This window comes from Nonomuraea sp. 3-1Str (assembly GCF_031570565.1).
Classification (GTDB): Bacteria; Actinomycetota; Actinomycetes; order Streptosporangiales; family Streptosporangiaceae; genus Nonomuraea.
In genome coordinates this window covers 1-55840 of record NZ_JALHBK010000040.1, presented here as the reverse complement: position 1 = coordinate 55840, position 55840 = coordinate 1, and the positions used below count along the sequence as shown (strand labels likewise).

Below are 55840 nucleotides of genomic sequence, written 5' to 3'. Positions count from 1 at the left end.
TGTTGCCGGTCCACGCGGGTACGCCATACCTGCCCTGGCAAGACCCAGACGATGCACCACGTTTACTGCGTTACGCGGTGCGTCGCCATACGTTCGGTCTTACCTGCACGAACACCCGGAATGGCAGTCCCGTACCGACCAGGTCGACCGAGCGTTGCCGGCACCCGGAGTCCTCGCACTCCCCCACCGTCTCCGTGCGCGAACCATCGATCTAGGACTCCAACCCTCGCCGGAGTCCTGGCGTCGCCGCGCATGGGGCTGGAAGCGCGTCCTGGCGGGTCCCCCACGCCCGCCAGGACGCGCGTTCCGCATGTCACCCGTCTTTCGGTGACGCTCACTCCCCGGCGGGCTCCCAGTCGACGAGCGTGAGTTCCCCTGCCGTGAACACGCCCCTGACCCGCTCGCCGCCCACGGGCTCCCGCGACGCCCGCCACCCGCCGTGCAGCAGGCAGTCGGGCACCGCCACCGGCCGCACCATCACCACCACGTAGGGCTCCCCGACCCGCGCGCCTGCCCCGCCGAACGCCTGATGGCTGACGATCCAGCTCTCCACGGTTCCCTCCGGGGCCACCGCCTCCCAGCGCCACCGCTCGGCGCGGCAGGCCGGGCAGAACGCCCTGGCGGGGAAGCGCGCCGTGCCGCACGCCTCGCACCGCTGCACCGCGAACTCCCCCCGCCCCGTCCGCTCCCACCACGGGGCCGAGTCGCGGTCCGTCGCCACCTGGAACACCGGACGCCCGCCACCAGTCATGCGATCAGCCCTTCCTGAGGATCAAGGCGGAGGTCGCCGGCAGGATGTAGCCGGGCTGGGCCGTGGACAGGGCCACCTCCGCGCCCGGCACCTGGCGGTCCCCCGCGTCGCCGCGCAGCTGGGAGACGGCCTCGGCGATGTGGTTCATGCCGTGGACGTAGCCCTCCGACAGGAAGCCGCCGTGGGTGTTGACCGGCAGCGTCCCGTCCAGCGCCGTGGCGCCCGAGGCGACGTACGGGCCGCCCTCCCCCTTGGGGCAGAACCCGTAGTCCTCGAGCTGGACGAGCACGGAGTAGGTGAAGCAGTCGTAGATCTCGGCCACGTCGACGTCCTCCGGACCGAGGCCGGCCTGGCCGTACAGGCGGGGGGCGAGGGCGGCGGCGGCCGTGGTGGTGGGGTCGGCGCGCCCGCCCGACAGGTGGCTCTCCCCGCCGCCCCAAGCGGCGGCCGACACGAGCACCGGCGGCCGGCGCAGGTCGCGCGCCCGCTCGGCGGTGGTGACGACCAGCGCGCAGGCGCCGTCCGTCTCCAGGCAGCAGTCGAGCAGCCGGAACGGCTCGGCGATCCACCGGCTGGCCAGGTAGTCGTCGAGCGTGATCGGGGTGCGCATGAGGGCGCGGGGGTTCTTGACGGCGTTGGCGCGCTGGGTGACCGCCAGCCGGCCGAAGTGCTCCGCCGTGGTGCCGTACCTGAGCATGTGCGCGCGGGCGTACATCGCGTACTGCTGCGGCGGCGCGAAGAAGCCGTACGGCGCCTGGTACTGCACCTCGGGGCCCGGCGGCAGCCCGCGGCCGGTGCCGCCCATGCGGAACTCCGAGCGGGCGTTGATGGCGCGGTAGCAGACGACGGTCTCGGCCATGCCCGCGGCCACGGCGAGCGCGGCCTGGGCCACGACGGCGTGGGAGACGCTGCCGCCGCCGAACTGGTCGAGGTGCCAGCTCAGGTCGCGGATGCCGAGCGCGGGCCCGACGAGGGTGGGGGCCGCGGAGTCGCCGACGCGGTGGGTGGCCAGGCCGTCGACGTCGTCCGCGGTGAGCCCCGCGTCGTCCAGGGCGGCCAGGACGGCGCGGCAGGCCAGGGTCAGGGTGCTGACGCCCGAGTCCTTGCCGAACGGCGTGTAGCCCACGCCCGCGACGGCCGTACGATCCCGGAAGGCGAGCAAGCGCTTGGGCATCAACCCACGCTAGGCCGCGCGCTCCGGACGTGTCAACGTGACAGGGTGGACGGTCGCCGGCGCACCGCTTGACAGGCTTTCCGCCCCACGCCTACCGTCCAAGCAAGCGCTTGGTGAGATACACTCGACTGGGCGGACAAAGGAGGTCCACATGAGCACACACGCTGCCCGGCTGGTCACGCCGGACGGTTGTGCCGGCCGTCCCACGCCCTACCAGCGCAGGACCCTCCACGGAGCCGCCATGCCGAACGGCCCTACCCCCCAGAGCGCGAACGGTCACCTCGACGCCTTACGGTTCCGGCAGGTGCTCGGGCGCTTCGCCACCGGCGTGGTGGCGATCACCGCGCTCGACCCGGCGACCGGCACGCCGTGCGGCCTGGCGGCCAACTCGTTCACCTCGGTGTCGCTCGACCCCCCGCTCGTGGCGTTCTGCGTCGCGCACACCAGCACGAGCTGGCCGCGCGTACGCGGGGCCGAGATGCTCACCGTGAACGTGCTGGCCGAGCACCAGCAGCCGGTGTGCGTCCAGATGGCGGCCAAGGGCGGCGACAAGTTCGCGGGGCTGAAGTGGACCGGCTCGCCCGGCGGCAACCCCGTGCTGGACGGGGCGCTGGCCTGGATCGACTGCGCGGTCGAGGCCGAGCACCCCGCCGGCGACCACATGATCGTGGTCGCGCGGGTGCTCCAGCTCGACGTCCACGCGGAGGGCGGGCCGCTGGTGTTCTTCCGCGGCGGCTACGGGGGCTTCGTTGAGCCTGCGTGAGGAGGCGCGGGCCTGGCTGGAGGACCACCTCACCGGCGAGTTCGCCGGCGCGCGCGGGCTGGGCGGACCCGGCCGCGAGCACGAGGGCCACGAGATCCGGCTGGCCTGGGAGCGCCACCTCGGCAAGGCGGGCTGGACCTGCCTGGCCTGGCCCGCACGGTACGGCGGGCGCGACGCCTCCCTGGCCGACCAGGTCGCCTTCCACGAGGAGTACGCCCGCGCCGACGCCCCCGCCCGCGTGGGCCACATCGGCGAGGGGCTGCTCGGCCCGACCATCCTCCAGCTCGGCACGGACGAGCAGAAGGCCCGGTTCCTCCCTCCCGTTCAGCGCGGCGAGGAGCTGTGGTGCCAGGGCTACTCCGAGCCGGACGCGGGCTCCGACCTGGCCGGGGTGCGGACCCGGGCGCGCCTGGAGAGCGGCCGGTGGGTGGTGACCGGGCAGAAGGTGTGGACGTCGCTGGCGCACGTGGCCGACTGGTGCTTCGTGCTCTGCCGCACGGAGCCGGGCTCGGAACGCCACCGGGGGCTGTCGTACCTGCTGGTGCCGATGCGGCAGCCCGGCGTAGAGGTGCGGCCGATCGTGCAGATGACCGGCACGTCGGAGTTCAACGAGGTGTTCTTCGACGGCGCCACCACCGACGCCGCCAACGTCGTCGGCTCCCCCGGGGACGGCTGGCGGGTGGCGATGGCCACGCTGGCCCACGAGCGGGGCGCGTCCACGCTGGGGCAGCAGATCGGGTTCCGGCGGGAGCTGGCCAAGGTGATCGAGACGGCCCGGCGCACCGGGGCGGCGGAGGACCCGGTGCTGCGTGACCGGCTGGTCAGGGCCTGGCTGGAGCTGCGGATCATGCGGCTGAACGCGCTGCGCACGATGCGGCCCGACCCGGGGCCGGAGGCGTCCATCGGCAAGCTCTACTGGTCGGAGTGGCACCGCAGGCTCGGTGAGCTGGCCCAGGCCGTCCAGGGCAGGGCGGGGCTCGTCGCCCGCGACGGCGAGCTGGACGACCTGCAACGGCTCTACCTGTTCAGCCGGGCGGACACCATCTACGCCGGGTCCAGCGAGATCCAGCGCAACATCATCGCCGAACGGACGCTGGGCCTGCCCCGGCAGTGAGGGGCACCACGATGGCACCGGCGTACCCGCGCGGACGCGGTCTGCTCGACGGCAAGGTCACGCTCGTCACCGCCGCGGCGGGGGCCGGCATCGGCTACGCGACCGCGCGGCGCTGCGCGGAGGAGGGCGCCACCGTCGTCCTGTCCGACCGGCACGAGCGGCGCCTGGGCGAGGCCGCCGAGGCGCTGGCGGAGCTGACCGGTGTCAAGCCGCTGGCCGTGCCGTGCGACGTGACGTCGGAGGACCAGGTGGGGGCGCTGTTCGAGGCGGTGGCGCAGCGGCACGGGCGGCTGGACGTGCTCGTCAACAACGCCGGGCTCGGCGGCACGGCCGAGCTGGCCGCGATGACGGACGAGCAGTGGCACGCGGTCATCGACGTCACCCTGCACGGCACCATGCGCTGCACCAGGGCCGCCCTGCGCCGGATGGTCCCGCAGGGGGCCGGGACGATCGTGAACAACGCCTCGGTCGTCGGCTGGCGGGCCCAGCGCGGCCAGGCGCACTACGCGGCGGCCAAGGCCGGGGTCATGGCGCTGACCCGGTGCGTCGCGATGGAGGTCGCCGAGCACGGTGTCCGGGTGAACGCGGTGGCGCCGTCGCTGGCCGTCCACCCGTTCCTGGCGAAGGTGACGAGCGAGGAGGTGCTGGCGGAGCTGGCGGCGCGGGAGGCGTTCGGACGCTCGGCCGAGCCGTGGGAGGTGGCCAACGTCATCGTCTTCCTGGCCAGCGACTACGCCACGTACATGACGGGCGAGGTCGTCTCCGTCTCCTCCCAGCACCCCTGAGGCACCCTATATCTTGCGCGACAAGATATAGTGGGGACGTGAACATAACGGAGCCCATGTTCCTCGCGCTCACCGCGCTGGTGGACGAGCCCCGGCATGGCTACGGGATCGTCCAGGAGGTCGACCGGCTGTCGGGGGGAAGGGTCCAGCTCAAGATCGGCTCGCTGTACGGGGTGCTCGACCGGCTCGCCGCCGACGGGCTGGTGCAGCTCGACCGCGAGGAGGTCCAGCGGGGGCGGCTGCGCCGCTACTACCGGCTGACGGACGACGGCGCCCGGACCCTCGCCGACGAGGCCGCCCGACTGGCGGCCAACGCCGAGGCCGCCACGGCCAGGCTGCGCGCCCGCGGGACGGCCGGCCGCCCCTCCGCCGGCCCGCCCCCCACCCCCGGCCGACCACCGCCCTGGCGGTGCTCGCCCGTACGTCCCTGACCGCTCTCGCCGCGCGCGCGGCGGCCGCTGGAGGTGGCGCGTGACCGAGCCCGACCCGGTGCTGCTGGAGCAGCGCTACCGCTCCGTCCTGCGGATCCTGCCCGCCTCCTACCGGGTGGAGCGGGAGGACGAGATGGTGGCGGCGTTCATGGAGATGTCCGGCGAGGTGCCGGACGAGCGCAACCCGCGCCCGCGCTGGGACGAGGTCGCCAGCGTGGTCGCGCTGGCGGTGCGGGTCCGGCTCGGCGGAGCGGGCGCCGGTCCCCGGTTCGTCGCCTGGGGCGAGGCCGTCCGGCTCCTGGCGCTGCTGGGCCTGGGCTACCAGGCGCTGCTCAGCCTCTACTCCCTCCTGTCGATCGGCCTCGCCGCCGTGCTCGACGCCCCCGGCCCCGCCCCCTGGAGCCGCGTCGTCCTCGCCGTGGTGGACTGCTCCTGGTTCGCCGCGTACGCCGTCCTCATGCGGGGTCACGTCCGGCCGGCGAAGGCTGCGGCACTGGCGGGCGGCGCGACGTCCCTCCTCGCGCTCCTCACCGGCCTGCCGATCGACCTCATGGGGTGGCCGCAGGCGGCCTCCGCCCTGACGGTCGTGGCGACCCTCCTCGCGCTGCTGGTGGGCTTCCACCGCGACGCGCCGCCGGTCCGCCGCCCGTGGGGCGCCGCCGTCCTGCCGCCGGCCCTCGCGGCGCCGCTGGTGGTCCTGCCTGTCGTCGCTTTCCCGCCGGCCGCCGACCCGATCGTGTGGCTGTCGCTCTGGATCTATCCCGACGGGCTCGCGATCGTGGCCCTGCTCGTGACCGGCGCCGTCGCCCTCGCCCGCCACCGGTCACCGTCCGTGCTGCTCGCCCTCGCGATGGGCGGGACGCTGCTGATGGCGTCCCGGCTGCCGTTGGGCCTGCCCCGGGAGTACAACGAACCCGTGTGGACGACGAGCGTCACACAGGGCGCGCTGCTCGCGGTGATGGTCGTGTCGCTGATGGTCGCGGGGCTGCGGAGGCTGCCCGCCGCGCGCCGCCCCGGGCTCGAACCAGCCTCCTGACCGGCCACGACATCTTCATGACAATCTAGGCGGAAGGGGCGGCCACGTCCTACTGTCCCGTGTATGGCTACCCGCTCCTCCTTCCTGCTCGACGTTCTCGTGGCCGAGTTCGGTGAGTCGATCAAGCGCGAACCGGCCGCGTTCCGGCGCAAGTTCCGCAAGATGGCCGCCTCGCCGTTCGCCTTCTACCGGGGCAGCGCGAGCCTGTTCTACGCCGACCTCACCGGCGAGTTCGCCGACGACGCCTTCCTCGACGAGCCCACCAGCCGGGTGTGGATCCACGGCGACCTGCACGCCGAGAACTTCGGCACCTACATGAACGCCTCCGGCGTGCTCGTCTTCAACGTCAACGACTTCGACGAGGCGTACGTCGGGCCGTACACCTGGGACCTCAAGCGTTTCGCCGCCAGCGTGGCGCTCATCGGGTACGCCAAGGCGCTGTCCGACGAGGTGATCAGCTCGCTCGTGAGCGGCTTCGGCACCGCCTACCTGGACGAGCTGACCGCCATCGCGCACGGCGGCGACGACGCGATCGGGTCGCTGACGCTCGGCACCACCACCGGGGTGCTGCACCGGGTGCTCCAGACGGCGCGGCTGCGGACGCGGGTGGCGATGCTCGACGTCGAGACCGTCATCGACGACTACGACCGGCGCTTCGCGATCATGGAGGGGCGGGAGGCCGTCGGGCCCGAGACCCGGGCGGCCGTGCTGGCCGCGTTCGAGGACTACCTGACCACGCTGCCCGAGCAGACCACCTCCGTCGAGCACGTCATCAAGGACGTGGCGCTGCGCAAGGGCGTGGGCATCGGCTCGGCCGGGCTGCCCTCGTACAACATGCTGCTGGAGGGCCGCTCGCAGGCGCTGGAGAACGACGTCATCCTCTACATGAAGCAGGCGCAGGTGCCGGCCGTGGCCAGGTACATCACCGACGAGAAGGTGACCGGCTACTTCCTGCACCAGGGGCACCGGACCGCCGAGTCGCAGCGGGCGCTGCAGGCGTACGCGGACCCGTGGCTCGGCTACACCACGCTCGGCGGCGTGGGGCAGCTCGTGGCCGAGGTCTCGCCGTACTCGGCCGACCTCGACTGGGACGACGTCAACGAGCCGGCCGAGCTGGACTCGATCATGCGGGATCTCGGGCGGGCGGTGGCGCGCATGCACGCCGTGGCCGACGACGAGTCCAGCCACGACCTGGTGGACTACTCCACCGAGGAGTCGATCGTGGCGGTGGTGGACGGCGACCGGCCCGGCTTCATCGGCATGCTGGTGGACTTCGCGCACCGGTACGGGATCCAGGCGCGGGCCGACCACCAGACCTTCGTCGACCTCTTCCGCAACGGCCGCCTCCCCGGGGTGTGACCGCCTAGAGCAGCTCGCGCAGCGCCCTGGCCAGGTTGCGGGGTGCCCGCGGCTCGTAGCGCAGGAACAGGTACGGCTCGGTGAGCTCCAGCTCGATCACCACCGGCGTCCCGTCGGGCAGCCGGACCAGGTCGATCCGCGCGTACAGAAGGGCTTGCGGGATGATGGCAAGCACCTTCTCGGCGAGCTCGACCTGGTCCGGGGCTGGTGCGCGGAGCTCTGCCCGCACGTGGTCGGCGCCCGACTTCCCCGGGGAGAGCATGGGAGTGCGGCGGACGGCGTGGCTGAAGCGGCGGTTGAAGTACAGCAGCGAGGTCTCGCCCTCGGTCTCGACCATGTCGAGGTAGGGCTGCACCATGGGCGTGCGGCCGGACGCCTCCAGCCACGCGGCGTGCGCGACGGCCTCGGCGCGGCCGGTGGTCCGGATCGTGTCGCGTGCGCCCGACGAGATCGCGGGCTTGACGACGTACTCGTCCCACTCGGGCAGGCCCTCCGACGACCAGTGCGTGGGCACGACGGGGAGCCCGAGGTCGCGGAGGTAGGTCTTGTCGGTGTTGCCGGCCAGCACGGAGGCGGGATTGAGCAGCCTCGAGTGGCTCTCGACCCGCCGGGCCCAGTCCAGGAACTCGTCCCGGCGGCCGACGTAGTCCCACACGGACCGCACCACGACGGCGTCGTAGGCGGCCCAGTCGGCCGCGGGGTCGTCCCAGCGCTCTACACGCCCGTCGATGCCCTCCTCCCGCCAGGCGGCCAGCACGATGTCGCGCTCGTCGTCGTGGCCGTCTTTGTCGTCAAATGTCACATAGGCACAGGTAGTCACGGCGACGATGCTACGACCCGCTCCCGGCAGGTCCGGGGCGGCGGGGTCCACCTCCCGGGGTCGTCACGGACGGGTGTCCGCCTCGCCACGGCTCACCGCCTGACGTCCCCTGGGAGCCGCCCCGCCGCCGCACCTCTCTGGTTTCCCGCAGTGCCCACCGCAGGTCGCGTCATGGAGAGCCGGGTGCCACGGTGCCGACCGGGTGCCTGGGGCGCGCACCGGTGACCACCCGATCAGGGAACAGCTCCTAGTCGACGCGGTTGCTCACGGCCGCGCCGCTGCGGCGGGCGGCGGTGGCGGTGTTGGCGTTCACCGAGGTGACGTTGGTGGAGGAGCCGGTGCCCCGGTTCTGGGCCACGATGTTCCCGAACATGTTGCCGGACTGGGAGGACTCGCGGTTGGAGCTGGAGTCGGAGATGGCGGTGTCCGCGAACGCGGGGACGGCGGCCGGACCGGCGACCGCGGCGAAGGCGGTGCCGACGGCGGCAACGACCACTCCGGTGGCGCAGAGCTTCTTCATGGGGATCTCCTTCAAGGTTCGGGGGGTCGGGGGTTCGGGGGGTCGGGAGTCGGAGGGTTCAGGGGTGAGGGAACCGGTGTGGGGTGGCCCGGTGCGGGGTGAAGGGCCCGGAGGGGGACCGCACCGGCGCGCGTGACGGCCCGCCGGTACGCGCATCACACCGAGACGGGTGGCGACTCGTCGAGACGAGCGACCCGCGACACGTGTCACCACCCGTCGGAGCGTGCGCCCCCGTCGGGAGTGCGCGCGGTGGACTGCTCCTGCCCGGGAGGGAGCGGCAGGCGCCGAGCGGCCTGCCGGGAAGGGAGCGGCAGGCAGCGTGGCGGATGGGGACGCGGCCGGGCGGGATGGGGTCGGATCCGGGACGGGCCAGGCCGGCTCAGTAGAAGACGTAGGTGATGACGGTGCTGCCGTTGGTCGCCGTCGTAGCGATGCCGTTGACGTTGTTGACGTTGGTGGAGCGGCCCCAGCCCTGGTTGGCCGCGCCGACGTCACCGAAGGTGTTGCCGGACTGCGAGGAGCCGGTGTTGCGACTCCAGTTGTCCGTCCAGGTGTCGGCGCTCGCGGGAGTGGCCAGCAAGGTGAGTGCGGCGGTCACCCCCGTGACGCAGACGACGCTCAGGCTCTTGATCACTATGGTTCGGCTCCTTCGCCGGTGAGTGGGCGGGCGGTCAGGCTGCGACCGATCCTATAACGTAGCGTTACTGATCCATAGCATAGCGTGATCAGAATTTTGCTCGGGTGTCGCGGGGGTTCACTGACGGAGGGTGTCAGCGACTCGGGGTTAACGTCGCCCGCATGATCTACGAACTGCGGCGCTACACCCTGCACCCCGGACGGCGCGACACGCTGATCGAGCTGTTCGAGCGAGAGTTCGTCGAGTCACAGGAGGCGGCGGGCATCGGCCTGGCGGGGCACTTCCGGGACCTGGACGCGCCGGACATCTTCTGCTGGATGCGGAAATTTCCGGATATGGAGGCTCGTCGGGTGGCCTTGGCCGCCTTCTACGGCGGCCCCGTCTGGAAGGCCCATCGCACGGCGGCCAACGCCACGATGATCGACTCCGACGACGTGTTGCTCCTGCATCCCGTTCCGACAGGACTGGCTGCCGGAGACAGCTCCACGTTCCCGGCGGACGATCCGTTCCCGGGCACGGCTTTCCCGCTCGCCGGACCGGCCGGCCTTACCGGGTCCGGCGCGCTTCCCGAGTCCGGACTTCCCACGTCTGTCTACGTCGCCACCGTGCACCACGTGCCGGAGGGCGTCGCGGGATTCCCCGCGTTCTTCGCCGAGCGGGTCTCGCCCGCCCTTGCCGGGGCCGGGATGCCGCCGATCGCGTGCTTCGAGACCGAGCACGCGGTCAACACCTATCCGGCGCTGCCCGTCCGGACCGGTGAGAACGTCTTCGTGTGGTTCGCCCGGTTCGAGCGGGAGGAGGACGCGGGCAAGGCCCACGAGGCACTGGAGATGGAGGCGGCCCTGCTGGAAGGACAGGTCGCGGGAGCGCCGCAGCGCTTCCGTCTCTCCCCTGCGGCCCGCTCCGCCCTCCGCTGACCGGCAAGCGGAGAAACGGGGCCACGGACCCCGGCGGCGGCCGGAGCGCGGGTGTGGCCGGGAGGGTCAGGATTCCGACGGGGCTCCGGCGGAGGGGGCGTGGCGCCAGGCCGGGATCTCACCGCCTCCGTGGACGTGGATCTCCGCGCCCGTGACGTACCCCGGGCTGCCGAGCCACAGACACACCCGGGCCACGTCCTCCGGTGTGGCCATGCGGCCCGCCGGGACCGTGGCGGCCACGGCCTCCTGCCCGCCCGCGTAGTGCTCCTCCGCGCTCTCCGTCGCGGCGAGTCCCACCACCACCGAGTTGACCCGCACTTCCGGCGCCCACTCCGCCGCCAGGCAGCGCGCCAGGTGGTGCAGGCCGGCCTTGGCGGCCCCGTACGCGGAGGTGCCGGGTGAGGGGCGGGTGCCGCTCGCGCTGCCGATCATGATGATGGCCCCGCCCGACGCCTTGAGCGGCGGGTACGCCTGCTGCGACACCAGCAGCGGCGCCGTCAGGTTGAGCTCGACGACCCGGGCGTGCAGGCGGGGCGAGGTGCCGTCCAGCGGCGCGTACGGGGGGCCGCCCGCGTTGTTGACGACGACGTCCAGCCGGTCGAGCCCGGAGACGAGGCGGGCGACGTCGTCCGGGTCGCGGACGTCGGCCCGCACGAACCGCACCCCGCCCGCGGCGCCGCCGGCCGCCCGGCCGAAGGAGGGCGGCGGGGTGCGGGCGCACGTCACGACCGTGGCGCCCGCCTCCAGGAACGCGCGGGCGATGCCGGCGCCGATCCCCTTGGTCCCTCCCGTCACGAGGACGACCTTGCCCGCGTAGTCGTAAGTCACCGTCACGAGTGCTACCGTACCAAGCAAGCGCTAGGACAAAGCAAGCGTACACACCCTGGGAGCGGGATGGGAATCACGCTGCGCGCCGGCCCGATCGCCGAGGTCGTCATGGAGGTCCCACCGGTCAACGCCCTCGCCGTCCGGCACTGGCACGACCTGGCGGACGCCCTCCAGCAGGCGGGGCAGGATCCCGCGACCCGGGTCGTGGTGCTGCGCGCCGAGGGGCGCGGGTTCAACGCGGGCGTGGACATCAAGGAGATGCAGTCCGCCGACGGCCATCGGGCGCTCGTCGGGGCGAACCGGGGCTGCCACGCCGCCTTCGCCGCCGTCTACGACTGCGCCGTGCCGGTGGTGGCCGCGGTCCACGGGTTCTGCCTGGGCGGCGGCATCGGGCTGGCCGGCAACGCGGACGTCGTCGTGGCCTCCGACGACGCCTACTTCGGGCTGCCCGAGGTGGACCGCGGGGCGCTCGGGGCGGCGACGCACCTGTCCCGGCTCGTCCCGCCGCACCTCATGCGGGCCATGGTCTACACGTGCCGCAACGTGACGGCCGCCGAGCTGCTGTCGTTCGGCTCGGTGCTGGACGTGGTGCCGCGCGAGGCGCTGCGGGAGGCCGCGCTGGAGGTGGCCGGGCGGATCGCCGCCAAGGACCCGTACGTGATCCGGCTGGCGAAGGAGTCGCTGAACGGCATCGACCCCGTGGACGTCAGGCGGAGCTACCGGTTCGAGCAGGGCTTCACGTTCGAGCTGAACCTCGTCGGCAAGGGTGACGAGCACCGCCAGCGCTTCATGGAGGGCTCATGAGCGGCGGCGCGGTCACAAGCAAGGTCATGAGCGTCGAGGAGGTCGTCGGCCGGCTGGAGAGCGGGATGACGATCGGGATCGGCGGGTGGGGGTCGCGGCGCAAGCCGATGGCCCTGGTCCGCGGCCTGCTCCGCTCCCCGCTGCGCGACCTCACGATCGTCTCGTACGGCGGGCCGGACGTGGGCATGCTGTGCGCCGCGGGCAAGGCGCGCAGGGTCGTCGCCCCGTTCGTGACGCTCGACTCCGTCCCGCTCGAACCCCACTTCCGCAGGGCCCGTCAGAGCGGGTCCGTCGCGTTCACCGAGTACGACGAGGGCATGTTCATGTTCGGGCTGCTGGCGGCGGCACACCGGCTGCCGTTCCTGCCGACCCGGGCGGGGCTGGGCTCGGACGTGATGCGGGTCAACCCGCACCTGCGGACCATCCGATCCCCTTACGACGACGAGCACGGCGACGGGGAGGAGCTGGTGGCCGTGCCCGCGCTCACCCTGGACGCCGCGCTGGTCCACCTGAACCGGGCCGACCGGCGCGGCAACGCCCAGTACCTCGGCCCGGATCCGTACTTCGACGACCTGTACGTCAAGGCGGCGACGAGCGCCTACGTGTCGTGCGAGCGGCTGGTGGACACCGCGGACCTGCTGAAGGAGGGACCGGTGCAGTCGCTGCTGGTCAGCAGGTCGATGGTGACCGGGGTGGTGGAGGCGCCGGGCGGGGCGGGCTTCACCGCGTGCGAGCCCGACTACGGGCGCGACGAGGAGGCGCAGCGGCGCTACGTGGAGACCCCCTGGGAGGAGTACACCCGTGGCGAGCAGGGCTGATGTGTGCGTGGTGGCGTGCGCCGAGGCGTTCAGGGGCGACGGCGAGATCCTCGCGGCCGGCATCGGCGGGGCCGTCACGGTGCTGGGGGCGCGCCTGGCGCGGCTGACGTTCGAGCCGGACCTGCTGACGCACGACGGCGTCTGCCTGCTCACCGGCGACGTGCCCGCGCTGGGCGAGGCGCCGGAGGTGGTCGAGGGGTGGCTGCCGTTCCGCGACCACCTGTGGCTGGTGCTGAACGGGCGGCGGCACGTGATGCTGGGCGCGAGCCAGATCGACCGGCACGGCAACTCGAACATCTCCTGCATCGGCGACTGGAGCCTGCCGAAGGCGCAGCTGCTCGGCGTGCGCGGCGCTCCGGGCAACACGCGCTGCGACCCGACGAGCTACTGGATCCCGCGCCACTCCCCCCGGGTGTTCGTGCCGGAGGTGGACGTGGTCAGCGGCGTCGGCACCGACAGGGGCGCGTACGAGCTGCGCCGGGTGGTGACGGACCTGGCCGTGCTGGACTTCGGCGGGCCGGGCGGCACGATGCGGCTGGTCTCCACGCATCCCGGGGTGAGTGTGCGGGAGGTGGTGGCGGCCACGGGGTTCGAGCTGGACGTGCCCGCCGGCGTGCCCGAGACCAGGGAGCCGACCGGCGAGGAGCTGGGGCTGCTGGACGAGGTGCTGGACCCGCGCGGGCTGCGCCACCGCGAGGTTCCGGAGCCGCGCACGGGTGCCGCCAGGTGAGGACCGCGCTGACCGACCTCGTCGGCTGCCGCCATCCGATCGTGCAGACCGGCATGGGGTACGTGGCGGGCGCCCGGCTGGCCGCGGCCACCTCCCGCGCGGGCGGCCTGGGGATCATCGCGGCGGCCACGATGTCGGTGGCCGAGATGACCGCGGCGGTCCGGGCCGTCAAGGAGCGCACCGACGCCCCGTTCGGCGTGAACATCCGCTCCGACGCCGACGACGCCGCCGAGCGGGTCGAGGTGATGATCCGCGAGGGGGTGCGGGTGGCCTCGTTCGCGCTCGCGCCGCGCAGGGAGCTGATCGCCCGGCTGAAGGACGCGGGCGTGGTCACGATGCCCTCGGTGGGGGCGCGGCGGCACGCGGAGAAGGTGGCCGCCTGGGGCGCCGACGCGGTGATCGTGCAGGGGGGCGAGGGCGGCGGGCACACCGGTCCGCTGGCCACCACACTGCTGCTGCCGCAGGTGGTGGACGCCGTGGACATCCCGGTGGTGGCCGCCGGGGGCTTCTTCGACGGGCGCGGGCTGGTGGCGGCGCTGGCGTACGGGGCGTGCGGGATCGCCATGGGGACGCGGTTCCTGCTGACCGGCGACTCCCCGGTGCCGGACCAGGTCAAGCGGCTCTACCTGGAGGCGGCCGACACGCTCGTCACCACCAAGGTGGACGGCGTGCCGCACCGGGTGCTGCGCACGCCGTTCGTGGAGTCGCTGGAGCGCTCGCGGCTGCTGCGCGCGGTGGTCAACGCGGCGCGGTTCAGGAGGCTGTCCGGGCTGCCGTGGGCCGCGATGATCCGGGAGGGGCGGCGCATGCGGCACGGCCGCGACCTGACCTGGGCGCAGGTGCTCCAGGCGGCGAACACGCCGGTGCTGCTGCGGGCGGCCATGGTGGACGGGCGCGGCGACCTCGGGGTGATGGCCTCGGGCCAGGTGGTGGGCGTGATCGGCGACCTGCCCTCGTGCGAGGAGCTGATCGGGCGGATCATGGCGGAGGCGGAAGCAGTCCTCAGGCGCATGCCCGGACCCTGAGACGGATCTCCGGGGCGGCGACGGCACGCAGATCGTCGTCGACCTGGCGCGGGCCGCCCGATGACCGTCCGGGGGTTCAGATCACGGTGATGCCACGGGCGGCCAGGATGACGGCCGCCTGCGCCGGGTTGACGATCGCGCCCGCGAGCGCCCGGAGCTTGGCGTCGTCGGGCTCGCCCAGGTCGGCGCCGCGCAGGTCGGCCTTGGCGAAGACCGTTTTCAGCAGCTTGGCGCCGCGCAGCCGGCTGTCGCTGAACGTCGCCCCGGTGAAGTCGCAGCCCGACAGGTCGGCGTCGTCGAAGCGCACGCCCTCGATGAGCTCGCCGCGCAGGGAGCAGCCGCCCAGGTTGGCCATGGTGAGGTTGGACTTGCCGACCTTGAACCCGGTGCCGCGCGAGGCGGTCAGCGACGCGCCGATCATGCGGCACCCGGTGAACGTGACGTCGCTCAGCAGCGCCCCGCCGAACCGGGCGGAGGCCAGGTCGACGTCGGTGAAGGAGGCGTCGACGAGGTCGGCGTCGTCGAAGCGCACACCCATCCCGCCGCCCCCGCTGAAGACGGCCCCGTCGAGGTCGGCCTTGCGGAAGTCGGCCGCCTCCAGCACGCACGACTCGAAGCGCGCGCCGCCGAGGTCCGCGCCGCGCAGGTCGGCGGCGGTCAGGTCGCAGCCGCGGAAGACGTGGACCTCTCCGGGGGCGAGCCGCTCGGTCAGCGCGGAGTGGGACAGGTCCTCGCCTTCGACGTCCATGGCGTCAGAGCCTACCGGTGATCACCTCGGCCGCGGCCCGGCCGCAGACCATCGCCGAGCCGTACGTGGCGATGTGGACGGCGCCGAGGTCGGAGCGCTGGGGCAGGCCCATCTCGACCACCACGGCGTCGGGACGGCCGCTGAGCAGGTGGCGCAGCGCCTGGGCCTGCCAGGCGTGGCGGTGCGCGTCGCGGACGACCACGACCAGCGGCCGCCCGGCGGCCCCGCGCAGCAGGTCCTCCAGGGCCGGGCCGGTGGCCTGCGCCGCGGCGAGCCGGGCCACGTCGGTGCCGGGCAGCAGGCGGGCCAGCGGCTCCCCCACGCCCCAGGGGGTGGCCTTGTCGATGGCCAGGTTCATCTCGGGGGCGAGCTCGACCACCAGGGGCGCGGCGGTGAGCGGCAGCACGGGCTCCGCGGACCTGCGGGTGACCCGGACGGCCCGGCGGGCGGCGGCCAGCCCGGCGTGCCCGTCGAGCGAGGGTGACGGCGGGGTGGTGGCGCTGCCCGGGGAGGCGGCCCAGGCGCCCAGCTCGCGGACCCTGCGAGCGGCGTCGGCCAGGCGCTCCTCGGGCAGCACGCCTTCGGTGACGGCGGTGGCGATGGCGTCGCGCACCCCGGTGGCGGTGGCCTCGTCGGCGTGCTCGCCGCCGACGCAGATCGCGTCGGCGCCGGCCGCGACGGCGCGGGCCGCCGCGCCGCCGATGCCGTACGCCCCCGAGACGGCGGTCATCTCGATGCCGTCGGTGACGATCATCCCGTCGAAGCCCAGCTCCTCACGGAGCAGCCCGGTGAGGATCTTGGGGCTGAGCGTGGCGGGCAGCCCGCCGTCGAACGACGGGACGAGCAGGTGCCCGGTCATGACCGCCTTGACCCCCTCGGCGATGACCTCGCGGAAGGGGCGCAGCGCGTCCTCGATCCCGCCGACCGCCACGACCGGCACGCCGTGGTGGGAGTCGACGGAGGTGTCGCCGTGGCCGGGGAAGTGCTTGGCGCACGCGGCCACCCCGGTGGACTGGAGCCCGCGGACGAACGCGCGGGCGTGCCTGGCGACGAGCGCGGGGTCGGCGCCGAACGACCGCAGCCCGATGACCGGGTTGTCGGGGTTGGAGTTGACGTCGGCAGACGGGGCGAAGTCGATGGTGACGCCGGCCGCGGTGAGCTGGGCGCCCAGGTCGCGGGCGAGGGCCTCGGTCAGCGCCACGTCGTCCACGACGCCGAGCGCGTAGCCGCCGGGGCGGCTGCTGCCGGTGCCCACCTCCAGCCTGGTCACCTCGCCCGACTCCTCGTCGGTGCCGACGAGCGCCAAGGGGTTCTCGGCGCGCAGGGCGGCGGTCAGAGCGGCGACCTGGTCCGGGCCGGCGATGTTGCGGGAGAACAGCACCACGCCGCCCAGCCCCTGGGCAAGCCTGCGGCGGAGCCAGTCGGGAGGGGTCGTCCCCTCGAATCCCGGCATGACGACGGCGTCGGCCAGGCGTAGCAGGTCAGCGCTGATGGGCATGACCCGCAATCTAATAGGAAAGTTTCCTATTTGCTAGTGGCATTTTCGGCCGTGGGAGAGCCGTCAGAGTCGCTCCAGGATGGTGACGTTGGCCTGGCCCCCTCCCTCGCACATGGTCTGCAGGCCGTACCTGCCGCCGGTGCGCTCCAGCTCGTGCAGCAGCTTGACGGCCAGCACGGCGCCGGTCGCGCCGAGCGGATGGCCGAGCGCGATGGCGCCGCCGTTGGGGTTGACGCGGGCCGGGTCGGCGCCGGTCTCCTTGACCCAGGCCAGCACGACCGAGGCGAACGCCTCGTTGATCTCCACGACGTCCATGTCCCCGATCGCCATCCCGGCCCTGCGCAGCGCGTACGCGGTGGCGGGGATCGGCGCGGACAGCATCATGACGGGATCGGCGGCGCGCACCGACAGGTGGTGGACGCGGGCGCGCGGCGTCAGCCCGTGCTCCCGCACGGCCCGCTCCGAGGCGACGAGCAGGGCGGCGGCGCCGTCGGAGATCTGCGAGGCGAGCGCGGCGGTGAGCCGGCCGCCGTCCACGAGGGTCTTCAGCGCGGCCATCCGCTCCGGGCTGGTGTCGCGGCGCGGCCCCTCGTCGGCGGCGACGCCCTCGTACGGGGCGATCTCCCGGGCGAAGCGGCCCTCGTCGGCGGCGGCGATCGCCCGCCGGTGCGAGGCGTAGGCGTACGCCTCCATCTCCTCCCGTGAGACGTCCCACGCGGCGGCGATCTGCTCGGCCCCGGCGAACTGCGACACCTCCCGCGCGCCGTACCGCTCGCTCCAGCCCTTGGAGCCGGAGAAGGGCGTGGCGTGGCCGAGCGGCACGCCCGCGAGCATCGCGGAGGAGATGGGGACCATGCTCATGTTCTGCACGCCGCCCGCCACCACGAGGTCGGCGGTGCCGGACAGGACGGCCTGCGCGGCGAAGTGCAGGGCCTGCTGCGAGGAGCCGCACTGGCGGTCGACCGTGACGCCCGGCACCTCCTCGGGCAGCCCGGCGGCCAGCCAGCAGGTACGGGCGACGTCGCCGGCCTGCGGCCCGATGGTGTCCACGCAGCCGAAGACCACGTCCTCCACCGCGGCCGGGTCGGCGCCGGTGCGCGCCATCAGCTCCTTCAGCACGTGGGCGCCGAGGTCGGCGGGGTGGGCGCGGGCCAGGCCGCCGTTCCTGCGCCCGACCGGGGTCCTGACCGCGCCGACGATGTAGGCCTCGTTCACCCCTGCATCGTAGCAAGCGCTTGGTCGCATCGGGAACGCCGGATGAGCAGGCACACTTCCGTGAACAAGCGATTGTCCCAGGGCCCATAATGGAGAGCGTGACAACGCGTAAGAGCTCCAGCTCCACCACGGCCGCTCCCGCCAAGCGCCAGCGCGCGACGTCCTCGGGGTCGGCCTCCGAGCGCCGCGACCACCTGGTCAAGCTCGCGGCGGAGATCTTCGCACGCAAGGGTTTCCAGGCCACGACCGTACGAGAGATCGCCACAGAGGCGGGCATTCTCTCCGGAAGTCTCTACCACCACTTCGACTCCAAGGAGACGATCGTCGACGAGGTGCTGTCCACCTTCCTCGACGACCTCATCGCCCGCTACCGCGCCGCCCTCGAATCGGGCTCCGACCCGCGCACGGTGCTGTCGGAGATGGTGCGCATCGGCTTCGGCACGCTGGAGCCGCACCGTGCCGCGATCACCGTCATGCAGAACGACTGGAACTACCTGCGCCAGTTCGAGCGGTTCAACTACCTCGTCAAGGCCGAGGACGAGGTCGAGCAGATGTGGGTGGCGCAGATCAAGGCCGGCCAGGCGGCCGGGCAGTTCCGCGCCGACGTGGATCCCAAGCTGACCTACCGGATGATCCGCGACACGATCTGGGTGGCGGTGCGCTGGTTCCGTCCCGGCGGGCGGCTCAACACGACGGGGCTGGCCGAGCACTACATCATGGTGCTCTTCGACGGCCTGGCCACCGGCGAGCGCAGCAGCCAGCAGGGATGAGCGCTCCCGAGACGGTCCGGGCCGCGGTGCGCGCGGCGCTGCGGGAGGCGGCCGAGCCCGCCAAGGCCCCGCTCATGCAGGCGTACATGAAGTCCGCGATGCCGTTCCTCGGCGTCCAGGCGGCGCCGCGGCGGGCCGCGCTCAAGCGCGTCTTCGCCGGTCACCGCATGGCCACCGCGCCGGAGTGGCGGCACGCCGTGCTCGCGCTGTGGCGCGAGGCCGAGTACCGCGAGGAGCGCTACGCGGCGATCGAGCTGACCGGCCACGCGCACTACCGCGAGTTCCAGACGCTCTACACGGTGCCGATGTACGAGGAGATGATCGTCAGCGGCGCCTGGTGGGACCTGGTCGACGAGCTGGCCACGCACCGGATGGGCGGGCTGCTGGCCGCGTTCCCCGGCGCGATGCGGCCCCTGGTGCTGGAGTGGGCGCACGCCGACGACCTGTGGAAGCGGCGCACGGCCATCCTGTGCCAGAACCGGTTCAAGCACCGCACCGACACCGCCCTGCTCTACGCCTGCATCGAGCCGAGCCTGTCCGACAACGACTTCTTCGCCCGCAAGGCGATCGGGTGGGCGCTGCGCGAGTACGCCAAGACCAACCCGGACGAGGTCGTCCGCTACGTACGCGCCAAGGGCATCAGCGGCCTCAGCCGCCGCGAGGCGCTGAAGAACCTGCCGGTCGCCTGACGCCCTCCGGACCGGGGGGCGTCAGCGCGTCCACAGGGCGTCCTGCACGGCCTGCACGAGCGCCATCAGCTCGGGCGTGACCCGCTCCCGCGACCAGGCCAGCCCGTAGGTGATCCGCAGGTCGCCCGCCACCAGCGGGACGAACGTCACGTCGTCGCGGCGCACCGCCCGCACCAGGAGCTGCGGCGCGGGCAGCAGCCCCGCGCCGGCCGCGACCAGGTCGAGCGCCGCGGCGAAGTCGTCGCCGGGCACCGCCCGCGGCCGGCCCTGCAGCCCCGGCCACGGCCGCCCGCCCGGCGCCAGCACCGTGCGGCCGGCCAGGTCCTGGGGCATGACGCGGGGACGCGCGGCGAGGGGATGCCCGGCGGGGACCGCCACATGGTCCACGGAGACGTGGAAGCGGGCCCCGGTGACGAACTGCGCGGGCGCCGGGATGGCGAGCACCGCGGCCGACACCTCTCCCCCGGCCAGAGCCGCGGACGCCTCGGCGCGGCCGGCGACGCGCAGTTCCACGCCGATGGGCGGGGTGCGCGCGGCCAGCCTCCGGGCGACGCGGGCGGCCAGCGAGCCGATGAGCGGTGGATAAGCGAGGTGAATGGACGGCCTGGCCAGTCGCGCCGCCTCCGCCGAGAACGCCGACGCCGCCTCCAGCACCTGCTCCGCGTACGGCAGCAGCGCCCTGCCCTCCGCCGTGAGCCGCACGGCCCGGGCGCTGCGCTCGAAGAGGCGGACGCCCGCCGCGCGCTCCAGCCGGGTGATCGCCTGGCTCATGGCCGGCTGAGACATGCCGAGGTCGGCGGCGGCCCCCGAGAAGCTGAGCCGGTCCGCCACCCGGGCGAAGCACTGGATCTCACGGAGCATAAGCGTCACGAATCCATGGTGCACCCATCGGGGGGCAGCGGGCACGATTCCCGGCATTGATCACGCCACGACGACGCAGGGAGCAGACATGTCCGTGCCGCCCGCCTTTCCCCGATCCACCGTGCTGGGTTATCCCCGCATCGGCCCGCGCCGGGAGCTGAAGCGCGCGCTGGAGGCGTACTGGGACGGCCGCTCGACCCGTGAGGAGCTGGACCGCGTCGGCGCCGAGCTGCGCGAGCGGACCTGGCGCCGCCTCGCCGAGCTGGGGCTGGAGGCGCTGCCGTCCAACACCTTCTCCCTCTACGACCACGTGCTCGACACGGCGGTGCTGCTGGGGGCGGTGCCGACGAGGTACCTGGACGCGGAGGACCCCTACTTCGCCATGGCCCGCGGCACGGACGGGCTGGCGCCGCTGCGGATGACGAAGTGGTTCGACACCAACTACCACTACATCGTGCCGGAGGTGGGCCCGGACACCGTCTTCGCGCTGGACGCCGCCAAGCCGCTCGGCGAGGTGCGGGAGGCGCGGGCGCTGGGCCTGGAGACCCGGCCCGTGGTGGTGGGCCCGGTGACGTTCCTGCTGCTGTCGGAGCGGGGCGCGGCGGCGCTGGACCGGCTCGGCGACGTGCTGGCCTGCTACGAGGAGCTGCTGACGCGGCTGGCCGCCGAGGGGGTGGCGTGGGTCCAGCTCGACGAGCCCGCGCTGGTGACCGACCTCGGGGCCGCCGAGCTGGCCGCGGTACGGGAGGCGTACGAGCGGCTGGGAGCCGTCGCGGGGCGGCCCGGACTGCTCGTCGCCGCCCCCTTCGGCGACCTGGGCGAGGCGCTGCCGGTGCTGGCGGCCACCCCGGTGGAGGCGCTCGGCCTGGACCTGGTGCGCGGGCAGCTGGTGCGCGACGGCCTGGCCGGCGTCGCTGCGCTGGCCGGCAAGACCGTGGTGGCGGGCGTGGTGTCCGGGCGCGACGTGTGGCGCACCTCGCCGGAGCGGGCGGCGCACGCGCTGCGGACGGTCCGCGAGCACGCCGCCCACGTGGTGGTCGGCACGTCCTGCTCGCTGCTGCACGTGCCGTACGACGTGGAGGCCGAGACCGGCCTGGACCCGGCGCTGCGGGCGCGGCTGGCGTTCGCCGAGCAGAAGGTCGCCGAGGTGGTCGAGCTGGCGCGCTCGGCCTGGGACGGCCCGGCCCCGGCCGCGCCGTCGGTGCCGCTGGCCGTGCCCGTCCCGGCCGGCGAGCGGGCGCCGTACTCCGTGCGGGCCGCCGCGCAGGCCGAGCGGCTGGGGCTGCCGGCGCTGCCGATCACGACGATCGGGTCGTTCCCGCAGACCGGCGAGCTGCGAGCCGCCCGCGCCGCCGTCGCGGCGGGGACGCTGCCGCAGGAGGAGTACGAGCGGCGGGTCGAGGCGGAGATCGAGCGGGCCGTCCGGACCCAGGAGCGGCTCGGCCTCGACGTCCTCGTCCACGGGGAGCCGGAGCGCAACGACATGGTGCAGTACTTCGCCGAGCACCTGGACGGCTTCGCGGTCACCCGCGAGGGCTGGGTCCAGTCGTACGGCTCCCGCTGCACGAGGCCCCCGATCCTGCACGGCGACGTCGGCCGGCCGGCGCCCATCACGGTCCGTTGGGCCCGCCACGCGCAGTCGCTGACGGACCGGCCGGTCAAGGGCATGCTCACGGGCCCCGTCACGATCGTGGCCTGGTCGTTCGTCCGGGACGACCTGCCGCTGCGCGACGTGGTGTTCCAGGTGGCGGAGGCGATCCGGCAGGAGGTGCGGGACCTGGAGGCGGCCGGGGTGCCGGTCATCCAGGTGGACGAGCCGGCGCTGCGGGAGCTGCTGCCGCTGCGGCGCGCCTCCCGGGCGGACTACCTGGAGTGGGCCGTCGCCGCGTACCGCCGGGCCACCTCGGGCGCCGGCGAGGCCACGCAGATCCACACGCACCTGTGCTACTCGGACGCCGACCAGATCCTCACCGCGATCGACGGCCTGGACGCGGACGTCACCACGGTGGAGTCGGCCCGGTCGGGCGGGCGCATCCTCGGCGCGGTCGGCGGGTTCGGGCGCGGGCTCGGGCCCGGGGTGTACGACATCCACTCGCCGCGGGTGCCGGGCGCCGAGGAGGTCGAGCGGCTGCTGCGCGAGGCGCTGAAGGCGCTGCCGGCCGGGCGGCTCTGGGTGAACCCGGACTGCGGGCTGAAGACGCGCACGTACGAGCAGGTCGAGGCGGCGCTGGCGAACGTGGTGGACGCCACGCGCCGCCTGCGCGCGGAGCTCAGCCTCAGCTGAAGGTGCGGACCAGATGGGCGAGGGCCGCGTCCGCGTAGTGCCGGGGGCCCGTGCTCAGGCCGTAGGCCAGGTCCTCGATGAGGGCGCACCGCGCGTAGAAACGGACCCTGGCCCGGTCGTCCTCGCCGAGGCCGCCGTCGTAGTGGGCCGCGGTCGCCTCGAACATCTCCGGGCCGAGGTCGCGGTAGATCCGGGCGAAGTCGTGGGCCGGGTCGGTCAGCGCCGCGTCGGTCCAGTCGATGACGCCCGTCAGCAGGCCCGTCTCCGGGTCGGCGAGCAGGTGCTCGGTGCCGAGGTCGTTGTGGCAGAAGCGCACGGTGTCCGTCTCGGCGGGCACCGGGGCGCGCAGGAACGCCTCCACCAGCGGGCGATGCTCCTCCGGCACGTGCGACTCCACGTCGCGGTAGTCCTGGCCGGCGTCCTGGAGCAGCGTCGGCGCTGGGTAGTGGTCGGGCGGGGCGAGCTCGGCCAGCCCGTCGGCCGGGGCGGCGTGCAGGGCGCTGAGGAAGGCTCCCAGGGGCTCGGCCAGCCGGCCCGGGTCGGGCACCGGGCTCAGGTTGAGCGGCCGGCCGGGCAGCTTGCGGTAGGCGATGACGGCGGCCTCCGGGTCGCTGAAGACGACCTCGGGCACCGGCAGCGGGGAGATGGCGCGCACGGCGGCGAGCAGCGCGGCCTCGCGCCGGGTGGCGTCGCCGTCGGCGACCTTGGCCCCCCGGACGATCAGCTCGCCGTCGACCTCGTACACGACGTTGTCCAGGCCCTCGCCGAGCCGGACGATGGAGCGGACCTCGTGGCCGGGCAGATGGCGGGCCAGCAGCGCGCGGATGTCGGCGATCACACCCGCAGCCTAGGGCCGCCGCGCCCGGCAGGCGAGGGTCCCCGCGAGTCCTGTCACACGGTCACTTCAGCGCCCCGGCGGTCAGCCCGGCCTGGATCTGCCGCTGGAAGATCGTGTAGACGACCAGCATGGGCAGGATGGCCAGGGTCAGGGCGGCGAACAGCGCCGACCAGTCCTGGTCGTAGCCCGCGGCGGTGGAGATGTCGGCGATGCCCTGGGTGAGCACCCACTTGTCGCGCTCCTGGAGCAGCACCAGCGGGAGCTGGTACTGGTTCCACTGGCCGAGGACGTTGAAGATGGTGACGCTGACGATGCCGGGCCTGGCCATGGGCAGCATGATCTGGAAGAACACGCGGGTGTGCGAGGCGCCGTCCACCATGGCCGCCTCCCCGACCGCCGTCGGCAGCGTCCGGAAGAAGGCCGCCAGGAAGAACACGGTGAACGGCATCGAGTACGCGATGTAGACGAGCACCAGCCCGGCGTGGGTGTTGAGCCCGATGAACGGCCCGAGCACCGGCACGTTGCCCATGTTCTGCACCACGAAGAACAGCGGGGTCAGCGCCAGGTACACGGGAAAGGCCAGCCCGGAGACGAACAGCAGGTAGAAGGCCCGGTTGCCGCGGAAGGAGTAGCGGGCCAGCACGTAGGCCGCCATGGACCCGACCAGCATGGTGCCGAACGTACTGAACGACACCACGATGACGCTGTTGAGCGTGTACTGCCCGATGTGCGCCTGGTCCCAGGCGCGGGCGAAGTTGTCCCATCGCAGGGTCGCCGGCAGCGACCAGGCGTCGCCGAAGATCTCGTCCTCGCTCTTGACCGAGGCGAGGAACGTCCACAGGATCGGCACCACGACCAGCACGGTCCACACCAGCAGCGCCACGTGCGACAGCACGCTCAGCGGCCCGAGCTGTCGCCGGCGCTCCCGCCGCGCCTCCCGGCGCGAGGTGGTGACCGTCCCCGAGGTCATCGTTGTCATCAGTACTCGATTCGTTCGCGCCTCGACAGGCGCAGCGAGATGATCGCGAAGCCGACGGTGAAGAAGAACATCACGACGCCGAGCGCGGAGGCGTAGCCGAAGCGGAAGTACGAGAACGCGTTGCGGTAGATCTCGGCCGCCATGACCGTGGTGGAGAAGTCCGGCCCGCCGTGCTGGTCCGTCATCACCCACACGACCGCGAACACGTCCAGCGCCAGGATGCCCAGGTACACCCACGCCACCTGGACGGTGTCCCACAGCAGCGGCAGCGTGATGCGGAAGAACAGGCTCCCCCGCCCGGCCCCGTCGATCTGGGCCGCCTCGAACATGTCGCGCGGGATCGAGGCCAGCCCGGCGGAGAAGAGCACCACGTAGAACCCGACGGCCTGCCAGACCATGACGCCGAGCACCGACCAGAAGGCGACGTCCGGGTTGGACAGGAACCCGACCGGCTTGGTCCCGAGCGCCATCAGCGGCCCGTTCAGCATGCCGCTGCCGTCCGGCCGGAACACCTGCTGGAACAGCACCGCCACCACAGCCACGGCCAGCACCTGCGGGAAGAAGAAGATCACCCGGTAGAGCTTCGACCCCCTGATCCCGCTCAGGCCGCCGCTGCCCCCGCCCACGTTGAGCAGGAAGGCGAAGAACAGCGCGATGACGATCGTCAGCAGCGGCAGCAGCACGAGCAGCGCCGCGTTGTGCCGCACCGCCTTCCAGAAGATCCCGTCGGAGAACAGCCGGGCGAAGTTCTCGAACCCGATGAAGCGCGGCGTGGCGCTCACGCCCCGCCAGTCGGTCATCGCGATGTAGAACGCCTGGATGTACGGGGAGATGACGTACACCAGGTAGAGCGTCACCGGGGCCGCGAGGAACGCGGTGATGAACAGCCCGCGGCGGTAGCGCTGGAACACCATCAGCGCTTGAACTTCTTGATCGAGGAGTCGCCCTTGATCTCGTCGGCCTTCTTCTGCAGGCGCTCCAGGTACTTGTCGGGGGTGAGACCGCCGGTCATGAGCTCGCCGGTGGCGGCGACGGCCTCGTCCTTCAGCTGCGCGTACCAGGTCTGCCAGCGGTAGGTGACGGTGTTGGCGCCCGCGGCGGTGACGGCCTTGGACGCGCTCGCCGCGCCCGGGGACAGCTGCCGGCCCTCGCCCGCGCCCTTGACGACCGAGACCGTCCGCACCAGCTCGCTGAAGTCGCCGGCCGCCTTCTTCGACAGCATGGCCCGCAGGTACTCGATGCCGCCCTGCGGGTTGGCGCCCTTGGCAGGGACGATGAAGTTCTCGCCGGGCGAGGTGTGCAGGGTCCCGTACGGCATCTTGTCGGAGCCGGTGAAGTCGGGCAGCGGGAACATGCCGTACTCGAAGTCGGCGGGCGTGGTCGACTTCTGCTCGTTCTCCAGCCACGACCCGGAGGGCAGCATGGCCACCTTGTACTTGTTCTGCGCGGTCTGGGTCTGCACGTGGTCGAGGCCGGCGGTGCCCTCCATGAGGTACTTGGCGCCGATCTCCGCCCAGGCGGCGGCCGACTGCTTCATCGGCTCGCTGGTCCAGGCGCCGTCCTCCAGGTTGTCGATGTTGATGAGGACCTCCGGCCCGCCGATCTTGGCGGCCAGGGTCAGCAGCGGCTCGTAGAGGTACTGCGGGAACTTACCGGCGTAGGTGAACGGGGCCATCTCGCCGGACTTCTTGATCGTGTCGCAGAGCTTGGTGAACTCGTCCCAGGTCTTCGGCACCTGCCAGCCCTTGTCACGGAAGACCTTCTGGGAGTACCAGATGCCGAAGATGTAGTTGACGTAGCCGAGCACGCTGAAGGTGCCGTCGTAGGTGCCGATCTCGACGACGGCCGGGTCCAGCAGGTCGCGCACCTTGGTGTTCGGGTCGTCCCAGCTCGGCGCGTCGAGCAGCGGGCCCAGGTCGTGGAGCTGGCCGTCCTGGGCGAGGGCGCCGAAGTCCATGGCGTTGGCGCCGGAGTTGTCGATGACGTCCGGCGGGTTGCCGCCGGCGAAGCGGGGCTGCAGGACCTTGGTGATCTCCTTGGTGGACTCGACCTTGATCTGCGCCTGCGGGTACTTGCTCTTGTACAGCGGCTGGTGGATGTCCTTGGCGTAGGCGGTGCCGAAGCCGCCGTCGAAGATCCAGACCTCCAGCGGCTTGTTCGCCGCCACGCCGAACGGGTTGGCGGCGCTGGTCGCGACCGGCGCCGCCGACGAGGAGGCCGGCGTCTTGGACGCCGGGGTGGCGCAGGCGGCGAGCGCGCCGGCCACGGGGACGAGCGCCGCGCTCCGGAGGAGCTGGCGCCGGGTGATGTTCTGGGGGGTGTTGGACATGATTGCTGTACTCCTGACTTTCAGGCTCCGCGTCTGATGCGCCCCGCGTAGCGGCTCTCCAGGGCCTTGTTGTGCTCGTCGCCGCCGGTCACGTTGACCGACAGGTAGATGGGCGGAGCCTCTCCGAGCGCCGCCATCCGCTCCACCGCCTCGGTGACGACCATCTGCGCGAGCAGCGCCGAGGTGATCGTGGAGACCGCCCCGTACGTGCCGCCGCCCGGCAGCTCCAGGACGGCGTCCCCGTACGGGGAGCCGTTGTCGAGCACGACGTCGGCCAGGTCGAGCAGCCGGCGGCCGGACGGGTGGCGCGAGGTCATCCGGGTGCTGTGCTCGACCGAGGTGATGGCGATCAGGGGGTGGCCGCCGTCCTTGACGATCGTGGCCAGCTCCACCACCGTGCCGTTGACGCCCGAGCTGGAGATCAGCACGAACACGTCCTGCGGCGCCACCGGGGCGAGGTCGTAGATCCGCCGGGCGATCGCGGGGTCGCGCTCCAGCTCGGGGGTCAGCACGCCGGGCGGCTCCCCGCCGTACAGGACGAGGTCGCGCGGTGAGAGCCGGTTGCTGGGCACCAGCCCGCCGGCCCGGCCGGCGATCTCCATGGCGATCGCCTCGGAGTGCCCCGAGCCGAAGGCGTTCACCACGCCGCCGGCCCGCAGCGCGGCGACGAGCAGCCCCGCCGCCCGGCCCACGGGCTCCGCCTGCGTCTCGGCCACCCGCTGCGCCAGCTCCAGGGCCTTGGTCGCGTACGTCATTCAGCCTCTCTCCACCCGGTGGCTCTCCACGGCTCTGATGGTCCGCTCGAACGCCTCGTTGGTGCGCTCGTAGGTGCGCTGGGCGACCGCCACGTAGACGGCGTCCAGCACGAACAGCTGCGAGTGGACGGCGGCGAGCCCGCCGAGCCGGAACGTGGTCTCCCGGCTGGCCGTCGTGAGCACCAGGTCGGCCAGGTCGGCCAGCGGCGAGCGGGCGAAGGAGGTGACGGCGACCGTCGTCGCGCCGTGGCTGCCGGCCTCGGCCAGCGCCTCCATCACCTCCCGGGTGCGGCCCCGGTGGCTGATGCCGAGCGCGAGGTCGCCCTCGCCCAGCAGCGCGGCGTCCGACAGCGCGACGTGCGCGTCGCCCGCGCTCCAGCACGGGATGCCGATGCGGCGCAGCCGGCCTTCGAGCATGGTGGCGACGTTGCCGCTGGTGGAGACGCCGACGAGCAGCACGCGTGAGGCGGCGACGACGGCGTCGGCCACCCGGGCGACCGTCTCGGAGTCGAGCTGGGCGGCGGTGTCCTGGATGAGGCGGGCGTCGGCGGCGGCCATGACCTCGATGGCCGAGTCGAGGGGGTCGTCCGGGCCGATCTCGTGGCCCACGCCCGCGCCCCAGCCCGCCTGCGCGGCCCGGCCGGTCTCGGTGGCCAGCGCCACCCTCAGCTCGGCGTAGCCGGAGAAGCCGAACGCGCGGCAGAACCGCGTGACGGTGGCGGGCGAGCTGCCCGCCCGTTCGGCGAGCGCGATGATCGTCGACCGGGCGGCCTCGGCGGGATCACCGAGGATCACCTCGCCGACCCGGCGCAACGCCTCCGGCAAACCGGGCAGTTCTGTTTCGACGCGCCCGAGGGCTCCTGAAGTCACGAATATTCCTTCCGAATACTCGGTCTTCTGGCGAAAATTATTCTTGCTTACCGGTCGCGTCAAGACCCAGAATCGGACCGTGACGAACTCGTTCGTGATCGGGGTGGACGCCGGCGCCACCTCCACCCGGGTGGCGGTGCACGCTCTGGACGGGTCCCGCGCCGGCTACGCCCGGGCCGGCGCCGGCAACCCCAGCGCCCACGGCCTCGGCAAGGCGGTCGCGGCGATCGGCGACGCCCTCGGGCGGGCGCTCGACGGCCTGGACCCCTCACGGGTGGTGGCCTCCCAGGCGGGCGTGGCCGGACAGGTCGCGGAGCTGGGCCCCGAGCTGGCCAAGGTGTGGGCCGGCCACGGCGTCGCCACCGGGCCCCGGGTGACGGGCGACGTGGTGATCGCGTACGTGGCGGGCACGCCCGAGCCGTCGGGCTCGCTGCTGCTGTCGGGCACCGGCGCGGTGGCCGCCCGCGTCACCGGCCACGAGCTGGCGGCCATCGCCGACGGGCTCGGCTGGCTGCTGGGCGACGCGGGCTCCGGCTTCTGGATCGGCCGCGCCGCGGCCAAGGCGGTGGTCGCGGCCCTCGACCGGGGCACGCGCGAGGGGCCGCTGGTGGAGCTCGTCCTGGAGGACTTCCTGGGCGCGCAGCGGGGCGCCACGCCGCGCGCCGACGCCGACCGGATCGTCCGGCTCGCGCAGGCCGGCCACATGCGGCTGGCGTCGCTGTCGGCGCTGGTGAGCCGGGCCGCCGCGGCGGGCGACCCGATGGCCGTCGAGATCGTCCGCGAGGCGGCCGGTCACCTGGCGGCCACGGTGGGGCGCGTCCACGTGTCCGGGCCGGTCGTGCTGGCCGGGAGCGTGCTGACCAGCGACGGGCCCGTCCGGCAGGCGGTGTGCGCCCTGCTGGCGGACCGGGAGGTGGCGACGGCACGCGACGCGGCGGGCGCGGCGGCCTGGCTCGCGGCCCGCGACCTGCTGCCGCCGGAGCGGGCACGTGAGCTGCACCCGCTCTTCACCGCCGCGCCCTCCGCCGTCGCCTGAGTCACTCGCTCGTGTCCTGCCGGGGCTTGGGACCGCCGTAGACCGGGTTCTTCGCCACCCGCTTCTCCGACACGAGCAGGCGCACGACGCCCTCCTGATGCGCCTCGGCCTCCCAGACGATCCAGTCGCCCCCGACCTTCTCCGACTGCCTGGCCGGGTTCATGCCGTAGCCGTCGCCGCCGGGGTTCGGCTCGATGATCTGGAACACCGCCTTGAGGCCGCGCCTGCGCACCTCCGCGAGGACCTCGCGCACCGGGCGCTCGTCCACGCGGACTCCGGCCAGCATCCCGCCCTTCCTCGTGGCCGGGCCGTGCGACTGGTACACCTCGCCGGGCCTGGCCGGGCGGCCGAACTTGAGCGTGCCGTGACCGGTGAAGCCCTCCTCCACGCTGACGACCATGAAGCAGCCCTCCTGACCGATCGTGCACCCCTCGGGCTCGGCGCCGCCGCCGATGGCCTTGTCGTTCGTGTCCTGGCCGCCGAACTGGACGATCTCGCCGACGCGGTCGGGTGTGACGGGCACGAGCTCCATGTCGAGGTCCACGCCCACCGCCCGGAACGCCTCCCCGTACAGGGCGTGGTCGGCGAACGGGTCACGGACCTTGGCGATCCACGAGCCGCCGCGCCGCTCGATCTCGATGGCGGAGTTGGCGTAGGAGGTGGCGGGGCCCGAGCCGGTGTCCACGAAGCTGGGGCCGATCACGATCGCGGCGGCGAGTGCGGCGGCCGCCAGCGTGCCCACGACCATGGGCCTGGTGCGCAGCCGCCCCCTCCCGGCGCCGGGCACGGTGGCCGGGTCAAGGAGGTCGGCCGGATCGGTGGCCGTGACGGAGGCCAGCAGCGCCCGCGCCCCCGCGCCGGACGCCCGGCCGGCCAGCTCCTCGTCGCGGACCCGGGCCAGGTCGCTGAGCTCGTTCATACAGCCTCCACGGCGAAACGGTGGGCGTTGACACCGGCGACGGCGAGCGCCTTGGAGAAGCGCTTGCGCGCCCGGTGCAGGCGGATGCGGACGGCGTTGCGGGAGCAGCCGAGCACCTGGGCGATCTCCTTGCTGCCGAGCCCCTCCCAGGCGACCAGGGACAGCAGCTCCCGGTCGTCCTCGGACAGCCCCGCGAAGGCGCGGGTGATCACACTCAGCTCGGCCCGCGCCTCCGGCGAGTGGCCGTAGAGGTCGGCCACGTCGTCGTCGAGCGCGACGAGGCGCCACCGGGCCGCGCCGCGGCGGTGGTTGGCCAGCACGTTGCGGGCCACGCCGTACAGCCACAGCCGGGCCTCGTCACCGGGCGGCAGCGCGTCGACGCGGCGCCAGGCGACGGCGAACGTCTCGGACACCACGTCGGCCGCGTCCTCCGGCGAGTCGCAGCGGCGCACGGCGTATCCGAGGATCTGCTCATATGTCTGCTCATATACGGCCTCGAACCGGGTTTTCCGGTCGTCATCCACGGGCGGTCCCCATGGTCGGCCTCCTGTGTCAGGGGATGATGGAACATCCCCTTCATGTCGGGAGATCCCCGAGCATTTCAGGATTTTTCATGAAGTCAGGATCGCGGCGCTGCCGTAGCCGCCGCCGAAGCCCGTCACCAGCGCCGCCTCGCGGCCGGCGCGCAGCTCCCGCACGGCCTGCGCCACGTTGTTGAGGCCGTGCACGTACCCCTCCGACAGCAGCCCGCCGTGCGGGTTCACCCACGCGTGCCGGCGCTCCAGCAGGTACGCGCCGAGGTCGGCCCGCTCGACCAGGCCGAAGTCCTCCAGTTGCCGGGGCACCAGCCACGAGTAGGCGTCGTAGGGCAGCGCCGCGTCCACGTCCGAGGGCCGCATGCCCGACGCCTCCCACAGCATGGGCGCCACGTACGCCGAGAAGATCGCCGTGACGTCGGGCGCGCGGTCCATCGCCGAGCAGCCCGGTCCTCCCCCGCGCACCACGGCCCGCACGCGCGGCCCGCCGAGCACCCCGCTGACCAGCAGCGCGCACGCGCCGTCGGTCTCCTGGCAGCAGTCGGCGGCGCGCAACGGCGTGCAGACGTACGGCTTGGCCAGGTAGCCGCCGAGGTCCAGCGGCTCCCGGCGCAGCGCCCGGGGGTTGGCCGCGGCGTTGTCGCGCGACTGGGCGACGACCGCGTGCAGGTGCTCCTCGGTGAGGCCGGTGTCGTGCAGGTAGCGGGTGGCGGCCAGGGCGAACAGCGGGATCGGCCCGGCCATGCCGTACGTGAAGCGCTCCTGCGGGCCGGTGGAGACGGTGTTCATGCGCCTGCCGGAGCGGCCGTTGAGCGCCCGGTAGACGAGGACGTTGCGGGCCAGCCCGGCGTGGACCAGCATCGCGGCGTCCCCGAGGATCGAGGCGGCCTGCGTGCCGCCGCCGGCGATGTCGTTGTGCCAGCCCAGGCGCTCGATCCGGAGCGCGCGGGCGACCTGGACGACCGGCGCCGAGTCGTTCATGTGGTAGCTGAGGACGGCGTCCACCTCGGCGGGCGCGACGCCGGCGTCGGCGCAGGCGGCACGGCACGCCTCGACCGCCTGGTCCAGCACGGTGCGGCCGGACTCGCGCGTCAGCGCGGTCATCCCCACTCCCGCCACGGCCGCGCGTCCGGCGAACGGCTGCATGGACGTCCTCCCAGACGCGGCGGGTGCGGGTCGCGGGTGGTGCGGTCGCCCGCCGGGACGGGGCGCGATCCGGACCGGCGGGCGACGTCTGCGGTGCTCGCCGACACGCTAACGCGCCATCGTTCTTTAGACAAGCGCTTGCTCGGCAATCTCGGCCTGTCATGCGGGCCGATGCCAGGCCCATGCCAGGCCGACGCGGACGACCTGGCGCATGCGGCACGGACCTTCGCCCGAACTGGATAGCGCTATTGTCCAAGGATGCGCATCTCGGAGCTGAGCGCCCGTTCCGGCGTGGCCATCGCGACGATCAAGTACTACCTGCGTGAGGGCCTGCTGCACCAGGGCGAGCAGCTCGCCGCCACCCGCGCCGAGTACGACGACTCCCACCTGCGCCGGCTGCGGCTGATCCGGGCCCTGCTGGAGATCGGCAGGCTGCCCGTGGCCGCCATCAAGCAGGTGGTCGAGGCCGTGGAGGACGAGACGCTGCCCGTGCACCGGGTGCTCGGCACCGCCCACTACGCGCTCGGCCCGGCCGTCGAGCCCGAGCCCGGCGAGTTGTGGGAGACCGCCCTGGCCGAGAGCGACCGGCTCGTCGCCGAGCAGGGCTGGACGCTCACGCCGCACGCCCCCACCCGCGCCGAGCTGGCCCAGACGCTCGTCACGCTGCGCCGGCTCGGCATGTCCACCGACCTGAAGCGCTTCGCCGACGCCGCGGGACGCATCGCCGAGGACGACATGGACACGATCCCGTTCGACGGCCCCCGGGAGAGCGCCGTGGAGGCGCTGGTGCTGGGCACGGTCCTGTACGGCAGGGCGCTCGACACGCTGCGCCGCATGGCCCACGAGTCGGAGTCCGCCCGCCGTTTCGGCACCGGCCCGGACCACGATGCCTCCGAGGAGGCCGGCGAGACGGATCGAGGCCCGGCGCAGGGGTAGGAGCGCCCCCATGTTCGATGACTTCACGACAGGCAGGATCGACGTGGGCGAGGCCGAGCTGTTCGTCCGGCACGGCGGCGCCGGCAGCCCGGTGCTGCTGCTCCACGGCCACCCCCGCACCCACGCCACCTGGCACCGGGTGGCGGCCGAGCTCGCCCCCCACCACACCGTGGTCTGCCCCGACCTGCGGGGCTACGGCCGCTCCTCCAAGCCCCCCACCACCGCCGACCACGAGCCGTACTCCAAGCGGGCGATGGCCCGCGACATGATCGCCCTCATGCGGGAGCTGGGCCACGAGCGGTTCGCCGTCGCGGGCCACGACCGGGGCGCGTACGTCGCCCACCGGCTGGCCGTGGACCATCCCGACGCCGTCAGCCGGCTCATCGTCCTGGACGCGGTGCCGATCGGCGAGGCGCTGGCCCGCTGCGACGCCGGGTTCGCCGCGAGCTGGTGGCACTGGTTCTTCCTCGGCCAGACCGACAAGCCCGCCGAACGGGTCATCAACGCCGACCCGGACGCCTGGTACCGGTACACGGCCGAGCACATGGGCCCCGAGGCGTACGAAGACCTGCGCAGGGCGCTGCACGACCCGGAGGTGGTGCACGCCATGTGCGAGGACTACCGGGCGGGCCTGGGCGTCGACCGTGACGCCGACGACGCGGCGCGGGCGGCCGGGCGGCGGGTGCGCTGCCCGATGCTGTTCCTGTGGGGCTCCAAGGACGACATGGAGGACCTGTACGGCGACCCGCTGGCGGTCTGGCGGTCGTGGGCCGACGACGTGCGCGGGCACCCCGTGGACAGCGGCCACCACATGGCGGAGGAGATCCCCGGCGAGCTGGCCCGCGAGATCGGGGACTTCCTGCGCCCTACTCGCTGACCGTGACCGGCCGTTTCAGCAGCCACAGCGCGGCCCGCCGCAGCAGCGTGCGGTGGATCTCGTTGTCGTAGGAGCGGGTGTCGTGGCCGAGCGCGTCGTAGACCACGCGCCCCCGCCGTACCGGCCGCGCCCACACGAGAGGCTGCCCGTCGGCGGAGGCCAGCGGCCGCACGTCGGGCAGCACCTCCAGGTCGCTGTAGACCTCGTCCACCACGTCGAAGTCGCGCAGCCCCTCCACGATCGGATGCTCACCGCTCACCCGCACCCCGGTCCAGCCGAGCGGCGGGTGGTGCGACTTGGGCCAGGTCCAGCAGCCGCCCAGCACGCGCGGCCAGCCCTGCCAGTCGTCGAAGCAGATGGACGCGGCGTGCATGCCGAGCAGACCGCCGCCGCGCTCCAGGTGGTCCAGCAGCGTCGTGCGGGCCTGCGCGGGCAGCTCGAAGCGCCACTGGTCGCGCAGGTCGGCGAAGCGGTCCTGGTCCATCCGCCAGCGCAGCGCGTTGACGGTGATGAGCTGCGTCTCGGAGGGCTCACTGAGCGCGCCGGCGATGTCCTCGGTGATCTCCGACTCGATCCCGACCTCCGCGAGCGTCTCGGCGATGGCGGCCGAGGTGGCGTCGAAGTCGTGGAACGGGCCTCCTGACAGGATCAGATTTCTCGCCATCGCCCAAGCCCATCACTTCTGCCCCACCTTTTCCACCCGTCCTGCTCGCCCGAAACCGTCACATCGGGGCTCGCCGGCCCGTCCGGGCGCCTGCGACCGGCCTGACCTGCCGCGGTCCCGGCCGCCCGAGCTCCTATAGTCGGCCTCATGGATCTCGGTATCGAGGGCAAGGTGGCACTCGTCACGGGCGGCAGCGCGGGCATCGGCCTGGCCGCCGCCAGAAGCCTGGCGCGGGAGGGATGCGACGTCTGCGTGGCGGCCCGCGACCCCGAGCGGCTGGCCGACGCCGTGGTGGCGCTCCAGGAGTTCGGCGGCGTGGTGCACGCCGTGCTCGCCGACGTGGAGGACCCGACCGCCGCCGCCCGCGTGGCGGCCGAGACGCGTGACGTGCTGGGGCCGGTGGACATCCTGGTGGCCAACGCGGGCGGGCCGCCCGCCGGCCGGTTCACCGAGAAGGGCCTGGACGAGTGGGAGGTGGCCATCCAGCGGAACCTGCTGGGCACGGTCCGCCTGATCCACGCGGTGCTGCCCGACATGCGCTCGCGCGGCTGGGGCCGGATCGTCACGGTCACCAGCCGGTCGGCGCGCGAGGCGCTCGACGGCCTGGCCCTGTCCAACGCCACCCGCTCGGCCGTCGCCGGCATCGTCCGCACGCTGGCCCGCGAGGTCGGCGGCGACGGCGTGCTGGTCACCAACGTGATGCCGGGCCCGATCGCCACCGACCGGCTGCGCGAGCTGGCGGGCGGCGACGAGGCCCTGGCGGGGCGGGCCGCGCAGGTGCCGGTGGGCCGCATCGGCCGGCCGGAGGAGGTGGGCGACGTGGTGGCGTTCCTCGCCAGCGAGCGGGCCTCGTTCGTCAACGGCGTCTCGCTGCTGGTGGACGGCGGCGAGAGCCGGGTCATCGCCTGACAGCGGCCCTCGGAGGTCCACCGGCGCCGACGTGCCGGTGGGCCGGTTTCGCATGACATGCTTCTTTTGAGAACTTTCGTGGGGAAGGCAGGGCCATGGACAAGCCGGTCATCGTGACGGTGGACGACGATCCGGGCGTGTCGCGGGCGGTCGCCCGTGACCTGCGCCGCCGCTACGGCCAGAGCTACCGGATCGTCCGCGCCGAGGCGGCGGACCAGGGCATCGAGGCCGTCAAGGAGATGCGCCTGCGCGGCGACGAGGTGGCGGCGATCCTCGCCGACTACCGCATGCCGCAGATGAACGGGGTGCAGTTCCTCGAAGCGGCCATGGACATGTACCCGTACGCGCGCCGGGTGCTGCTGACCGCCTACGCCGACACCGACGCGGCCATCCAGGCGATCAACGTGGTGGACCTCGACCACTACCTGCTCAAGCCGTGGGACCCGCCGGAGGAGAAGTTCTACCCGGTGATCGACGGCCAGCTCGACGCCTGGCACCGCACCGACCGGGTGGAGGTGGCGGAGCTGCGGGTGGTGGGCGACCGCTGGTCCGCCCCGTCCTACCGGGTGCGCGACTTCCTGGCCCGCAACCACGTCCCGTACCAGTGGCTGCTGGCCGAGGACCCGGAGGGCGCGCAGCTCGTCGCGGCGGTCGGCGAGCAGTGCCACCTGCCGCTGGTGGTCACGGCCGACGGCGTGTCGCTCCAGGCGCCCGATCAGTCCACGCTGGCCACGGCCGTGGGGCTGTCGACCACCCCGGCCACCGACTTCTACGACCTCATCGTGGTCGGCGGCGGGCCGGCCGGGCTGGGCGCGGCGGTCTACGGCGCCTCCGAGGGGCTCAACACGGTGCTGGTCGAGGCACAGGCCTCCGGCGGGCAGGCGGGCCAGAGCTCCCGGATCGAGAACTACCTCGGCTTCCCCGACGGCGTCTCCGGCCAGCAGCTCGCCGACCGGGCCCGCCGGCAGGCGCTGAAGTTCGGCGCGGAGCTGCTGACGGCGCGCAAGGTCACCCACCTGGAGCCGCGCGGCCAGGCCCGCGTGGTCGGCTTCAAGGACGGGGGCGAGATCGCGGCGCATGCGGTGATCCTGGCCACCGGCGTGACCTACCGCCGCCTGGAGGCCCCGGGCCTGGACGAGTTCGTCGGCAGGGGCGTCTTCTACGGCGCCGCGCTCACCGAGGCGCCCTCGTGCAAGGACCTGGAGGTCTGCATCGTCGGCGCGGCCAACTCGGCCGGTCAGGCCGCCGTCTACCTGTCGGGATTCGCGAGCAAGGTCCATTTGTTGGTGAGAGGTGATGGATTGGAGAGGTCCATGTCCCACTACCTCATCGAGCAGATCGACGCGATCCCCAACATCGAGGTCCACACCCAGACCCATGTCGTCGCCGGCCGCGGCGATGGGCACCTGGAGCAGCTCACGCTCAGCACGAAGGGCGAGGAGCACACCGTCGACACGCAGTGGCTGTTCGTGTTCATCGGCGCCGAGCCGTACACCTCCTGGCTGGGCGACACCGTCGAGCGCGACGCCAAGGGCTTCGTGCTGACCGGCCCCGACCTGGTGCAGGGCGGCCGGCGCCCGCGCAACTGGACGCTGCGGCGCGAGCCGTACTTCCTGGAGACCAACGTGCCCGGCGTGCTGGCCGCCGGCGACGTGCGCGCCGAGTCGATCAAGCGGGTCGCCTCGGCCGTCGGGGAGGGCGCGATGGCCGTCGCGCTCGTGCACCGCTACCTGGAGAAGCAGTGACCACCACCACCACGATCGACATAGACGAGCTGCGCAAGCTGTTCCTGTTCGAGCGGCTCAGCGACGAGCAGCTCACCAAGCTGGCCATGAGCGGCCAGGTCCTCTCGTACGCGACCGACGATCTGATCATCCGGCAGGGCGAGCCCGCCGAGTGCTTCGCGGTGCTCATCGAGGGCGAGATCCAGATGCTCCAGGAGACCGTGAGCGCCGGCACGGTCGCGATGCCGCGCACCTCCCAGCCCGGCGTGTACGGCGGGGCGACGTCGGCCTACCTGGGCGACCGGGCGCCGCAGTACTACCAGAACTCGCTGCGGGCCACGGCGCCGACGCGGATGTTCCTGCTGCCGGCCAAGAAGTTCGCGCACATCGTGACCGAGTGGTTCCCGATGGCGATGCACCTGCTCGACGGCATGGTGTCGGGCGGCCGGATGCAGCGGGAGGTCATCGACCGGCGGCAGCGGCTGACGGCCCTCGGCACGATCACCGCCGGGCTCACGCACGAGCTGAACAACCCGGCCGCCGCGGCCGTCCGCGCGGTCGGCGAGCTGCGCTCGCTGATCAGGTCGTCCCGGGTGGAGCTGGCGCAGCTCGCCGAGAACGGCATACCGCCGGAGCGGCTGCGCGCGCTCATCGAGATGCAGGAGAGCTGCACCGAGGCCCTGGGCAAGCTGCCGCCGCGCAGCCCCCTGGAGATCTCCGACGCCGAGGACACGCTCGGCGAGGCGCTGGAGGAGCTGGGCCTGGAGGGCGCCTGGGACCTGGCGCCAGCGCTGGTCCAGGCCGGGTTCGGCCCGCAGCACCTGGACAAGATCCGCAGGAAGGTGGGCGACGAGCACGCGCCGGCCGCGCTGCGCTGGCTGTCGGAGGCGGTGGAGATCTCGCAGATGCTGGGCGAGGTGACCGAGGCCACCGAGCGCATCGCCTCGCTGATCCGCTCGGCCAAGCAGTACTCCCAGATGGACCGGGCGCCGTTCCAGATCTGCGACGTGCACGACCTGCTGGACAGCACGGTCGCGATCTTCCGCGGGAAGATCGCGCCGGGCATCAGCGTGGTCACCGACTACGACCGGACACTGCCGCCGATCCCGGCCTACGGCGGCGAGCTGAACCAGGTGTGGACCAACCTCATCCACAACGCCCTCGACGCCATGGGCGAGGAGGGCACGCTGACGATCCGCACCGCGCACGACGAGGACGAGGCGATCGTGGAGATCGGCGACACCGGCCCCGGCGTCCCGGACGCGATCAAGGACCGCATCTTCGAGCCGTTCTTCACCACGAAGAACGTAGGCCAGGGCACCGGGCTCGGTCTGGACATCTCGTACCGGATCGTCGCCGGGCGCCACGGCGGCGAGATCAAGGTGCGGTCGGTGCCCGGCGAGACGTGGTTCGAGGTGCGCCTGCCGCTGCGGGAGCCGGCCACCGCCGCGTCCTGACCTCCGAAGGGCGGCTCAGCCGCAGAGAGGACTCCAGTGTCGATCTCCGAGTGGACCCGGCAGGCTCTGCCCGCCATGCTCGACGACCTGCGCATGCTCGTCGAGCTGGAGACCCACAGCTACGACAAGGCCATGCTGACCGCCGGCCTCGGGGGCGTGCGGGCACTGGTGGCCGAGCGGCTGGGCACGCCGGACCGGGTCGCCCTGCACGACGGCGGGGAGCACGGCGACGTGCTGGAGCTGACCTACGAGGGCACCGCCCCGGGCACCGTGCTCATGCTCAGCCACTACGACACCGTGTGGCCGACGGGCACCCTCGCCGAGTGGCCGTTCACCGTGGCGGACGGCAGGGCGACGGGGCCGGGCGTGTTCGACATGAAGACGGGGCTGGTGCAGTCGGTCTGGGCGCTGCGCGGGCTGCGTGAGCTGGGCCTGCCGCATCCGTCGGTGCGGCTGCTGTTCAACGGCGACGAGGAGATCGGCAGCCCGTTCTCCCGCTCCTCCATCGAGGCGGCCGGCGAGGACGCCCTGGCGACGCTGGTGTTCGAGGCGTCGGGAGGCGGCGCGCTGAAGACGGCGCGCAAGGGCGTCGGGCTGTTCGACGTGAGCATCACCGGGATCGAGGCGCACGCGGGCCTCGACCCCGAAGCGGGCGCGAGCGCCGTCCACGCGCTGGCCGAGGTCATCGCGCAGGTCACGGCGGCGGCCGCGCCCGAGCGCGGCACCACGGTCAACGTCGGCCTGGTCAGCGGCGGCACCGGCCGCAACGTCGCGGCCGGTCGTGCCACGGCGGGCGTCGACGTGCGGGTCAGCGAGCCGGCGGAGATGCGCCGCGTCGAGGAGGCGTTCGCCGCGGTGCGGGCGGTCGACCCGCGGATCACGGTCTCGGTCTCCGGCGCCTGGAACCGGCCGCCGATGACCCAGAACCCGGCCTCGCAGCGGCTGTTCAAGGAGGCGCAGTCGGTGGCGGCGGGCCTCGGGTTCGCGCTGGAGGAGATCTCGGTGGGCGGCGCCAGCGACGGCAACTTCGTCTCGGCGCTGGGCCGGCCGGTGCTGGACGGCATGGGCGCGGTCGGCGGCGGCGCGCACGCGCGCGACGAGCACGTGCTCGTCGGGCACATCCCGGAGCGGACGGCGCTGGCGATGGGCCTGATCACCGCCCTCGGCTGAGGAAACCTGCACACGGCGGGGTCTCAAGCGGGAACGGACCTGATACGCTCCCAAGCGAGCGCTTGGTTTATCCCTCCGAGAGGCCGCCGCATGAAGTTCTCAACCTTCCACCTCTTCCACCGGTTCGACGGGCAGAGCTTCAAGGACGTCTACGACTACCATCTGGAGCTCATCGAGCTGGCCGAGGAGCTGGGATTCGACGGGGTGAGGCTGGCCGAGCACCACTTCCGCGACTACGGCGTGGCGCCCAACCTCTTCACCGTGCTCGCCCACGCCGCCGCCCGCACCTCCCGCCTGCGCCTGGGCACCGGGATCGTGGTGCTGCCGCTGCACAACCCCGTCCACGTGGCCGAGGAGGCCGCCCAGGTGGACGTGCTCTCCGGCGGGCGCCTGGACCTGGGCATCGGCCGTGGGTACCAGAGCTTCGAGTTCGAGGGCTTCGGGGTGGACCTGGCCGAGGCGCGCGACCGCTTCAACGAGGCGCTGGAGGTCATCCTGGGCCTCTGGACGCGGGAGTCGTTCCGGCACGAGGGCAAGTTCTACCGGACCGGCTCCGAGGTGTCGCTCACGCCGCGTCCCCTCCAGGACCCGCACCCGCCGCTGCACGTGGCCGCCGTGTCGCCGCAGACCGTCACCATGTACGCCGAGCGCGGGCTGCCCATCCTGGCCGACCCCGCCGCGCCGTTCCGCAAGGTCGTCAAGGCGGCGGAGACGTGGCGGGACACCGCCGCCCGCGCCGGGCGCGGGGCGGACGCCGAACTGGTCGTGGCGCGCAGCGTGTACGTGGCCCCGACCGCCGAGCAGGCGCGCGAGGACCAGGCCAGGTTCGAGGCGGCCTTCGACCGCTCGCGCATCTTCAACGAGGGCAGCGCCCCCATCGACCCGAGGACGGGCAGGGCCGCGCAGGGCTTCGAGTACTACCAGGACCGCTACCTCAAGGGCGGCAGCGTGTCGGCCGACTTCCGGTGGGAGCAACTGGAGGTGATCGGCGACCCGGCGCGGGTGGTCGAGCAGATCACGCTGCTGCGCGACGCCGGCTTCGCCAACCTGCTGTGCGACTTCGGCAGCACCCGGCCCATGCCGCTGGAGGAGATGAAGAAGGTCATGCGCTTCTTCGCCTCCGAGGTCATGCCCGCCTTCGCCTGACCGGCCCCGCACACCAGTCCGTACGGCCCGCGCGCCGGCCCGGCGGCGGGCGACCACCCCCCAGGAGGCGCGATGATCCACAGCCTGACCCTCTCGGACGTCCTCGCCGAGCACGCCCGCAGCCGTCCCGGGACGACGGCGGTCGTGGACGGCGAGGTCCGGCTCACCTACCCCGCCCTGGACGAGCGGGTCACGCGCCTGGCGGACGCCCTGGCGGCGCGCGGCGTCACGCCCGGCGAGCGCGTCCTCTGGCTCGGGCAGAACTCCCACGCCGTGCTGGAGCTCCTGCTGGCCTGCTCCCGCATCGGGGCGGTCCTCTGCCCGGCGAACTGGCGGCAGTCGGCCGACGAGCTGCGCTTCGTGGTGGAGGACCTGACGCCGCGCGTGGTGGTCTGGGAGCCGTCGGAGGCGACGACGGCCGTGCATGAGGCGACGGCCACATCCGGGGCCGTGTGGGTGCGGGCCGGCCAGGCGTACGAGGAGCTCGTGGCCGAGGGCCTGGTCCGCGACTTCCCGCAGGTCGCCGACACCGAGCCGGCGCTCGCCCTCTACACCGCCGCCTTCGACGGCCGCCCGAACGCCGCCCTGCTCAGCAGCGCCGCCCTGGTCGCCCACAGCGCCGCGCTGCTCGTGATCCGCCAGATGGAGCCGGGGTTCACCTTCCTCAACAGCGGGCCGCTGTTCCACGTGGGCACGATGATGTTCTGCCTGGCCACGCTGCAGATCGGGGGGACGAACGTGTTCACGCCCGCGTTCGATCCCGAGGAGGTGTGCCGGCTGATCGACGCCGAGCGGGTCACGCAGGCGTTCCTGTTCGGCCAGATGATCGACGCCGTGCTGGCGGTCCGGCCGCAGGGCAAGTACGACCTGTCGTCGCTGCGGTTCGTCGCGCACTCGGCGGAGTGGGACGAGCTGATCACCGTGGACGACTCGCCGTGGTGCCGGTCCGGGATGGGCGGGTACGGGCAGACGGAGGTGGGCGGCATGCTCACGTTCCTGGGGCTGGCTCCCGGGGCGGCGGGGTTCGCGGGGCGGCCGTCGCCGCTCGTACAGGTGCGGATCCTGGCGCCGGACGGCGGCGAGGTGCCGGTCGGGGAGGTGGGCGAGATCTGTGCGCGCGGCAAGTCCCTCTTTTCCGGATATTTCGCCCGACCAGAATTAAATGCGGTGAAGTTCGCTCATGGGTGGCATCACACCGGTGACCTCGGCCGCCGCGAGCCCGACGGCTCGATCACCTTCATCGGCCCCCGGCTCCGCATGATCAAGTCCGGCGCCGAGAACGTCTACCCGGCCGAGGTCGAACGGGCCGTCAAGACGCACCCGGCGGTGGCGGACGCGGCGGTCATCGGCGTCCCGGACGAGCGCTGGCACCAGGCGGTCCGGGCCGTGGTGGTCCTGGCCCCGGACGCCACAGTGACGGCCGAGGAGCTGGTGGCGCACGTCAAGGGCCTGCTGGCCTCGTACAAGAAGCCCCGTGACGTGGTGTTCGCCGACGCGATCCCCAAGCGCGGCTTCACCCCGGACTACGACGCCCTGGACCGGACCCACGGCGGCGGCAACTACCCCGGCACCTGACGCACCCGCACCCGGCGCCCGCACCGCCCCCACCACCCTGAGCCGCCCGCGACCGGCAACCGCCGGACGGGCGGGCGGGCGTCAGAGGACGGCCAGGGGGTTGAGAGGGCTGCCGGTGCCGCCCTCGATCCGGAGCGGGGCCGCGACGAAGACGAAGTCCGCGCGGCCCCTGGCGCTCAGCTCCTCCAGCCACAGCATCTCCACCAGATGGACGCCGTGCCGGTGCAGCAGGATGAGGTGGAGGTCGTCCGCCAGGCCCTCCCCCGCGAGCTGGCGTTCGTCCAGGCCGCCGATCGCCGCGTTGTCCGAGGCCACCACCGCGACGTCCCGCGCCGCCAGCCACCGCCCGGCGGCGGCCGACAGGCCCGGCTGGCCCGACCAGTACTCCTCCCGCGACCGCTCCCACACCGCGGGCCAGCCGGTACGGATCACCGCGACGTCCCCCGGCCGGAGCTCCGGCCCGGCCGCCTCCAGCTCCTCCGGCGTGATCCGGTGCCCGGCCGGCAGGTGGTCCAGGCCCAGATGCCGGGCCACGTCGAACAGGACACCCCGCCCCACCACCCCGCCCACCTGCTCGATGCCGCAGCGCGTGGCCCCGTAGGAGCGCACCCGGGCGGCCGGGTGGCCGTTGTACAGCTCGTCGCCCGACCACATGTGGCACAGCGCGTCCATGTGGGTGGTCGTGCCGTGGTGGGAGACGATCAGCGCATCGTCGGCCACCCGCAGCCCCGCGCCGACCGGCCGCGCCCCCGCCGCGTAGTCGCCGCCGTCCACGGACATGAAGTGCTGCGGCAACGGCCGCCCCCTCAGGTGCGGGACGGTGCCGGGGGCGGGCGAGGAGGTGGATCCCCTGATCGGCAGGGCCAGGCTGAGGACCTCACCCGTCGTGGCCGAGCGGAGGGCGTCCAGGACGGCGCCGGGGGTGAGGAGGTTGAGGGTCCCACGCTGGTCCGCTGGGCCGAAACGGCCCCAGTTGTTAGGCTCGGCAACCAAGTAAGCGCTTCCTTTCAGGAGGGGCGTGGACGCGTCCGGAGAGGCGTGCCCGTTCGGGATGACGTGACGAGGAGGTCCGATGCGCTGCGATCCCCGGTTCTCGCGCGTGCGTGAGGTGTTCGAGCGGCACTTCGCCGACGGCGAGGAGGAGGGTGCCGCGTTCGCCGTGTACCTGGACGGCGAGCCGGTGGTGGACCTGTGGGGCGGCGTCGCCGACCGTCACACCGGACGCGCCTGGCAGGAGGACACCCCGGTGTACGCGTACTCCTGCACCAAGGCGGTCACCGCCACCGTCCTGCTCCAGCTCGCCGAGCGGGGGCTGGTGGACGTGGCCGCGCCGGTGGCGGAGGTGTGGCCGGAGTTCGCGGCGGAGGGCAAGGAGCGCGTCACCGTCGAGCACCTCCTCACGCACGCGGCGGGGCTGCCGGTGGTGGAGGACCCGGTGCCCGTGGAGGAGTTCGGCGACCATCCGGCCATCGCCGCCCGCCTGGCCGGGCAGCGGCCGCTGTGGGAGCCGGGGTCGGCGCACGGCTACCACGCGCTGTCGTACGGGTTCCTGGTGGGCGAGGTGGTGCGGCGGGTGGCCGGCAAGTCGGTGGGCGAGCTGGTCGCGGCGGAGATCGCCGGCCCGCTCGGGCTGGACCTGTGGATGGGCGCCCCCGACCCGGTGCTGGCCCGGGCCGCCCGTCTGACGGCCGGCGGCGACGGCCCCCGCGCCCCCCTCAGCCCGGCGCCCGGCACCTCGACGCCCGACACCGCGGCACCCGAGACCGCGGCACCCGACAGCCTCGCGCCGGGCAGCCTGGCGACTGACAGCCCGGCGACGGGAGACGCGCCCTCCGCGAGCGCCCTCAGCGATCTGGCCGGGGCGTCCGACGACGGTGGGGCCTTCGGCCGGATGGCCAGGGCGGTGGGCGATCCGCAGAGCCTCATGAACCGGGCGCTCGGCAACCCGTCCATGCAGCGGCTCAAGGGCGGCGCCAACCACCCCGTCATCATGCGCGCCGGCTGGCCCGCCGCCGGGCTCGTCACCACGGCCCGCGCCCTGGCCGGCTTCTACCGCTCGCTGCTCGCCGGCGACCTCCTGCGCCCCGAGACGCTCCGGGACGCCCTCCGCCCCCGGGTCGGCGGTCCGGACCGGGTCCTGCACCTGGACAGCTCCTTCGGCCTCGGCTACATGCGCCCGGCGTCGACGTTCTTCGTCCCGTCGGCGACCGCGTTCGGCCACACCGGTCTCGGCGGTTTCGTCGGGTTCGGCGACCCCGAGCACGGCCTGGCCGCCGCCTACGTCATGAACCGGATGGCCGACGCCGTCTCCGGCAGCCTGCGCGCGTACCGGCTCACGGAGGCCGTCTACCGGTCCCTGTGACCACGCCGCCGTCCCCACTGTGCCGTCCCCACTGTGCCGTCCCCACTGTGCCGTCCTCCCTGCGCCGTCCTCCCTGCGCCGTCCTCAGTGCATGGTCACGCCGCCGCTCACCGACAGGGTCTGCCCGGTGATGTAGGCGGCGCGGTCCGTGCACAGGTACGCGACGAGGCCCGCCACGTCGGCGGGCGTCCCGAGGCGGCGCAGCGGGACGGCCCTGGAGATCTTCTCGACCAGGCCCGGCTCGGCGGCCGCCACGCGGCGCAGCATCGGCGTGTCGGTGGGGCCCGGGCAGACCACGTTGGAGGTGACGTTCGCCCGTGCCGCCTCCCTGGCGAGGGTCTTGGCCAGCCCGAACAGCCCCGCCTTCGTCGCCGCGTACGCGCCCTCGCCGCCCGAGCCGGCCCGCGCCCCGTCGGAGGAGACGAACACCAGCCGCCCCCAGCCCCGCGCCAGCATCCCCGGCAGGAGCAGCTTGGTCATCAGCATCGGGCCGCGCAGGTTCACCCGCCACATGAGCTCCCAGGCCGCCGGGTCGCTCTCGGTGAACGGCTCCACGATGGACACGCCCGCGTTGTGGACGAGGATGTCCACGTCCAGGCCCAGGTCGCCGGCCGCGAGGCAGAACCGCTCCACCGACTCCGGTACGGCGAGGTCCACGCCCAGGGGGACGGCCCGGGCCAGGCCGGCGGCGACCCTGCCCGCGCCCTCCAGGTCCACGTCCGCCACCACGACGCGGGCGCCCAGGGCGGTCAGGTCGCCGGCGACGGCGGCGCCGATGGCCCCCGCTCCCCCGGTCACCACCGCCGTCCGCCCGTCGAGCCGCAGCCCCTCCATCAGCCCGCTTCCCGCCACCGTCCCGTCCGTCACCGTCCCGTCCGTCACCGTCCCGTCCGTCACCGTCCCGTCCGTCACCGTCCCCTGCGTCTCGGCCCCGTCCGGCTTGCCCTCCTCCGTCATCGCCGTACCTCCCCGGCCGTCCCGTCGTCGGCCTTCCAGCGCTCCACCAGCCGGTCCGCCGTCACTCGGGTCGCGAGAAGGCTGACCGTGTGCTTCAGCACGGCCCTCGCGTACTCCTCCGGTATCCCGGCGACCGCGTCTGTGACCACCGTGACCCGGTAGCCGAGGTTCACCGCCTCCAGGGCCAGCCCAGGGATGCCCAGGTTCAGCGACACGCCGACGGCGACCACCGACGAGACGCCCAGCGACCGCAGCGTCATGTCCAGGGACGTGCCGGTGAACGGCGAGAAGCCGTGGTACCGGCGGCTCTCCAGGTCGCCGGGCTCGCGCAGCTCCGGCAGCACCTCGACGGCCGGGGTGCCCTCCAGCATGTGGGCGGGGTCGTCGAGCAGGGAGACGATGAACGGGCAGTTGCCGGTGTGGGAGCCCGCCCGGTCGGCCCGGAAGGCGGCGGTGCAGTGGACGACGGGGAGCCCGGCCGCCCGGGCCGCGTCCAGGACCGCCGCCGCGTTGGGGACGACGTCACGGAGCCGGCACGCCGTCACCAGATCCGGAAATTTCGTGAGATCGCCGATGACGCCCCTCTGCATCTCCATCACGAGCACAGCCTCGCGGTCCACCCTGGCCTCCAGTTAGCCGAGCGCTTGCTTGGGAGCAGGTCCAGCGTACACGAGCCCCACCCGCCACCCCGAGTGACGCCAGCACAACCATGGGCGAAATATCGCCAGTCGTGACAACCCGCGCCCCGGGTGAGACCGTCGAACCGGAGAAGGCTCGCGTGATGGGGGTTGGACTTGGTCCCTGGGTACCGGGAAGTGCGCCAGCTCGGCGGCGGTCACACCGGCCGCGTGTTCCTCGCCACCTACCAGACCACCGGCGCCTACGTGGCGATCAAGTACCTGAACGCCACCCTGCGCCGGGACGCCGAGTTCATGGAGCGCTTCCGGGTGGACGCCCCGGCCCTCGTCGAGATCGACGACCCGCACGTGGTCAAGCTGCACGAGTACGTCGAGACGCCGGCCCGGGCGGCCGTGGTGATGGAGCTGGTCGACGGCGTCCCGCTGCGCGCCCTGCTGTCGGAGCACGGCCACGCGAGCCCGGAGGCGGCGCTCGCCGTGCTGAAGGCCACCCTGCTGGCGCTCGCCGCGGCCCACGAGCGCGGGGTGGCGCACCGGGACGTCAAGCCCGAGAACGTCCTCGTCCAGGCCGACGGCACGGCCAAGCTGGGCGACTTCGGCGTCGTGGTCCACGCCGAGGAGCCTGGGGTGCCCGCCGGCAGCCCGCCGTACATGGCGCCGGAGCTGTGGACGCGGGGCGCCGCCGGGCCGCCCGCCGACCTGTACGCGGCGGCGTGCCTGCTGTTCGAGACCGTGAAGGGACGGCCTCCGTTCCGGGCCGGCGGCGTGCTGGAGCTGCGCGACCTGCACCTGGCCGAGCCCGTGCCGCTGGAGGTGGTGCCCGACACGCTGCGCGACCTGCTGCGGCGCGGCCTGGCCAAGGACCCGGCGGAGCGGTACGCCTCGGCGCGGCGGTTCGCGGCGGAGCTGGAGGAGGACGCGGTCGCGGGCTACGGGCCCGACTGGGAGAAACGGGGCCGTCGTCAGCTGGCGGAGCTGGCCACACTGCTCGCGCTGCGCTTCCCGCTGGCCCCGTCCGGCTCGGCGACGACCGGCCGCGCCTCCCGGCGGGACCGGCCGCTGCGCGACCGGCTCCTGAGGGTGCCGAAGCTGCCGCCCCACCTGTGGATCGCGGGCGCGGCCGTGACGGTCATGGCCATCGCGGTCGCGGCGTCGGGCGGCCGGTTGGCGCGCGACCCGGGCACGGTGCTGATGCCGCAGCCCGAGGCGCCCGAACGGTCCACGTCCGGCGACGCCACGGACCCGGCCCGCCGGAAGGCCACCGGCACGGACCGCCCGTCCGCGCCCGCCTCCTCACGCCCACCGTCCCCACGTACCGCCCCGTCACGTCCGGTCGCGTCACGTCCGGTCACACCGGCTCCCGTGAGCCCCGTCACCACCGCCCCCGCCTCTCCCGGGCCCGTCACGTCCGCGAGGCCCACGCCGGGCGTGCCCTCGCCGACCTCGCCGAGCTCCCCGGCCACCGCGCCGGTCGTCCGCTCCGCCGGCATCGTGGGATGGAGCGGCTCGGCGGGCTCGGTACGGGTGTCCGCCGAGGGGACCGGCCCGGTACGGCTGCGCATCGCGTACACGCGGCGCGACGGCGACGGACCGGCCCGTACGGTCGCCCGGGAGACGCGCACCCTGACCGGCGAGACCGTGTACACGAGCGGGGTGCTGCGCGACCTCGGCGACGTGCCCTGCGGCACGCGGGCGCACTTCGGCCTCATGGTGCTGACGGAGCCCGCGGCGGACAACGGGCCGCAGATCAGCGAGGTCGAGGTGGACGGCGGTCCCTGCCCGCCGCCCACGCCCACCCCCTCCCCCACGGCCACGGCGAGCCCCGCGCCGACGCCCGGCCGGGCCGTCGCCCCGCCCGGCCCCCGGCCCGGCGACCCCGTCCCCCTCTCCGAGTCCCGAGGAGACCCCGCGGTCTCTCCTCCGGACCCGCAGGTGCCCCCTGGCGACGGGGTGCCACCGTCCGGGGCCCTCGGGACCGCCGGAAACCACTGATCCGGCGGTCGCCGATCCGGGCGCGCCGGCGGCCGGGCACCAGTCGACGGTCCCGGGGCTGCCGTCGCGCCCTTGTCGGGCAACCAAGCGTGCGCTAGCTTGGCAAGCGATGACCGGTGACACCTCCGCCTACTGGGCCGCCTGCAGGCGCGGCGAGCTGGTCGTCCAGCGCTGTACGGACTGCGGACGGCGTGTCCACCTCCCCGAGGCGGACTGCCCGTGGTGCGGCGGTGACGGGCTCGTCTTCGAGCCGGTCTCCGGCGACGGCGTGGTGCACACGTACACGGTCGTGCACCGGTCGTTCGCGCCCGGCTACCGGGGACGGGAGCCGTACGTGCTGGCCTGGGTGGACCTGCCGGAAGGGGCCCGCGTGTTCGGGCAGGTCGTCGGCTGCGCGCCGGATGAGGTCCGCATCGGGATGCCGGTGCGGGTGACGTTCCTGGACGACCTACCGCATTGGAGACCCCTGTGAGCGTGCTCGGGAAGCTCGGCAACGTGCTCATCCCCGTCGCCGACCTCGACCAGGCGATCGCCTTCTACGGGTTGCCGGTGAAGTTCCGCGACGGCGACCGGTTCGCGGCGCTGGACGGCGGCGGTGTGACCGTGGCGCTGGCCGGGCCCGCCGAGCAGGTCGCCGACACGGCCGCGCCCTCGTACCGGGTGGACGACGTGGCGCTGGCCGTACGGGAGCTGGCCGCCCGTGGCGGTGAGGTGGTGCGCGCGCCCGAGGAGGGGCCGCACGAGACGCGTGCCGTGCTGCGCGACCCGTCGGGCAACGTCTTCGTGCTCTACGCCCCCCTCTGACCGTCCCTCGCCGCGTCCGGGTACGCGGCGACCCCTCTGACCGATTGCCGGCACTCCTTCCCAGCTCGACCGCTGATCCGGAGGCTCCCATGGCGCGATCCCCCTACGGCAACTACGGCCACGCGATCCTGACCGCCGGGGCCCTGCGAACCCCGGACCGGGAGGCGCTCACCTACTGCGGCGAGCGCCGTTTCACCTACGACCAGCTCAACCGGCTCGTCAACCGCCGCGCCCACGCGCTCCTCGCCGCCGGGATCACCCCCGGTCAGCGGGTCGGGGCGCTGCTGAACGAGACCCTGCACGTCGCCGAGATCTACCTGGCGCAGGCCAAGACGGGCGTGGTCACCGCCGCCCTGAACCCGTACTGGCCCGCCGACACGCTGCGCGCGGTCGTCGAGCAGTCGGGCTGCACGGCCTTCGTGTACGACTCGACGGTGGAGCGGGCCGTGGCCGAGATCAGGCCCGCGCTCCCGGGCGTGACCACCTGGATGAAGGTCGGCGGGCCCGGCGACGGCGGGGTGGACCCGGGCACGGTGGACCCGGGCACGGTGGATCTCGACGGGCTGGCCGCGGAGGCGTCCGAGGAGGAGCCGCCGATCGAGGGCGCGTACGACGACCCGCTCGCCCTCTACTACACCTCGGGCACGACCGGCCTGCCGAAGGCGGTCGTCCACACGCACGCCTCGTCGCTGGCCACGGCCCAGATCTGGCTGGACGTGCCGCGCGGCCCCGATGCGGTGTTCGGCACGGGCGCGATCATCTGGGGCATCGGGTTCCCGGCCATCGCCGGCCCGGCCCTGTACGCGGGCATGCGGCTGGTGCTGGAGCAGGACTGGGGGCCGGCGAACTTCCTGCGGGTCGTGCCGCGCGAGCGGGTCACCCACGTGTCCCAGATACCGTCGTTCTACGCGGCGCTGCTCGGCTCGGCCGAGCACGAGGGCGTGGACCTGTCGTCCGTCGAGGTCATCATGCTGGGCGGCGAGCCCCTGACCGCCACCATGCTCGACCGCGTCAAGAGCCGCCTGCCCGGCGCCGCCGTCTACTCCTACTACGGCCAGACCGAGGCGCCGTACACCTGCATGGGCCGCGTCGACGACGGCTCCACCCCCCTCGGGTCGTCCGGACGGGCCCGCACCGGCAACGCGGTCCGCGTGACCGGGCCCACCGGCGAGCGCGTGGTCGGCGGGATCGGCGAGATCAACCTCGCGGGCCCGCACGTGATGGCCGGCTACGACGGCCTGCCCGGCCGGACGGCGGAAGTGCTGCGCGACGGCTGGTACGTGGGCGGGGACCTCGGCGCCGTCTCCGACGACGGGGTGCTGCGGGTCCTCGGGCGGCGCGAGGACGCGATACTCAAGGGCGGCGTCTGGAGCCAGCCGGTGGCCGTCGAGGAGGCGGCCGCGGCGCTGGACGGCGTCGCCGAGGCGGGCGCGGCGGGCGTCCCCGCGCACGTCGAGGGCCGGGAGGCCGTGGAGCAGGAGATCCTGCTGGCCGTGGTGCCCCGCGCCGGCCACACGCTGGACTCCGCCAAGCTGGCGGCGGCCCTGGCCGACACGCTGCCGGCGCACCAGCGGCCGGACCACATCCTGGTGGTGGACGAGCTGCCGCACTTCCAGGACGCGTCGGGCGGGCCTGGCAAGCTGCTGCGGCGCGAGCTCCACCGCCTGCTGGAGCGCTGACGCGATGGCCGCCGTCGAGGACGTGCCCCAGCCGGTGCCCGAGCACGAGGCCAAGGCGCTGCTGCGGGAGGCCGGGGTGCCGGTGCCGCGCGGCGTCGTGATCACGACCGCCCCTGATGCCGAAGCGGTGGCGGGGCTGGCCGAACCCGTGGTGCTCAAGGCGTTCGGGCCGGAGCTCGTCCACAAGTCGGACGCCGGCGCGGTACGGCTCGGCCTGCGGCTCCGCGAGGTGGAGGACGCGGCCCGGCGGATGCGCGAGGCGCTGTCGGCGCGCGGGATCACCCCGGCCGGGTTCCTCGTGGAGGAGCAGGCCGGGGCCGGGGTGGAGCTGATCGCCGGGCTGGTGCGCGATCCCGGGTTCGGGCCGGTGCTGCTGGCCGGGCTGGGCGGGATATGGGCCGAGGCGCTGCGGGACACCGCCCTGGGCCTGTGCCCGGTCTCCGAGGACGACGCCCGCCGCATGCTGGCGTCGCTGCGCGGCTCGGCGCTGCTGCACGGGTACCGGGGCCGGCCGGGGGTGGACGTCGGCGCGGTGGTCAAGCTGCTCATGACGCTGGGCGGGCCGGGAGGGCTGTGGGAGCGGCTGGAGCTGGGCGAGTTCGAGGCCAACCCGGTGATCGCGTCGCCGTCGGGCGTGGTGGCCGTGGACGCCCGCTACCTGCCCGCCGCCCGCTCAGCCGCCCCCTCGGCCGCCTCCTCAGCCGAACGCGCGCGGAACGCCGGGGGGACGGACTTCCGGCCGCTGTTCGAGCCGCGCGCCGTGGCCGTGGTCGGCGCCTCCACCACCCGCCCGAACTTCGGCAACATGTTCCTCGACTTCTACCGGGCCGCGGGGATGCCCGTGATCGCCGTCCATCCCGAGGCCGCCGAGGTGGCCGGGGTGCCCGCCGTGCCGTCGCTGGCGGAGGCCAGCGTGGACTACGCGCTCGTCGCGGTGCCCGCCGACAGATGCGCCGACGTCGTACGGCAGGCGTCCGGCGTGCCGTACACGCAGGTCATGAGCGGCGGGTTCGGCGAGGCGGGACGGCCCGAGCTGGAGGCCGAGCTGGTGGCGGCGGCGCGCGCGGCCGGCACCCGGCTGCTCGGGCCCAACTGCATGGGCGTGTACTGCCCGCGCGGGCGGCAGACGTTCACCGGCGGCGGGCTCGGACCGCCCGGGAACGTCGCGCTGATCTCGCAGAGCGGCGGCCTCGCCGGAGAGGTGATCAAGGTCGGGGAGCGGCGCGGACTGGCGTTCAGCCGCGTCGCCACGGTCGGCAACGCGGCCGACGTCACGCCCGCCGAGCTGCTGCGCTGGCTGTCGCACGACCCCGAGACGCGGGCCGTGGGCCTGTATCTGGAGGATCCGCGCGAGGGACGGGCCCTGTACGAGGCGCTGGCCGCGACCACGCTGCCCGTCGCGCTGCTGGTCGGCGGGCGCAGCGCCCAGGGGCGGCGGGCCGCGGCCTCCCACACCGGCGGGCTCGTCGGCGACGGGCGGATCTGGCGGGCGCTGGCCGAGCAGACCGGCGCCACGCTGGTGGGCAGCCAGGACGACCTGATCGGCGTGCTGTCGTTCTTCCAGGCGCACGGCACGCGGTCCGTGTCCGGCGACGGGGTGCTGGTGATCGGGCCGAGCGGCGGGGCGAGCGTCCTCGCGGCCGACGCGTTCGACCGGGCCGGGACGCGGCTGGACCCGCTGCCCGGCGAGGCCCTCGCCGACCTGCGCGGGCTCGGCCTGGGAGCGGGCAGCACCCTGGCCAACCCGCTGGAGGTGCCCGTCGGGCCACGCGCCCGGCCGGACCTGGTGCCCTCGGCCGTCGCCGCGATCCTGCGCCGCCGGCCGTACCGGGACGTCGTCGCGCACGTCAACGTGCAGAGCTTCTTCACGTACGGCACCGCGGCCGAGCCGCTGCTGGAGTACGCCCGCGCGCTCGGCCGGGCGCAGGACGAGCTGTCCGGTACCAGGTTCACCCTGGTCACGCGGAACGGCGAGTGCGCGCCCGCGGGCGTGGAGGACGAGGTGAGGGGGATCGCCGCGCGGGCCGGCGTCCCGGTGTACCGGTCCATGGAGGCGGCCGCGGTGGCGGTCGCGGCGGGAGGTCGTGGTGGGACTGCTTGACGGCAAGGTGGCGCTGATCACCGGCGGGGCGCGCGGCATGGGCGAGGCGCACGTGCGGCTGTTCCGGGAGGAGGGCGCCGAGGTGGTCTTCGGTGATGTGCTGGACGAGGAGGGCAAGGCGCTGGCGGAGGAGACGGGGTCGACGTTCGTGCATCACGACGTGACGAGCCCGGAGGAGTGGGGCCGGGCCGTGGAGACCGCCGTCTCGCTGCACGGCAGGCTCAACATCCTGGTCAACAACGCCGGGATACTGAAATTTCGGCGTATCGCGGACATGGAGCCGGACGAGTTCGACCGGGTGATCAGCGTGAACCTCAGGGGCACCTGGCTCGGCGTCAAGTCGGTCATCGAGCCGATGAAGGCCGCCGGGCGCGGCTCGATCGTGAACATCTCCTCGATCGAGGGCTTCGTCGGCGCCGAGGGGCTGTCGGCGTACGCGGCCTCGAAGTTCGCGGTGCGCGGCGTGACCAAGTCGGCGGCGCGGGAGCTGGCCCGATTCAAGATCCGCGTCAACTCCGTCCACCCCGGGGCCATCAACACCTCCATGGCCATGAACCCCGACATGATGGGCGAGGTCGACGCCGACGCGTTCGTCAGGTCCATGGTGATCAAGCGGTTCGCCAAGCCGGTGGAGGTGTCCCACGTGGTGGCGTTCCTGGCCTCGGACCGGGCCAGCTACTGCACGGGCGGCGAGTTCACCGTGGACGGCGGCCTGACGACCGGCGCGGGGTACTGACGACCGGCGCCGGGCACTGACCGGGCGCCTGGCCGGCCTCAGGGGAGCCGGCGGCCGATCCAGGCGCTCGGAGTGATGAACAGGCCGGTCGCCTCCACCAGGACGGTGCCGTCGGGCAGCGCGATGCGCCCGTCGGCCCACGACTTGCGCCCCTCGCTCCGGCTGTGCTCGGCCGTGGCCACCAGCGGCCGGCCGTACGGGACGGTCGCCCGGTAGCGGACGGTCAGCGTGCCGGTGAGGCCGCCCATCCCGGCGGCGGCGACCGCCTGACCGAGCAGATGGTCGAGGATCATCGCGCTGATGCCGCCGTGGACGGCCGAGGGCGGCCCCTCGTGCAGCGCCCGGAAGGCGATGTCGGCCCGTACGCCTCCCTCGGGGTCGCGCTCCACCACCAGGGGCAGCGCGTGCGGGTTGGCGGCGCCGGTGACGGCGTTGCCGAGGTGCCGTACGGTGCCGTCCGCGCCGATCTCCAGCGGCTGCGGGGTCTCCCGCGAGGCGGCGCGCAGGCGTGCGGTCAGGGCGGCCAGCTCGGCGGCGACGGCGGCGATCTCGTCCTCGCCCACCTCGGTGAGGGTCACGGCGTCCATGAAGTCCCTGGTCCCGCGGGCGAGGGCGCAGAGGGCTTCGAGCCGGGCGTCCTGGGAGGCGACGTCGATCGTCATGGACCGCATCTTAGAACACGTTCTATCTAATCGGGATCTTCGGCGCTAGAGCTAGATCTTTTACCTATAAACGACACGTTCTTTGGACAAACCTGGCAAGCTCTTGACCAGCACCTTCCCACCGCCGAGCGCGCGACGCGCGCTTGACGCGTGCTTGACCTGCCTTTTTGTCACGGTAGCCTCCGACATCACGGATGACTACAGGCCTCCGGACAGTCACATGCGTCCCGGGATACCCCGAGTACCCCAGGCTGCGGTGATTAACCCGGTCTTGCCCGAAAGGTTTCTCTGCACTAGATGACGCCAGAGATGCGGAAGTTCATCGACCTCCTCGAGGGCCAGCTGGGCTACTCGGAGAGGGGCGGTGCCTACACCAAGTTCGGCGACTGGTACGGCAAGAACGTCGAGTTCGACGCCGACTACACCTCCGCGCCGTGGTGCGACATGATGCTCTCGTGGGCCGCGCACAAGCTCGGCTACGAGGACTGGATGGGCCAGTTCGCCTGGACCGTCAGTCACGCCAAGTGGTTCCGCAAGCACGACGCATGGGGGCACAAGCCCCAGCCGGGAGCCTTCGTCTTCTACGACTGGAGCGGCTCCCGGAGCATCGACAAGATCGACCATGTGGGCATCGTCACCCGCGTCGAGGGCGACACGATCTACACGATCGAGGGCAACATCGACGGCGGCGTCGCCAAGCGCAAGGAACGTGACACGAGCAAGGTGGTCGGCTACGGCTACCCGTGGCGGATCAAGGAGCGCCTGGACAAGAAGGCCCGCGAGGAGGCGTTCCGGCGGGACTCGGTCGAGCCCATCGTCCCCCCCGGCAGCGACCCCACGCAGCTCCAGGCGCCCGACAGCACGCTCGGGGCGTTGATCCCGTACTCCGAGGTCAACATCGTGGCTCCCCCGCTGGCCGCCCGCGCCAAGCCCACCGCGAAGCCCACCAACGGGGCCCAGCAGGCCGCGGCCCCCACCCCGGCGCCCACCGCCCAGGCACAGGCCAAGCCCCAGGCCGTCGCCCCCACCACCGGGTCCACCGCGAACGCCGACAAGGCCGCCAAGAAGGGCAAGCACGCCAAGCCCGTCACGGCCGGCACCAAGGCGGTCACCAGCGAGCCCCTGTCGCCGCCGCCCGTGGACGCCGCCGCCCCGCACCCGTCCCCGGCGCTGGAGTCGCCGGCGCTGGTGGGCTCCGCGCTGGTCGCCGCCCTCGCGCTGCTGGCGGTGGCCAAGACGCGGCACCTGCGCGCCCGGCCCGCCCTCGCCACCCCGGCCCCGGTCCCGGCCTCCCCGGCCCGCCGCCGCCACCGCCGTACCCGCCGCCCGGCCACCGCCCCCGCCGCCGCCGCGACCCTGATGACGCGCACGGCGACGGCCGCCGAGACCCTCGCCACCGCCACGGCCCGCGCCACGGCCGGAGCGGCCCTCGCCGCCGGCGCCACGGAGACGGCCGGCGCCACCCT

The 55840-nt window shown here is 73.5% G+C and carries 55 protein-coding genes; 31 read left to right on the top strand and 24 right to left on the bottom strand.

Annotated features, from left to right (window positions below; translation table 11 throughout):
- Positions 1-334 precede the first annotated feature (334 nt).
- The gene (locus MTP10_RS38870) at positions 335-751 is read right to left on the bottom strand and encodes a zinc ribbon domain-containing protein (protein WP_310716551.1); all 417 of its coding nucleotides are present in this window, start codon (positions 749-751) and stop codon (positions 335-337) included.
- Between the two features lie 4 nt (positions 752-755).
- A complete protein-coding gene (locus MTP10_RS38865; RefSeq protein WP_310716548.1) occupies positions 756-1925 on the bottom strand; it encodes a thiolase C-terminal domain-containing protein in 1170 nt (389 codons plus the stop codon).
- A 241-nt stretch (positions 1926-2166) separates the two neighbouring features.
- Here MTP10_RS38865 and MTP10_RS38860 point away from each other — a divergent pair, with 241 nt between their 5' ends.
- The 6 genes from MTP10_RS38860 (at position 2167) to MTP10_RS38835 (ending at position 7413) form a co-directional block, all read left to right on the top strand.
- Entirely contained in the window at positions 2167-2688 is a 522-nt protein-coding gene (locus MTP10_RS38860; RefSeq protein ID WP_310716570.1) for a flavin reductase family protein, read from the top strand.
- Positions 2675-3802 carry an acyl-CoA dehydrogenase family protein gene (locus MTP10_RS38855; protein ID WP_310716546.1) on the top strand — a complete coding sequence of 376 codons (1128 nt, stop codon included), beginning with the start codon at positions 2675-2677 and terminating at the stop codon, positions 3800-3802. Before MTP10_RS38860 ends, MTP10_RS38855 begins: the two co-directional genes overlap by 14 nt.
- A gap of 11 nt (positions 3803-3813) precedes the next feature.
- Entirely contained in the window at positions 3814-4587 is a 774-nt protein-coding gene (locus tag MTP10_RS38850; RefSeq protein WP_310716544.1) for an SDR family oxidoreductase, read from the top strand.
- Between the two features lie 38 nt (positions 4588-4625).
- Positions 4626-5018 (top strand): PadR family transcriptional regulator, encoded by a 393-nt coding sequence (locus MTP10_RS38845; RefSeq protein WP_310716542.1) that lies wholly within the window; start codon positions 4626-4628, stop codon positions 5016-5018.
- A 40-nt stretch (positions 5019-5058) separates the two neighbouring features.
- The gene (locus MTP10_RS38840; protein ID WP_310716540.1) at positions 5059-6054 is read left to right on the top strand and encodes a hypothetical protein; all 996 of its coding nucleotides are present in this window, start codon (positions 5059-5061) and stop codon (positions 6052-6054) included.
- Positions 6055-6117: 63 nt separating this feature from the next.
- Positions 6118-7413, top strand: coding sequence for a DUF2252 domain-containing protein (locus tag MTP10_RS38835; RefSeq protein WP_310716539.1), 1296 nt, complete (start codon positions 6118-6120; stop codon positions 7411-7413).
- 4 nt (positions 7414-7417) lie between these two features.
- On the opposite strand, the gene MTP10_RS38830 is transcribed toward MTP10_RS38835, so the two are convergent.
- From MTP10_RS38830 to MTP10_RS38820, 3 genes are all read right to left on the bottom strand, one after another.
- Positions 7418-8215 (bottom strand): hypothetical protein, encoded by a 798-nt coding sequence (locus MTP10_RS38830; protein ID WP_310716536.1) that lies wholly within the window; start codon positions 8213-8215, stop codon positions 7418-7420.
- 265 nt (positions 8216-8480) lie between these two features.
- The gene (locus MTP10_RS38825) at positions 8481-8753 is read right to left on the bottom strand and encodes a hypothetical protein (RefSeq protein WP_310716534.1); all 273 of its coding nucleotides are present in this window, start codon (positions 8751-8753) and stop codon (positions 8481-8483) included.
- Positions 8754-9132: 379 nt separating this feature from the next.
- Positions 9133-9387, bottom strand: a complete 255-nt coding sequence (locus tag MTP10_RS38820) for a hypothetical protein (RefSeq protein WP_310716531.1) — start codon at positions 9385-9387, stop codon at positions 9133-9135.
- Between the two features lie 164 nt (positions 9388-9551).
- On the opposite strand from MTP10_RS38820, the gene MTP10_RS38815 reads away from it, so the two are divergent.
- Positions 9552-10307, top strand: coding sequence for an NIPSNAP family protein (locus MTP10_RS38815; protein WP_310716529.1), 756 nt, complete (start codon positions 9552-9554; stop codon positions 10305-10307).
- Positions 10308-10373: 66 nt separating this feature from the next.
- Here the strand turns inward: MTP10_RS38815 and MTP10_RS38810 are convergent, their stop codons facing one another.
- Entirely contained in the window at positions 10374-11141 is a 768-nt protein-coding gene (locus MTP10_RS38810; protein WP_310716527.1) for an SDR family oxidoreductase, read from the bottom strand.
- 60 nt (positions 11142-11201) lie between these two features.
- Here MTP10_RS38810 and MTP10_RS38805 point away from each other — a divergent pair, with 60 nt between their 5' ends.
- The 4 genes from MTP10_RS38805 to MTP10_RS38790 are packed head-to-tail and all read left to right on the top strand — an operon-like array spanning position 11202 to position 14512.
- Positions 11202-11939 carry an enoyl-CoA hydratase family protein gene (locus MTP10_RS38805; RefSeq protein ID WP_310716526.1) on the top strand — a complete coding sequence of 246 codons (738 nt, stop codon included), beginning with the start codon at positions 11202-11204 and terminating at the stop codon, positions 11937-11939.
- Positions 11940-11965: 26 nt separating this feature from the next.
- A complete protein-coding gene (locus MTP10_RS38800; protein WP_310716569.1) occupies positions 11966-12757 on the top strand; it encodes a CoA-transferase in 792 nt (263 codons plus the stop codon).
- Positions 12741-13487, top strand: a complete 747-nt coding sequence (locus tag MTP10_RS38795; RefSeq protein ID WP_310716525.1) for a CoA-transferase — start codon at positions 12741-12743, stop codon at positions 13485-13487. Before MTP10_RS38800 ends, MTP10_RS38795 begins: the two co-directional genes overlap by 17 nt.
- Entirely contained in the window at positions 13484-14512 is a 1029-nt protein-coding gene (locus MTP10_RS38790) for a nitronate monooxygenase (RefSeq protein WP_310716523.1), read from the top strand. The genes MTP10_RS38795 and MTP10_RS38790 overlap by 4 nt, the downstream gene beginning before the upstream one ends.
- 76 nt (positions 14513-14588) lie before the next feature.
- On the opposite strand, the gene MTP10_RS38785 is transcribed toward MTP10_RS38790, so the two are convergent.
- The 3 genes from MTP10_RS38785 to MTP10_RS38775 form a co-directional block, all read right to left on the bottom strand.
- A complete protein-coding gene (locus MTP10_RS38785; protein WP_310716521.1) occupies positions 14589-15260 on the bottom strand; it encodes a pentapeptide repeat-containing protein in 672 nt (223 codons plus the stop codon).
- 4 nt (positions 15261-15264) lie between these two features.
- A complete protein-coding gene (locus tag MTP10_RS38780; protein WP_310716519.1) occupies positions 15265-16758 on the bottom strand; it encodes a glycoside hydrolase family 3 N-terminal domain-containing protein in 1494 nt (497 codons plus the stop codon).
- Between the two features lie 63 nt (positions 16759-16821).
- On the bottom strand, positions 16822-17973 hold the full coding sequence (locus MTP10_RS38775) for an acetyl-CoA C-acetyltransferase (RefSeq protein ID WP_310716517.1): 1152 nt from the start codon (positions 17971-17973) through the stop codon (positions 16822-16824).
- 89 nt (positions 17974-18062) lie between these two features.
- On the opposite strand from MTP10_RS38775, the gene MTP10_RS38770 reads away from it, so the two are divergent.
- Positions 18063-18743, top strand: a complete 681-nt coding sequence (locus MTP10_RS38770) for a TetR/AcrR family transcriptional regulator (RefSeq protein WP_397203532.1) — start codon at positions 18063-18065, stop codon at positions 18741-18743.
- The gene (locus MTP10_RS38765) at positions 18740-19432 is read left to right on the top strand and encodes a DNA alkylation repair protein (RefSeq protein WP_310716513.1); all 693 of its coding nucleotides are present in this window, start codon (positions 18740-18742) and stop codon (positions 19430-19432) included. Before MTP10_RS38770 ends, MTP10_RS38765 begins: the two co-directional genes overlap by 4 nt.
- A gap of 21 nt (positions 19433-19453) precedes the next feature.
- Here MTP10_RS38765 and MTP10_RS38760 read toward each other — a convergent pair whose 3' ends face one another.
- A complete protein-coding gene (locus MTP10_RS38760) occupies positions 19454-20293 on the bottom strand; it encodes a LysR family transcriptional regulator (protein WP_310716567.1) in 840 nt (279 codons plus the stop codon).
- Positions 20294-20381: 88 nt separating this feature from the next.
- On the opposite strand from MTP10_RS38760, the gene metE reads away from it, so the two are divergent.
- Complete coding sequence (gene metE, locus MTP10_RS38755; protein ID WP_310716511.1) at positions 20382-22577, top strand: 5-methyltetrahydropteroyltriglutamate--homocysteine S-methyltransferase; 2196 nt, start codon at positions 20382-20384, stop codon at positions 22575-22577.
- On the opposite strand, the gene MTP10_RS38750 is transcribed toward metE, so the two are convergent.
- From MTP10_RS38750 to MTP10_RS38725, 6 genes are all read right to left on the bottom strand, one after another.
- Positions 22570-23415, bottom strand: coding sequence for an aminoglycoside phosphotransferase family protein (locus MTP10_RS38750; RefSeq protein WP_310716509.1), 846 nt, complete (start codon positions 23413-23415; stop codon positions 22570-22572). The two genes, metE and MTP10_RS38750, sit on opposite strands and share 8 nt — an antisense overlap.
- 61 nt (positions 23416-23476) lie before the next feature.
- Positions 23477-24394: a carbohydrate ABC transporter permease gene (locus tag MTP10_RS38745; RefSeq protein WP_310716506.1), complete on the bottom strand. Its 918-nt coding sequence runs from the start codon at positions 24392-24394 to the stop codon at positions 23477-23479.
- Positions 24394-25308, bottom strand: coding sequence for a sugar ABC transporter permease (locus tag MTP10_RS38740; RefSeq protein ID WP_310716505.1), 915 nt, complete (start codon positions 25306-25308; stop codon positions 24394-24396). The genes MTP10_RS38745 and MTP10_RS38740 overlap by 1 nt, the downstream gene beginning before the upstream one ends.
- Positions 25308-26723, bottom strand: a complete 1416-nt coding sequence (gene ngcE / locus MTP10_RS38735) for an N-acetylglucosamine/diacetylchitobiose ABC transporter substrate-binding protein (RefSeq protein WP_310716504.1) — start codon at positions 26721-26723, stop codon at positions 25308-25310. Before ngcE ends, MTP10_RS38740 begins: the two co-directional genes overlap by 1 nt.
- A gap of 20 nt (positions 26724-26743) precedes the next feature.
- On the bottom strand, positions 26744-27478 hold the full coding sequence (locus tag MTP10_RS38730; protein WP_310716502.1) for an SIS domain-containing protein: 735 nt from the start codon (positions 27476-27478) through the stop codon (positions 26744-26746).
- Entirely contained in the window at positions 27479-28348 is an 870-nt protein-coding gene (locus MTP10_RS38725; protein WP_310716500.1) for a MurR/RpiR family transcriptional regulator, read from the bottom strand.
- A gap of 79 nt (positions 28349-28427) precedes the next feature.
- On the opposite strand from MTP10_RS38725, the gene MTP10_RS38720 reads away from it, so the two are divergent.
- Positions 28428-29384, top strand: a complete 957-nt coding sequence (locus MTP10_RS38720) for a BadF/BadG/BcrA/BcrD ATPase family protein (RefSeq protein ID WP_310716498.1) — start codon at positions 28428-28430, stop codon at positions 29382-29384.
- A 1-nt stretch (position 29385) separates the two neighbouring features.
- Here MTP10_RS38720 and MTP10_RS38715 read toward each other — a convergent pair whose 3' ends face one another.
- The 3 genes from MTP10_RS38715 to MTP10_RS38705 all read right to left on the bottom strand — a co-directional run bounded on the left by MTP10_RS38715 (position 29386) and on the right by MTP10_RS38705 (position 31985).
- Positions 29386-30303 (bottom strand): hypothetical protein, encoded by a 918-nt coding sequence (locus tag MTP10_RS38715; RefSeq protein WP_310716496.1) that lies wholly within the window; start codon positions 30301-30303, stop codon positions 29386-29388.
- Positions 30300-30827 (bottom strand): sigma-70 family RNA polymerase sigma factor, encoded by a 528-nt coding sequence (locus MTP10_RS38710; protein WP_310716494.1) that lies wholly within the window; start codon positions 30825-30827, stop codon positions 30300-30302. The genes MTP10_RS38715 and MTP10_RS38710 overlap by 4 nt, the downstream gene beginning before the upstream one ends.
- An 87-nt stretch (positions 30828-30914) precedes the next feature.
- Positions 30915-31985, bottom strand: coding sequence for a thiolase C-terminal domain-containing protein (locus tag MTP10_RS38705; protein WP_310716492.1), 1071 nt, complete (start codon positions 31983-31985; stop codon positions 30915-30917).
- Positions 31986-32243: 258 nt separating this feature from the next.
- Here MTP10_RS38705 and MTP10_RS38700 point away from each other — a divergent pair, with 258 nt between their 5' ends.
- Together MTP10_RS38700 and MTP10_RS38695 are read left to right on the top strand one after the other, a co-directional pair.
- Positions 32244-32921, top strand: coding sequence for a MerR family transcriptional regulator (locus tag MTP10_RS38700; protein WP_310716490.1), 678 nt, complete (start codon positions 32244-32246; stop codon positions 32919-32921).
- A 10-nt stretch (positions 32922-32931) separates the two neighbouring features.
- Positions 32932-33798: an alpha/beta hydrolase gene (locus MTP10_RS38695; protein WP_310716489.1), complete on the top strand. Its 867-nt coding sequence runs from the start codon at positions 32932-32934 to the stop codon at positions 33796-33798.
- Here the strand turns inward: MTP10_RS38695 and MTP10_RS38690 are convergent.
- Positions 33788-34462 carry a ThuA domain-containing protein gene (locus MTP10_RS38690; RefSeq protein WP_310716488.1) on the bottom strand — a complete coding sequence of 225 codons (675 nt, stop codon included), beginning with the start codon at positions 34460-34462 and terminating at the stop codon, positions 33788-33790. The genes MTP10_RS38695 and MTP10_RS38690 overlap by 11 nt on opposite strands.
- Before the next feature lie 147 nt (positions 34463-34609).
- Between MTP10_RS38690 and MTP10_RS38685 the strand changes: the two genes are divergently transcribed.
- From MTP10_RS38685 to MTP10_RS38660, 6 genes are all read left to right on the top strand, one after another.
- A complete protein-coding gene (locus MTP10_RS38685) occupies positions 34610-35371 on the top strand; it encodes an SDR family oxidoreductase (RefSeq protein WP_310716487.1) in 762 nt (253 codons plus the stop codon).
- 95 nt (positions 35372-35466) lie between these two features.
- Entirely contained in the window at positions 35467-37116 is a 1650-nt protein-coding gene (locus MTP10_RS38680) for an FAD-dependent oxidoreductase (protein ID WP_310716486.1), read from the top strand.
- Positions 37113-38552 (top strand): ATP-binding protein, encoded by a 1440-nt coding sequence (locus MTP10_RS38675; RefSeq protein WP_310716485.1) that lies wholly within the window; start codon positions 37113-37115, stop codon positions 38550-38552. The genes MTP10_RS38680 and MTP10_RS38675 overlap by 4 nt, the downstream gene beginning before the upstream one ends.
- Positions 38553-38627: 75 nt before the next feature.
- A complete protein-coding gene (locus tag MTP10_RS38670; RefSeq protein WP_310716566.1) occupies positions 38628-39722 on the top strand; it encodes a M20 family metallopeptidase in 1095 nt (364 codons plus the stop codon).
- Positions 39723-39812: 90 nt separating this feature from the next.
- A complete protein-coding gene (locus MTP10_RS38665; protein ID WP_310716484.1) occupies positions 39813-40868 on the top strand; it encodes an LLM class flavin-dependent oxidoreductase in 1056 nt (351 codons plus the stop codon).
- Positions 40869-40940: 72 nt separating this feature from the next.
- Positions 40941-42443, top strand: a complete 1503-nt coding sequence (locus MTP10_RS38660; RefSeq protein WP_310716483.1) for an AMP-binding protein — start codon at positions 40941-40943, stop codon at positions 42441-42443.
- 81 nt (positions 42444-42524) lie between these two features.
- Here the strand turns inward: MTP10_RS38660 and MTP10_RS38655 are convergent, their stop codons facing one another.
- Positions 42525-43436, bottom strand: a complete 912-nt coding sequence (locus MTP10_RS38655; protein ID WP_310716481.1) for a cyclase family protein — start codon at positions 43434-43436, stop codon at positions 42525-42527.
- 79 nt (positions 43437-43515) lie between these two features.
- Here MTP10_RS38655 and MTP10_RS38650 point away from each other — a divergent pair, with 79 nt between their 5' ends.
- Positions 43516-44805 carry a serine hydrolase gene (locus MTP10_RS38650; protein WP_310716479.1) on the top strand — a complete coding sequence of 430 codons (1290 nt, stop codon included), beginning with the start codon at positions 43516-43518 and terminating at the stop codon, positions 44803-44805.
- An 84-nt stretch (positions 44806-44889) separates the two neighbouring features.
- Here MTP10_RS38650 and MTP10_RS38645 read toward each other — a convergent pair whose 3' ends face one another.
- Together MTP10_RS38645 and MTP10_RS38640 are read right to left on the bottom strand one after the other, a co-directional pair.
- On the bottom strand, positions 44890-45639 hold the full coding sequence (locus MTP10_RS38645) for an SDR family NAD(P)-dependent oxidoreductase (protein ID WP_310716564.1): 750 nt from the start codon (positions 45637-45639) through the stop codon (positions 44890-44892).
- A 119-nt stretch (positions 45640-45758) separates the two neighbouring features.
- Positions 45759-46382 (bottom strand): isochorismatase family protein, encoded by a 624-nt coding sequence (locus MTP10_RS38640; RefSeq protein WP_310716477.1) that lies wholly within the window; start codon positions 46380-46382, stop codon positions 45759-45761.
- 174 nt (positions 46383-46556) lie between these two features.
- Between MTP10_RS38640 and MTP10_RS38635 the strand changes: the two genes are divergently transcribed.
- The 6 genes from MTP10_RS38635 to MTP10_RS38610 all read left to right on the top strand — a co-directional run bounded on the left by MTP10_RS38635 (position 46557) and on the right by MTP10_RS38610 (position 53712).
- Positions 46557-48392, top strand: coding sequence for a protein kinase domain-containing protein (locus MTP10_RS38635; RefSeq protein WP_310716475.1), 1836 nt, complete (start codon positions 46557-46559; stop codon positions 48390-48392).
- A 109-nt stretch (positions 48393-48501) separates the two neighbouring features.
- Positions 48502-48864 (top strand): Zn-ribbon domain-containing OB-fold protein, encoded by a 363-nt coding sequence (locus MTP10_RS38630; protein ID WP_310716473.1) that lies wholly within the window; start codon positions 48502-48504, stop codon positions 48862-48864.
- The gene (locus MTP10_RS38625) at positions 48861-49196 is read left to right on the top strand and encodes a VOC family protein (RefSeq protein ID WP_310716472.1); all 336 of its coding nucleotides are present in this window, start codon (positions 48861-48863) and stop codon (positions 49194-49196) included. The genes MTP10_RS38630 and MTP10_RS38625 overlap by 4 nt, the downstream gene beginning before the upstream one ends.
- An 89-nt stretch (positions 49197-49285) precedes the next feature.
- The gene (locus MTP10_RS38620) at positions 49286-50875 is read left to right on the top strand and encodes a class I adenylate-forming enzyme family protein (protein ID WP_310716471.1); all 1590 of its coding nucleotides are present in this window, start codon (positions 49286-49288) and stop codon (positions 50873-50875) included.
- Positions 50876-50879: 4 nt separating this feature from the next.
- Complete coding sequence (locus MTP10_RS38615; protein WP_310716469.1) at positions 50880-52976, top strand: acetate--CoA ligase family protein; 2097 nt, start codon at positions 50880-50882, stop codon at positions 52974-52976.
- Positions 52963-53712 (top strand): glucose 1-dehydrogenase, encoded by a 750-nt coding sequence (locus MTP10_RS38610; RefSeq protein ID WP_310716467.1) that lies wholly within the window; start codon positions 52963-52965, stop codon positions 53710-53712. The genes MTP10_RS38615 and MTP10_RS38610 overlap by 14 nt, the downstream gene beginning before the upstream one ends.
- 38 nt (positions 53713-53750) lie before the next feature.
- Here MTP10_RS38610 and MTP10_RS38605 read toward each other — a convergent pair whose 3' ends face one another.
- Positions 53751-54374: a PaaI family thioesterase gene (locus tag MTP10_RS38605; RefSeq protein WP_310716465.1), complete on the bottom strand. Its 624-nt coding sequence runs from the start codon at positions 54372-54374 to the stop codon at positions 53751-53753.
- 297 nt (positions 54375-54671) lie between these two features.
- Here MTP10_RS38605 and MTP10_RS38600 point away from each other — a divergent pair.
- On the top strand, positions 54672-55840 hold a 1169-nt coding region (locus MTP10_RS38600; protein ID WP_310716463.1), incomplete at its 3' end, for a CHAP domain-containing protein.

Coding starts and splice junctions, on each gene's coding strand:
- MTP10_RS38870 (WP_310716551.1), bottom strand. CDS start 751: ATGACTGGTGGCGGGCGTCCGGTGTTCCAGGTGGCGACGGACCGCGAC.
- MTP10_RS38865 (WP_310716548.1), bottom strand. CDS start 1,925: ATGCCCAAGCGCTTGCTCGCCTTCCGGGATCGTACGGCCGTCGCGGGC.
- MTP10_RS38860 (WP_310716570.1), top strand. CDS start 2,167: ATGCCGAACGGCCCTACCCCCCAGAGCGCGAACGGTCACCTCGACGCC.
- MTP10_RS38850 (WP_310716544.1), top strand. CDS start 3,814: ATGGCACCGGCGTACCCGCGCGGACGCGGTCTGCTCGACGGCAAGGTC.
- MTP10_RS38835 (WP_310716539.1), top strand. CDS start 6,118: ATGGCTACCCGCTCCTCCTTCCTGCTCGACGTTCTCGTGGCCGAGTTC.
- MTP10_RS38825 (WP_310716534.1), bottom strand. CDS start 8,753: ATGAAGAAGCTCTGCGCCACCGGAGTGGTCGTTGCCGCCGTCGGCACC.
- MTP10_RS38815 (WP_310716529.1), top strand. CDS start 9,552: ATGATCTACGAACTGCGGCGCTACACCCTGCACCCCGGACGGCGCGAC.
- MTP10_RS38805 (WP_310716526.1), top strand. CDS start 11,202: ATGGGAATCACGCTGCGCGCCGGCCCGATCGCCGAGGTCGTCATGGAG.
- MTP10_RS38800 (WP_310716569.1), top strand. CDS start 11,966: ATGAGCGTCGAGGAGGTCGTCGGCCGGCTGGAGAGCGGGATGACGATC.
- MTP10_RS38785 (WP_310716521.1), bottom strand. CDS start 15,260: ATGGACGTCGAAGGCGAGGACCTGTCCCACTCCGCGCTGACCGAGCGG.
- MTP10_RS38780 (WP_310716519.1), bottom strand. CDS start 16,758: ATGCCCATCAGCGCTGACCTGCTACGCCTGGCCGACGCCGTCGTCATG.
- MTP10_RS38770 (WP_397203532.1), top strand. CDS start 18,063: ATGGAGAGCGTGACAACGCGTAAGAGCTCCAGCTCCACCACGGCCGCT.
- MTP10_RS38765 (WP_310716513.1), top strand. CDS start 18,740: ATGAGCGCTCCCGAGACGGTCCGGGCCGCGGTGCGCGCGGCGCTGCGG.
- MTP10_RS38760 (WP_310716567.1), bottom strand. CDS start 20,293: ATGCTCCGTGAGATCCAGTGCTTCGCCCGGGTGGCGGACCGGCTCAGC.
- metE (WP_310716511.1), top strand. CDS start 20,382: ATGTCCGTGCCGCCCGCCTTTCCCCGATCCACCGTGCTGGGTTATCCC.
- MTP10_RS38745 (WP_310716506.1), bottom strand. CDS start 24,394: ATGACAACGATGACCTCGGGGACGGTCACCACCTCGCGCCGGGAGGCG.
- MTP10_RS38740 (WP_310716505.1), bottom strand. CDS start 25,308: ATGGTGTTCCAGCGCTACCGCCGCGGGCTGTTCATCACCGCGTTCCTC.
- ngcE (WP_310716504.1), bottom strand. CDS start 26,723: ATGTCCAACACCCCCCAGAACATCACCCGGCGCCAGCTCCTCCGGAGC.
- MTP10_RS38730 (WP_310716502.1), bottom strand. CDS start 27,478: ATGACGTACGCGACCAAGGCCCTGGAGCTGGCGCAGCGGGTGGCCGAG.
- MTP10_RS38715 (WP_310716496.1), bottom strand. CDS start 30,303: ATGAACGAGCTCAGCGACCTGGCCCGGGTCCGCGACGAGGAGCTGGCC.
- MTP10_RS38705 (WP_310716492.1), bottom strand. CDS start 31,985: ATGCAGCCGTTCGCCGGACGCGCGGCCGTGGCGGGAGTGGGGATGACC.
- MTP10_RS38700 (WP_310716490.1), top strand. CDS start 32,244: ATGCGCATCTCGGAGCTGAGCGCCCGTTCCGGCGTGGCCATCGCGACG.
- MTP10_RS38695 (WP_310716489.1), top strand. CDS start 32,932: ATGTTCGATGACTTCACGACAGGCAGGATCGACGTGGGCGAGGCCGAG.
- MTP10_RS38690 (WP_310716488.1), bottom strand. CDS start 34,462: ATGGCGAGAAATCTGATCCTGTCAGGAGGCCCGTTCCACGACTTCGAC.
- MTP10_RS38685 (WP_310716487.1), top strand. CDS start 34,610: ATGGATCTCGGTATCGAGGGCAAGGTGGCACTCGTCACGGGCGGCAGC.
- MTP10_RS38680 (WP_310716486.1), top strand. CDS start 35,467: ATGGACAAGCCGGTCATCGTGACGGTGGACGACGATCCGGGCGTGTCG.
- MTP10_RS38670 (WP_310716566.1), top strand. CDS start 38,628: ATGCTCGACGACCTGCGCATGCTCGTCGAGCTGGAGACCCACAGCTAC.
- MTP10_RS38665 (WP_310716484.1), top strand. CDS start 39,813: ATGAAGTTCTCAACCTTCCACCTCTTCCACCGGTTCGACGGGCAGAGC.
- MTP10_RS38660 (WP_310716483.1), top strand. CDS start 40,941: ATGATCCACAGCCTGACCCTCTCGGACGTCCTCGCCGAGCACGCCCGC.
- MTP10_RS38650 (WP_310716479.1), top strand. CDS start 43,516: ATGCGCTGCGATCCCCGGTTCTCGCGCGTGCGTGAGGTGTTCGAGCGG.
- MTP10_RS38645 (WP_310716564.1), bottom strand. CDS start 45,639: ATGGAGGGGCTGCGGCTCGACGGGCGGACGGCGGTGGTGACCGGGGGA.
- MTP10_RS38630 (WP_310716473.1), top strand. CDS start 48,502: ATGACCGGTGACACCTCCGCCTACTGGGCCGCCTGCAGGCGCGGCGAG.
- MTP10_RS38620 (WP_310716471.1), top strand. CDS start 49,286: ATGGCGCGATCCCCCTACGGCAACTACGGCCACGCGATCCTGACCGCC.
- MTP10_RS38615 (WP_310716469.1), top strand. CDS start 50,880: ATGGCCGCCGTCGAGGACGTGCCCCAGCCGGTGCCCGAGCACGAGGCC.
- MTP10_RS38605 (WP_310716465.1), bottom strand. CDS start 54,374: ATGACGATCGACGTCGCCTCCCAGGACGCCCGGCTCGAAGCCCTCTGC.